The following is a 56,435-nucleotide window of genomic DNA, read 5'->3' as shown; positions in this document are numbered from 1 at the left end:
ATACATGATATAACCCGCATGTGCGCCATTCTGGTAATACTTGCGCCGGAACAGCGTCGCCGATTCGTTCAGCCAGGCCGAGTTCAACGAGCTGATGTATTCCGGCAGGCCGTACACTTCCTGATTGATATCCGGCTCCAGCAGATGGAACACGCTACCCGGTTCAAAGCGGTGCGGCTCTTTGAATGACTGCACGAACCAGTAAACATCCTCCTCTACCCCGCGCCGGGTGTATTTGGCCGGACTAGACTCCAGCCGTAATAAGCCCCCTATCCGGTTCAGCCGCTTTTCCAGAAACGCATTACCAAACACCAAGTAATCCAGTACAAAGCGGCTAAAGTCCTGCTGACTCAATAGCGGGTGCGGAATAAACGTGCTTACCAGAATGTTACGTTTCACATAGATGGGTGAGCTGTGGTGTACCGCAGCGCGTAGGCTTTTAGCCAAACCGCTAAAGCTGATCGGCGGCTCAATCCATCGGCCATTATGGATACACTCGGCATAGTCCAGAATGTCGCGGCGATCCAGAACGGCGGACGGTTCACCGAAAGTGAATGCCTCTATCGGCTGTGCCTGGCTGACGACTGCCGTTTGTGATTTACGATATTTACGCTTTTTCATTCGTTAAAATCCAAAATGCTGACAGGGACATGACCGTTAATCGCGGTCAGGGGTTCGTTTAACAGCGCGTGCATGGTTGCCCATGCCACGTCAGCGTGGCTGATTTCCTCGCTGCGGCTGGCTTCATAGGTGGTGCGGTTACCACTGGCCGTCATGGTTTTGCGTATGGCCATAAACGATTGGGTGATGTCGGTGTGGCTGGTGTCGTACTCCAGCCGTCCGCTGGTGATGGTGTCTTTTGCCTTGAGCACCATCGCGGTTTTAATTTCCGGTGAGTATTTGATTTCGCGCGCGGCCGGGAAGAAGCCGCGTACCAGTTGATAAACGCCCTGACCGATGCCCGTTGCATCAATGCCGATGTATTCAACGATGTATTTTTCCGTCAACAGCTTGATAGCGTCGGCCTGTGCGGCAAAGTCCATGCCTTTCCACTGGAAGCGCTCCAGAATGCGGAACTTACCGCCCGGTGCCTGCGGCGGTGCCAGTACCACACAGCCCGCGCTGTCGCCCGTGTGTGACGGGTCGTAACCAATCCAGACAGGTTTATAGGCAAACGGGCGCAGCGCGTAGGGGTTAAAATCCTCCCACTCGTCCAGCGCATCGACCATACAGCGCTGCAATTCCTCAAACGGGAATACGGACGCCTTATCATCGACAAACTCACACATCAGCAGGTTTTGATACTCTGCTGGGCTGTATTCCAGCGTGAGCTGGTCGAGGTCGAACAGGTTGCAGCCCCCGGCCAGCGCATCTTCCACGGTCACAATCTGCCGCCACTGCCCGTCACCGCACAGCACGCCGCCGGACAAATTCGCGTGGCTTAAATCAAGATGCAGGTGATCGGATTTGTTACTGCGTCCCTTGTTGAATAGCTCACCTGACCAGAACGGATAGGCGCTGTGTGCCAGACTCGACGGCGTGGAGAAATACGTGGAGCGCCACTTTTTGTGCAATGACATGCCGCTGGCGACCTTGCGCAGCTCCTGAAATTTGGGGATCCAGAAATATTCATCCAGATACAGGTTTCCGGTGTAGCTCTGCGCGGTGCGGATATTGGTGCCGAGGAAGAACAGGCGCGCCCCGTTGGGGAGCACCATCGGATCGCCTTTCAGATCAACATCGACCAGCCGGGCAAAGTCGATGATGTAGTTTTTAAAGACGTGCGCCTGTGCCTTACTCGCTGACAGGAAAATCTGATTGCGTCCGGTAGTCAGCGCATCGATAAGGGCTTCCCGCGCAAAATAGAACGTCGCCCCAATCTGGCGCGATTTCAGAATATTGCGGATACGGTGCTGTAACCCGGCCTGATGCCAGCCGCGCTGGTACTCGAAAATTTCATCTAGGAAAATGTCGTTCAGCTTCTCGATAGCCGACTCGCTGAACAGGTTCTTTTCTGGTGCCTTGCGTTCACCCTTGTTGCGGTTGCGCACGTTGGGATTGAGATCGGCCTCGTTACCCGTCTGGCTGTAGCGGTTCACCCGCGCCAGCCGCTCAATCTGACGGCCTAATAGGTCAATCTCTTTGTAGTCATGCCCCTCCTTTTTCGTCTTCATGATGAGCTGAATTAGCCGTGCTTCCAGACTGGCTTCAACACGCGATACCGGGGCGATAGCGTCCCAGCCGTCGCGCTGCTTCCAGCTCTGAACGGTCGGCGTTTTCTGGTTCAGCATTTCCCCAATCTGACGCACCGAAAAGCCCTGCCAGTAGAGCAAAGCCGCTTGTCGCCGTGGGTCGCTGATGATGGTGGTATCGATGGCTGTATTCATGACGGCAAGGCTACGTCAGCGCCGCCCCTCACCGCCTTAAGTGCCTGTTGTGCCAGCGGTTAGCGAACCGTGATTGATGGCGCGCCATAGTGTCACGCCGGATACTCGCCCCGACTTCCCGCAAACAACGGATGAGAAAATGGCAAAGAAAGTTTCTAAGTGGTTCCGTATCGGTGTCGAGGGCGACACCTGTGATGGTCGCATCATTGACGCGAACGATATTCAACAGATGGGCGAAGGATTTGATCCGCGAGTCTATGGCTGCCGCATCAACATTGAGCACGTTAAAGGTTTGCTGCCTGATAGCCCGTTTCGCCGCTATGGCGATGTGGTCGAGCTGAAAGCCGAGAAGATTGAGGATGATTCTGTGCTCAACGGCAAGCTGGCGCTGTTTGCCAAAATCGACCCGACAGATGAACTGGTGGCAATGATTAAAGCGCGCCAGAAAATCTATACCTCAATGGAAATTCAACCCAATTTCAGCAACTCAGGGAAAAGCTGCCTGGTCGGTCTGGCGGTCACTGATGACCCGGCCAGCCTCGGCACAGAAATGCTGGAGTTCAGCGCCAAAGCCAAGCATAGCCCGCTGGCTATGCGCAAATCCTCCCCGGAAAACCTCTTTTCTGTCGCTACCGAAGTGACACTGGAATTTGAAGACCTGCCGGACGTGGAGCCGACGCTGTTGTCTCGCATCACCGCCCTGTTTGGCCGCAAGCAATCCAGTGATGACGCCCGTTTCAACGATGTGCATGAAGCCGTGGCCGCTGTCGCCGGGCAGGTGCAAACCAACGCCGACAGCGTGGAGCAGCGCTTTACCCAGCTTGAGCAGCGCCAGCAGCAGGATATTGCCACCCTGACGCAGAAGCTGAGCGCCAGTGAGCAGCGGTTCACTGCCCTGAAAGCCACGCTGGACGGTACAGAGAGCTTGTCGCAAAAGCGCCGCCCGGCGGCGACAGGTGGCGACGGCGAAGCCTCGTTGCTGACCAACTGCTAACCGGGGCGTACCCCCTCGATACCCTTTTTCGGAAAGAACAGGAAAAACCATGCGTAAAGAAACCCGTTTTAAATTTAATGCCTACATGACCCAGCTTGCCGCACTGAATGGCGTTGAGGTGGAAACGCTGAGCAAGAAATTCAGCGTTGAGCCGTCCGTCACGCAGTCGCTGATGGAGGTGGTGCAAGAGTCCTCTGACTTCCTGACCCGCATCAACATCGTGCCGGTTGCCGAGCTGACCGGGGAAAAGATCGGCCTCGGCGTGTCCGGGTCAGTTGCCAGCACCACGGATACATCAAACGGTGACGAGCGTGAAACCGCCGATCTGCTGAGTCTGGAAGCACGCCAGTACAAGTGCGAACAGATGAACTTTGATTTCCATATCCGTTACAACACCCTTGACCTATGGGCGCGTTTTCAGGATTTCCAGTTGCGTTTGCGTAACGCTATCGCCAAACGTCAGTCGCTGGATTACATCATGGCCGGATGGCACGGCGTGAAGCGTGCGGCGACCTCTGACCGTACTAAAAATCCGCTCTTGCAGGATGTGGCGGTGGGCTGGTTGCAAAAGTACCGCAATGAATCTGCCAAACGTGTGATGAGTAAAGTCGTGGGCGAAGACGGCGCAGTGATTTCCGAGCAAATCCGCGTCGGTGAGAACGGCGATTATGTCAGCCTCGACGCCCTGGTGATGGACGCGACCAACACCATGATCGACGAATGGCATCAGGAAGATCCGGATTTGGTGGTGATTTGTGGCCGTCAGCTACTGTCCGATAAGTATTTCCCACTGGTCAACAAGCAGCAGGAAAACAGCGAAATACTGGCCGCTGATGTGATTATCAGCCAGAAGCGTATCGGCAATTTACCTGCCGTGCGCGTGCCATACTTCCCGGCCAATGCCCTGATGATCACCCGTCTGGATAACCTGTCTATCTACTACATGGACGACAGTCACCGCCGCCACCTCGAAGAGAACGCCAAGCGTGACCGTATCGAAAACTACGAATCCATTAAACAGGACTACGTCGTGGAAGATTACGGCTGTGGCTGCGTGATCGAAAACATCCAGCTCGGTAAGTTCCCGAAACCGCCGGAAGCAGAAAAGGCCGCTGAGCCTGCCGCGCCTGGTACTGAAACCCAAACCGATAACACCGGAGCCTAAGCATGTTAAGCCCCGCCCAGCGTCATATGATGCGGGTGTCGGCTGCCGAGGCGTCGCAGCGGGAGAATGATCCGCTGCGACAGGCCACCGGATACGAGCAAATGCTGTTCCGGCTTGCGGCTGACAAACGCACGTTAAAACAGGTGCGCTCCATTGAGCGTAAAGCAGAGATGAAAAGCGGGCTGTTACCCAGCTATGCGCCGTGGGTGGCGGGAGTGCTGGCAAACGGTCGCGGCGCACAGGATGCGGTCTTGATGACGGTCATGGTGTGGAAGCTCGACGCCGGGGACGTTCCCGGCGCGCTGGAGATTGCCCGTTATGCCATCGCGCATAAGCTGGTGATGCCAGAGGGCTACACCCGCCCGACGCCGTACCTGTTAGCCGAAGAGGTCGCCGACGCTGCGACCCGCGCCCATACCGCCGGGCAGGCGGTCAACATTAACCTGCTGATCGATACGCTGACCCTGACCGATGCAGAGGACATGCCCGACCAGGTGCGCGCCAAACTGCACAAAATCATCGGCCTGATCTTGCGCAGCGGCAAGCCGGAGCAAGCCCTGTTTCACCTGAAACGTGCCTTTCAGCTTGATAGCCGAAGCGGTGTGAAAAAAGACATAGAGCGGCTGGAAACGGCGCTGCGCAAAGCAGCGGCCAGCCGTTAACCCAACGCGCCCCGCGCCGGGCGGCACACAGGCCGGAACAGTTCACTGTTTTCTGAGCCTGTGTCCACCGCCCACCTATTCAGAGGTTGTCATGACGACAATGATTTTTACCGCGAAAGCGGAGCCACGCCCGGATGCGGTGGTTATTCCGGTGCCCGCGAAACAGGATGCTGTAATCGAAAACACCTTCTTCTGGCCGGATGTGGAGCCGGGAACCCTGCGCACGCTGATGCGCCTTGAGAACACCGTCACGCCGGAGCGCCTGCGCCATGCGGCGAAAACCGCCATTTCTGAAGTTAACGCCGAACTGTACGAGTACCGCGCGGCACAGATGGCGGCAGGGTTTAAAACGCTGGACGCCGTTCCCGCCGAGCGACTCGACGGCCAGAGCGAAAAAGAGCACCACTATCTGTGTGCAGTCAGCGCCATTACCACGGCAACGCTGTACGAGCGTTACCGAAGCTATGACGCCAGCGCCAAAGGCGACCGTAAGGCCGATGCGCTCGACGGCACGATTGATGAGCTGTGGCGCGATGCGCGCTGGTCAATCAGCCACTTGCAGGATAAGCCTCGCTGCATCATCGGGCATATCTGATGAACGTTATCGCACAGCAGGGCGACACGCTGGACGCCCTGTGTTATCGCCACTACGGGCACACGCAGGGTGCCGTTGAGGCGGTGTTAGCGGCTAATCCGGGGGTGGCTGAATTCGGGGCAATACTGCCCCACGGCACCGCCGTAACCCTGCCGGATATTGCTGCCGCCCCTGTCGCAGAAACGGTGAGTTTATGGGATTGAATATGGAAAGAATCACGTCGTTTATCGCGTACTGGATAAGCGTCGCGCTGGCATTTTTCGGCGCGATGACGCCGCAGGATTTCGCGGCCTATTTCGGGGCGCTGGGGGTGGTGTTCACCGTTGGCGTTAACTGGTACTACCGCCGCAAGAGTTACCAGCTATTGAAAACTATCGATAATCCCCGCGAGGTTATCCATGAAATCACTCGTTAAACGCTGTGTTATTGCCACGGTGTTAGCGCTGGCCGCGTTAGTGCCGGATTTTTCGTTGCTGAAAACGTCACAAGAGGGGCTGGCGCTGATTGCCGACCTTGAGGGATGCCGATTAAGCCCGTATCAGTGCAGTGCGAACGTGTGGACAAACGGGATCGGACACACCGCTGGCGTGGTGCCGGGGAAAACCATCACCGAGCGTGAGGCGGCGGTCAATCTGGTTGCCGATGTGTTGCGGGTCGAAAAGGCGCTGGCACGCTGTATGGCCGTTAATATGCCGCAGGCCGTCTATGACGCGATAGTGAGTTTTGCGTTTAATGTCGGTGTTGGCGCGGCATGTCGCTCTACGCTGGCGTTTTTTATCAACAAAGGCCAGTGGCGCAACGCCTGTGACCAGTTGCTGCGCTGGGTGTATGTCAACGGCGAGGTATCACGCGGTATTGAAACCCGTCGCCAGCGTGAGCGTGCGGTTTGTCTTAAGGGGGCGGCATGAGTAAGCCCCTGACACAGTTCTCCGCCATCGTTGCCGCCTGCCTGCTGGCCGTGCTGGTTATCACTAAGTGGCAACTGTCCCGCGCTGAAAACTCGTTAAGCCAGCAGGCTATTACCCTGAGTCAGCAAAAAGACACACTGCTGGCACAGTCTGCCGCCATCGGGTCGTTGCAGAACAACACCCGGCGCAATGAACAGGCACAGGCGGCACTCCGCACGAAACTGTCACAGGCCGGGCAACTGGCCGCCGGGCGCGAACGTACACTAACGAGGTTGCTTAATGAAAACGCCGATTTGCGCCGCTGGTACAGCGCTAATTTGCCTGACGATGTTAAGCGGCTGCACCGCCGCCCCGACTTTGACAACCCCGACGCTTATTTACGTTGGCTGTCCGAAAGTAACGAGCTGCCTGATACCGGGCAGCAACCCACAGACCAACGGTGATTTAAGTGCCGATAACCGTCAACTGGAAGGCGCACTGGTGAGCTGTGCGCTACAGGTTGAAACCGTCAAACACTGTCAGGAACAACACGATGCTGAAACCCAACAGCCTGCGCAGCGCCTTAAATGACGCGGTGCCGGTACTGAAAAATAACCCGGATATGCTGCATGTCTTTATCGACAGCGGCACGGTAGTGTCCACGCTGGCCGCGTCGCTGTCGTTTGAGAACCAGTACACGCTGAATCTGGTTATCACGGATTTTACTGACGATATCGACTGGTTATTAGTGCCGATTCAGGCGTGGGTACGTGAAAATCAGCCGGATATCGGCCATGATCGTAAGGGCTTTACCTATCTGGCTGACATTAACGATAACGGTAGCTGTGATATCAGCATCAGCCTGAAACTCACTGAGCGTGTGATCGTCAAAGAGGTAGACAAGGCATTGCATGTGACCCACGCGCCAGAACCGCCGTTACCTGTTCCCGTAGCGCGCCCGGATTCCATGTATATCAACGGTGAATTAGTGAGCCAGTGGAATGAATGAGCTGAAACCGTTTGACGACAAGCTGGCCGGGCTGCTTGCCAGCCTGTCGGCGTCAGGCCGTCGAAAACTGGCCGGAACGGTGGCAAAAGCCCTGCGCGGTAGCCAGCAACATCACATCAAAGCGCAGACAGCACCGGACGGCACCCCCTATGCCCCGCGTAAAGCCCAGCCAATCAAGGGCAAGAAAGGTCGGGTTAAACGCCAGATGTTCCAGAAACTGCGAACCGCAAAATACCTGAAAGCCAAAGGCACTGTCGATGCGGCCAGCGTGGAATTTATCGGACGGGTGCAGCGCATGGCGCGGGTGCATCATTACGGCCTGCGCGATCGACCTAATCGTAATAGTGCCGATGTGCAATACGAGGCAAGGCCGCTGCTGGGGTTCAGCGATCGGGAGATAAAAGAGGTTGAAGGATTGGTGATAGAACATCTAAGTAGATAAAACGGTTGATTTTACCTGACAGTTTCCGCTATGGTTCGCTCCACGAGGCCTCGAAAACCTCTTAACGCGGACAACCAACCCCGATAGTGTTGGATTTTTTATGCCTGTCATTCAGTGGACGCATAGCGCGGCCACACCCCGCTCAATGTCGGGAGGGCGACTAATATAATACCCGCAAGGGAAATAAGTCCGCGGTTTCGTTAAGCCGTTTCGAGCCTCCCGGCACCACACCGTTTGTGGTAACTCGAAAAAATTAACGAGGTCATCATGACTACTCAACTATCTGTAGAAAGCCTTTCCGTTGTCACACACAACAATGTCCCTGTCATTACTACTGAACTCTTAGCTCAGCTTTATGGTTCAAAACCTAAAAACATTTCTGACAACTACCTCAATAATGCGCAACGCTTTGTTTGTGGTAAGCATTATTTCAAGATAACCAATTCAGAATTAAAAGAATTTAAGAACAGACCCGATTTAAACGGGTTAGTCGGTAAACGCGCCCGTAGCCTCATCCTTTGGACAGAACGCGGAGCAGCACGTCACGCCAAGATGCTGGAAACCGATCAGGCGTGGGATGTGTTCGAGAAGTTGGAAGACTGCTATTTCAACCCGCAGGTAAAAGACGTTCAGCCACTACCGCAAAAGCCCGTTCACCCTTGCGAGCTGGAATTTTATATTCCTGAGACACCGCTTATCTTCAACCATATCCAAACTTCGCAACTGAATGCGTTATTCAAATCAGTAGAATATCTAACAACGGATTTTTGGCCGCATATGCAGGCACTATTCCCAACACTGGATTGCAAACACGGGTCAGCGGTTAATACCGTGAATCTGTTGATGCGATTATTGAAGGATAAGCGTGCAGAGTGTGATGAACTGAGTAAGCAGAACTGATTTATTGCTAACTGCCCCGCTTGATGGCGGGGCTTCATTTTTATTTTTTAATACTCTCAATCAATTTCGCTATTTGCTCAATTCCGTCAAAGGTTGAAGGGATCTTATCTTCTGAGGGCATGATATTTGAAAAAATTATTGATTCAAACTTCTCTAGTGAAGTTCCATCATTAGCTTTCATTTCTTTCGCATACTCAGAGTATTTTTGTATAAAACTGCAAAGTGTTTTCCTTAATTCAATCTGATTCACTTGAGCCTTTATGGATATGTAATTAACAAGGGAAATTCTAAAATAATAAATAAATATAAATGTTAATGTAAAGAATGGAAGTAGATTTAACGAGGAAATTATGGAATCGAACTTAATCATTTCTTTGTATACTAAAAAAACACTCACAGAAAATGGAAGCAAAACTAAAAAAGCAAGTGAAAAAGTAAAAATAAAAGCTCGATTTAATTCGGACCTTTTATCTTTCGATAAAGTATTATAGCCGTGATATAGCCCAACAAAATTATAAGCCGTTTCTTGCTCATCGAGTTTTGATTTTAACGCTTCAGCTTTTTCTATTTTCTCCTCCAGTCTTAAATCCCACCCATCGATCCGTTCCTTCATCAGTCGTTCAGCTTTAGCTGCTTTTTTGAAATATTGAATATCATCATTATGATATTCATTTCTAATTAAATCAAAAGGTAAGCAACTCAATGAGTATTCTATTATTTTTTTCGCTTTATCTGAAAATTGAGCTTTATTTCTAATGGTAAAAAACTTAAATTCATCCAGTTCAGCACTTAGATTATCTTTTTGATTAAAACTTAACTCCATCAAAAACCTGAACACAGTGGAAAAAATAAAATCTATTTCACCGACTTGATTGCTTTTGTTAGCGAATTCACGAATAAAATCAACGGCTACGGAGTTTATGGTGTATTGTGTATTTTCATTCCATTCCTCGGAGTGTTCATTCATATGTTTCAATATAGTCACTAGATTTCTATTTTTCTCCCTCTCAAATCCGGAGTTTACAGTTATGTTATTAATAAAATTAGCATAATTGTTAATTGCTTCTTTTACATCATGGGAATTAAAAAAATCCGTCATATCCAGGCATCCCGTTAAAGAAGATGAATCCGTCCTGTTGTTCTAATCATGGAACAACGCCAAAAGTTTGTGTGAGTCGTTCAAAGTATCCACCATGAAGTAATGAAAACACAAGCTACCCTGACTGAACTCCAGCGCTTACTGCGCAATATGATCCGTGTCGGCGTCGTGACCCACGTCAACATAGCGGATGCCCTGTGCCGGGTACAAACCGGAGAAATGACTACGGGCTGGTTGAACTGGCTGACGCGCCGTGCCGGACGTTCACGCGACTGGTGGGCACCGTCCATTGGTGAACAGGTGTTGATCCTGTCCATCGGCGGCGAACTGGACACCGCCTTTGTGCTGCCCGGCATCTATTCCGATAACAACCCCGCGCCGTCGGCGTCTGCCGATGCGTTACATATCAGCTTTCCCGACGGTGCGATTATTGAGTACGAACCCGCAACCGGGGCGCTGACCGTCAGCGGGATTAAAACCGCCGATATCACCGCCTCTGAATCCATTACTGCCACCGCGCCGCTGGTCACCGTGAACGCCTCCACGCGCATCACGTTAGACACGCCGGAAGTGGTCTGCACCAACAAGCTGATTACCGGAACGCTGGAGGTGAAACAAGGCGGCACAATGAGCGGCAACATAGAGCATTCCGGCGGGTCGCTGTCGTCCAATGGCAAAGTGTTGCACACCCACAAACACCCCGGCGACAGCGGCGGCATAACGGGTGCACCACTATGACCGCGCGTTACCTCGGCATGAGCCGTGACAGCGGTCAGACGCTCGGCGACCTTGAGCACATTCGCCAGAGCGTGCGCGATATTCTCATCACGCCCATCGGGTCGCGGGTGATGCGCCGTGATTACGGTTCGCTGCTGTCGGCGCTGATCGACCAGCCACAAAACCCCGCAGTGAAATTGCAGGTCATGGCAGCGTGTTACATGGCGCTGCTGCGCTGGGAACCACGCATCACGCTGACGGCCATCAACCTGACCAGCGCATTCGACGGTCAGTTGTACGTTGATATCACAGGCGCGCTGGCTGACAGCAACGCCTTTTTCCTTTCTGTTTCTGTGAGCTGACCAATGGCGATGATTGATTTAAGCCAGCTTCCCGCGCCTGCCGTGGTGGAAGAACTGGACTACGAGGCGATTTACACCGAGCGCAAAGCCATGCTGCTGTCGCTCTACCCGGAAGACCAGCGCGCCGCTGTCGCACGCACGCTGTCGCTGGAATCCGATCCGATCGTCAAGCTGCTACAGGAAAACGCCTACCGTGAATTACTGTGGCGCCAGCGCGTCAATGAAGCGGCACGCGCCGTGATGGTGGCGTTTGCGCAGGGTGATGACCTCGACCAGCTCGGCGCAAATTTCAGCGTGTCCCGTCTGGTGATTAATCCGGCAGACAATTCGACCCTGCCGCCCACGCCTGCCCTGATGGAATCCGACAGCGATTTCCGCCTGCGCATTCAACAGTCGTTTGAGGGCTTGAGCGTTGCCGGGTCGGTCGGTGCCTATCAGTACCACGGACGCAGCGCCGACGGGCGTGTGGCGGATGTGTCAGTTATCAGCCCCAGCCCGGCCAGCGTGACGGTGTCGGTACTGTCACGCGAGGGAGACGGCAGCGCCAGCACGGAGCTGGTCGCCATCGTGGCCGCCGCCCTGAACGGCGAAGACGTGCGCCCGGTAGCTGACCGGGTCACGGTACAGTCTGCTGTGATTGTTCCGTATGAGATTGACGCCACGCTGTATCTGTATTCGGGACCGGAAAAAGAGCCTGTTCGCGCTGCGGCCGAGCAGAAATTAAAAACCTATATCAGTGCGCAGCACCGATTAGGGCGGGATATTCGTCGCTCGGCGATTTACGCTGCGCTGCACGTCGAGGGCGTGCAACGGGTCGAGCTGACGACACCCGCCGACGATATCGTGCTGACTGACGCGCAGGCGTCCTATTGTTCCGGCTATCGGCTGGGTGTGGGCGGTGCCGATGAGTGATACCCGCCTGCTGCCTGTCGGGTCGTCTGCGCTGGAAGTGGCCGCCGCCACCGCCTGTGCCGAGATTACCCGCGTACCCGTTCCCCTGCGTCTGCTGTGGAACCCGGACACCTGCCCGCCTAACCTGCTGCCGTATCTGGCGTGGGCGTTTTCCGTTGACCGCTGGGATGAGGCATGGCCGGAGAGCGTGAAACGTCAGGTGATCCGCGATGCGTTCTTTATCCACCGTCACAAAGGCACGATTGGTGCGCTGCGGCGTGTGGTGGAGCCGTTTGGTTATCTGATCCGTATCAGTGAATGGTTTCAGAACGGCGGAGAGCCAGGCACGTTTCGCCTGGATATTGGCGTGCAGGATAGCGGCATTACCGAGGAAACGTTTTACGAGCTGGAGCGGCTGATTGCCGACGCTAAGCCCGCCTCGCGGCACCTGCTGGGGCTAAATATCAACCTAGACACACAGGGCGCGGCCTATGTAGCCGCCCTGTCTTATGACGGCGACGCGCTGACCGTTTACCCCTATTTTCCTGAAACAATTACTGTGTCCGGTCTGGATGTGACCGGGGCAGCACTTCATTTAATCGACAACGTGAGCGTAACCGCATGAGTGCAACCTATTTTGCCCTGTTAACGAACATCGGCGCGGCCAAACTGGCTAACGCGACCGCGCTGGGTAGCCGCCTGAACATTACCCAAATGGCCGTCGGTGACGGCGGCGGCGTCTTGCCGACACCGAACCCGGCACAAACGGCGCTGATTAACGAACAGCGCCGGGCGGCGTTGAATACCCTGAGTGTTGACCCGAAAAACCCCAGCCAGATTATCGCCGAGCAGGTAATCCCCGAAAATGAGGGTGGTTGGTGGGTGCGTGAGGTTGGCCTGTTTGATGACGACGGCAATCTGATTGCGGTCGCCAATTGCCCGGAAACGTACAAGCCGCTATTGCAGCAGGGAAGCGGCCGCATTCAGACCGTGCGCATGATTTTGATTGTCAGCAGTACCGACGCCGTGACACTGAAAATCGACCCGGCTGTGGTGCTGGCAACGCGGAGCTATGTCGATAACGCCGTAATCGAGGTGAAAGCCTACGCTGACAACGTGATGCGGCTACATCTTGCCGCCGCTGATCCACACCCGCAGTATGCGCCAAAGGCTAGCCCGGCACTGACAGGCAAGCCCACCGCGCCCACGGCTACGCAGGCATCGAATGACACTCAGTTGGCAACCACGGCCTTTGTGAAAGCGGCTATTGCCGCATTGGTTAACGGGTCGCCGGGGGCGCTGGATACGTTGCAAGAGTTGGCGGCGGCGCTGGGTAACGATCCGGCTTTCTCAGCAACCATCCTGAATGCGATTGCAGAGGCGAAAGCGGACGCCGCCAATAAGCTCAATGCCCATGCGTCAGCGGCTGATCCGCACACGCAGTATGCGCCCAAAGTCAGCCCGGTGCTGACCGGAACGCCGACAGCCCCCACCGCCGGGGCAGCGGCAAACGATACGCAGATAGCGACCACGGCTTTTGTCAAAGCAGCGGTAGCCGCACTGGTGAACGGTTCCCCTGCGGCGCTTGATACGCTGCAAGAGCTGGCGAATGCGTTGGGTAATGATCCGAATTTCTCCACCACGGTATTGAATGCGCTGGCTGGAAAGCTGGCAAAAGACCAGAACGGCGCGGACATTCCCGATAAACCACTGTTTCGTGAACATATCGGCCTCACACTGCCATTATCACAGGGGAACGGGGGCGCAGGGACAATAAAAGGTGCCGTTCAGAATGTGGGTACATCCTATAAGCCCGCTTCATTCCCTGATTATCTGGAATATCTAACCCGTTCGCAGTCAATGGGCAGCGTGAGAGAAATGAGCGGGAACGGACGCTGGCGTTGTCACATCTCGGTACGCCATCGTGGAGGGAATGCAAACGGTGAAGATTTCTTTGATCATGAATACTACGGATTTGCACTGGTTGAAGAGGATATGACGTCCCCCGCGTATGATTTTTCATTGTATAAACAAAATAATGGTAAATGGTTAGATCCGGTCAAGCTCTATCATACCGGATTCAAGCCGACAGCCGCCGATGTCGGCGCGTACACGAAAGCAGAAACCGACCAGAGCCTATCGGCATTGCTGAGTTTATTGGGTACCCGGACGTTAACAGAAGCGGATTACGTGCGCATTCCAGATAAGCCGGGCGGCTTAATCATTCAGTGGATGACGGGGCCGATTTGCAGTGACGAAAGAACCGAATATCCAGCAATATCGTTCCCTGTCGTCTTTCCCTCAAAATGTCTGTTTGCCGGGGTGTTTACAAAAGGAAATGACACGATTCAGAGTGACCAGATTTTTCAGGTATCACAATGGACAAACACCAATATAAAAGTGTTTCCACAATGGTTCGGGACGGGTACGCAGGGTCTGGCCTATCCGCTGATTTTTGCCATCGGCCAGTAATGAGGTAATGATGATTCTCTATTCACCGACAACCAACGGTTTTTACCAGACAGCATGGCAGGATGAATATGCAGCGGCAGGGACATTGCCCGCCGATACAGTCACGCTGACGCCAGTTGAAACGCGCACATACTGGCGGCAAGTTCCTCCGGCTGGGAAAATGCTGGGGGCGAAAAAAGGGCGTCCGGTCTGGATTAACGCCCCCTCAATCACCAAAGCAGCATTAGCCAGCATGGCGGCAAACCAAAAAACGGCGTTGTTAGCACACGCGACAGAAATGATCGCCCCCCTGAAAGACGCATTAGACGGCGGTTATATTGATGAACGCGATAAACTCATCTTATCCGACTGGCAAAAGTATCGTTATGCCCTCACGAAAGTGGACGTATCTACAGCGCCAGATATCGACTGGCCGTTGGCACCGGGTGGCGAATTGATCGCTACAGCCGATCAATAATGCATAATTGATCTGTATAAACGTTTATAAAATAACCACGTCGAATGTCATTATGTGATTGGTTTTAAAATAATAATGATACGCCGGGGAAAGCAAGCCCACCGTCCGCCAACGGTGGGCTTTTTTCATGCCTGTTTTCCGCCCCGGTGTTGTGCCAGCCTCCACCCTACCAGCATGACTCGCCCACGCCTGCGACCCGCCAGACAATAGCCGCTCCTAATGCAGCAATCGTGCTATTAGCTGGAGTCTGAATTTATGAGTGATTTTCACCACGGCGTGCAGGTCGTCGAGATTAACGACGGCACGCGCGTTATTTCCACTGTTTCCACGGCCATTATCGGCATGGTGTGTACCGCATCCGATGCCGACGCGGCCACCTTTCCCCTCAATACCCCGGTACTGATTACCAACGTGCTGTCCGCCGTCGGCAAGGCCGGGAAAAAAGGCACGCTGGCCGCTGCCCTGTTAGCTATCGCCGACCAGTCCAAGCCCGTTACCGTTGTGGTGCGCGTGGCTGAGGGCAAAGACGAGGCCGAAACCATCAGCAACGTGATCGGCGGCAGTGACGAAAACGGCAAATACACCGGTATGAAAGCGTTGTTAGATGCGCTGACCGTCACGGGCGTAAAACCGCGCATTCTCGGTGCGCCGGGGCTGGATTCGTTACCCGTTGCCACCGCGTTAGCGTCGGTCTGTCAGTCGCTGCGTGCCTTTGGTTACGTCAGCGCGTGGGGCTGCAAAACCCTGTCGGACGCCATCAACTACCGCGAGAATTTCAGCCAGCGGGAATTGATGGTGATCTGGCCGGATTTTATCGCGTGGGACACCACGGCCAACGCCAGTACCACGGCATATGCCACCGCCCGCGCGTTAGGGCTGCGCGCCAAAATCGACCAAGAAACCGGATGGCATAAAACCCTGTCTAACGTCGGCGTGAACGGCGTGACAGGTATCAGCGCGTCGGTGTATTGGGATTTGCAGGCACCCGGCACCGATGCGGATTTGCTGAATCAGGCAGGCATCACCACGCTGGTTCGTAAAGACGGCTTTCGATTTTGGGGTAACCGCACCTGTTCTGACGATCCGCTGTTCCTGTTTGAGAGCTACACCCGCACCGCGCAGGTGCTGGCCGACACGATGGCCGAAGCGCACCTGTGGGCGGTGGACAAGCCCGTTACCCCGACGCTTATCAAAGACATTATCGAAGGTATCAAGGCCAAATTCCGTGAGCTGAAAACGGGCGGCTACATCATTGACGCCGATTGCTGGTTCGATGAAACCGCCAACGATAAAGACACCCTCAAGGCCGGGAAACTGTATATCGATTACGACTATACCCCTGTTCCGCCTCTGGAAAATCTCACCCTGCGCCAGCGCATCACCGATAAATATCTGGTGAATCTGGCCGCGTCGGTCAACAGCTAAGGAGCTAACGCGCTATGGCACTGCCTCGCAAACTGAAAATGATGAACCTGTTCAATGACGGCATGAGTTACATGGGCGTAGCGACTGCCGTCACGCTGCCGAAACTCACGCGCAAGCTGGAGAACTATCGCGGCGGCGGCATGAGCGGCAGCGCACCCATTGACTTTGGTCTGGATGATGACGCGCTGTCGATGGAATGGACGATGGGCGGTTTTGCAGACGAAACCCTGTGGAGCCAGTACGCCGCACCGGGCATTGATGCGGTACTGCTGCGTTTTAATGGGTCGTATCAACGCGACGACACCGGGGAAATTTCTGCCGTGGAAGTGGTGATGCGCGGCCGTCATAAGGAGATCGACGGCGGCGAAAGCAAAGAAGGTGAAGATACCGAAACCAAGATTTCGACCCAATGCACGTACTACAAGCTGACCATCGACGGCAAGGAAATGATCGAGATTGACACCATCAACATGATTGAGCGTGTGGTCGGCGTTGACCGTCTGGAGCAACACCGCCGGGCGATTGGTCTGGCGTAACCCTGTCTGGCCAGCCCGGCGCTGGCCGTCTTCTTTCTATTTTTTATCTGAACACAGAGGCAACATCATGAACAAAGACGACAACGTTGTAACGCTGGAAATCCCGATTAAACGCGGCGAAACCGTCATCGACACTATCACCCTGATTAAACCGACTACCGGAACGCTGCGCGGCGTCAGTCTGGCGGCGCTGGCCGGGTCGGACGTAGACGCACTGATTAAAGTGCTGCCACGCATGACGCTGCCGTCACTGACCGAGGCCGACATCACCCGCATGGAATTGCCGGATATGATTGCCATCGCTGGCAAGGTGGTCGGTTTTTTGACGCCGAAATCGCAACAGGGAACCTCCCCCGAAGCCTGAGTGTTGATGAGCTGATGGCGGATATCGCGGTGATTTTTCACTGGCCGCCATCCGAGCTGTACCCGATGACCCTCACCGAGTTGATCCTGTGGCGCGACAAAGCGCTGAAACGCAGCGGACACCATAACAATGAGTAACACTCTACAGTTAAGCGTTTTGCTGAAAGCCGTGGACAGGGCGACCCGCCCGTTTAAGGCCGTGCAAACCGAAAGTAAAAAGCTGTCGGGCAATATCCGCGATTCACAGACCCAGCTCAAAGACCTGAACGCGCAGGCCGGGCGTATCGACGGTTTCCGCAAGGCAAAAAGCCAGCTCAGCGAAACAGGTGCGGCACTCCAGCAGGCTCAGGCGAAAGCCGCCGGGCTGTCGGCAGAGTTGCGCAATAGCGAGCATCCCACCAAACGGCAGGCGCAGGCGCTGGAGCGGGCGAAACGTCAGGCCGCTACGTTAAAAACAGAGTATGCGGCGCTGCGCCAGTCGGTACAGCGCCAGCGTACCGAGCTAGAACAGACAGGCGTCAGCACGCGCAACCTGTCCGGCGCAGAGCGCAAATTACGCAACAACATATCTCAAACTACAACGACGCTTGACCAGCAGCGCGCCGCGCTTTCCCGCGTCAGTCAGCAACAGGAAAAACTGAACGCGGTCAGACAGCGTTATGAAAAAGGCAAAGAAATCACCGCCGGGGTGCGTAATACCAGCGCGGCGGCGTTTGGCCTCGGTTCAGCGGCGCTGTATGCCGAAAGCCGTCTGATTGCACCGTCGGTGCAGGCTGACGGACACGGGGCGCGCATTGCGGCGCAGACGGGCGGGAATGCCGCCGACGGCGAACAGTACACCCGCGTTATCAAGGAGGTTAACGCCTCCGGTGTGAGTAACGATCTCACTCAGATAGCGGACGCGGTGGCCGCCGTGCGTAGCACGTTAGGGGCGATGGGGGATGTAGGAGAAACCGAGCTGGCGCGCATATCGCGTAAGGCGCTGGACATACAAACGGCGCTCGGCGGTGGCGCAACCGAGAGTATCCAGATAGCCGCCATCATGATGAAAAACGGCCTCGCCAAAAACAGCGACGAGGCGTTTGATTTGATGGTGTCCGGGATGCAGCGCGTGTCTGCACAGATGCGCGGCGAACTGCCGGAAATTCTGCACGAGTATTCGACCCACTTCCGCAACATGGGATTCAGCGGATCGGAGGCGATGACGCTGCTGGTTGAAATGGCGCAGCAAGGCAAGTTTGCACTGGACAAGACGGGCGACGCGGTGAAGGAATTCAGCATTCGCGGGTCGGACATGTCAAAAGCCAGCATTGAAGCCTATGACGCCGCCGGACTCAATGCCGCCAAAATGTCTACCGCCATCGCCAGCGGGGGTGATAAAGCGCGCGCCGCGATGCAGAAAACCGCCAACGGGCTGCTGAAAATCAAAGACCCGGCGGAACGGGCAAACGCGGCCATTGCTTTGTTTGGTACGCCGATTGAAGACCTGTCGATTGACCAGATACCGAAATTTCTGGCCGCGCTGGCCGGAGCCGAAAACAAGCTCGGTGACGTGTCCGGGGCGGCTGATCGCATGGGCGATACCCTGCGCGATAACCTCGAAGGGGATATCGGGCGGCTACAGGGCGCGATGTCCAGCCTGCGCTTTAACCTGTTCAATGACGATGATGGCGCGCTGCGCAAACTGACGCAGGCCGCGACGGAATGGTTAACCCGCGTCAATGAATGGGTCAAGGCTAACCCGGAGCTGACGCGGCAGATAGTCATGGTAGGCGGAGCCGCCACGGCGTTAATTACGGTGCTGGGCGGGATCGGGCTGGTTGCGTGGCCTGTTATGAGCGGGATTAATGCATTAGTTGGCGGAGCGGGTTTACTGAGTGCCGGATTCGGTAAGGTCGGTGGAAAGGGATTACCCAAGTTATCTATGGGATTAAACCGCCTCGGCGGCATGATCGGCTGGCTGGCAAAGTCGCCGCTGATGCTGCTACGTGCCGGAGCCTCTGCGCTGACCTCGGTATTCGGGGCGGTCAGTAACCCGCTGACCATTATCCGGGGCGCGATGTCGGGTTTTGGCCGGGTGCTGATGTGGCTGTTTACCTCACCGCTGGCACTGCTGCGCACTGGCATTACGCTGGTTGGCAGTGCGTTAGGCGTCCTGCTGTCTCCCGTCGGGCTGGCTGTCGCGGCGCTGGTTGGCGGCGCACTGCTTATCTGGAAATACTGGGAGCCGATTCAGGCCTTTATCGGCGGCGTGGTTGAGGGATTTGTTGCGGCCAGTGCGCCGATTATTGCGGCGTTTGAGCCGTTACAACCCGTCTTTACGTGGATTGGTGACAAAATCCGGGCGCTGTTTGGCTGGTTCGGCGATCTGCTGAATCCGGTCAAATCCACTGCCGCCGAGCTGGACAGCGCGGCCAGCATGGGGAAACGCTTTGGTGAAGCGCTGGCAAGCGGGCTGAATATCATCATGCACCCGCTGGAGTCGTTGAAAAAAGGCGTGTCATGGCTGCTGGAAAAGCTGGGGCTAGTTGATGAGAAATCGAAAAAACTCCCGACCGCTGACAGTATCCTCCCGCCACAAGAGGCCGCCGCGCTAAAGGCAGGGGGCAGCACTGCACCGGTTCCGCAGGGTAAAGATGCAAAAGCCATTGCTGCCCGATACAGCGGTGTGAGTACGCAGGACATTGCGGCGAGTTCAGCGAATGTCACCAGCCGTCAGGATACGGCCACAATGGCATCGGCCACGATGAACATGTCAGCCTATCGCCCGATAGCGCCGACGGTTCAGACCAGTGCCGCATCGTCCCCGGTCAGTATTCACGCCCCTATCAGTATTGTTGCCCAGCCCGGCCAGAGTGAGAAAGGCATTGCGCAGGAAGTTACGCGCCAGCTTGAGCAGCGGGAACGCGCTGCGCGGTCACGCGCATTCAGTCAGTACAGTTATCAGGGAGGCGAATAAGATGATGCTCACATTAGGGCTGTTTGTGTTCCAGCTCCAGACCCTGCCTTACCAGAACATGCAGCGCAACGTTGATTACCGCTGGCCGTCAAACAGTCGTGTCGGTCAGCGCCCGGCGTTGCAGTTCTTAGGCATTGAAGAAGAGAAAATCACGCTGTCGGGGGAACTGCTGCCCGAAATCACAGGCGGCACGCTGTCACTGCTGATGCTGGAAACGATGGCCGATCAGGGGCGTGCATGGCCGCTGATTGAGGGCAGCGGCACGATTTACGGCGTGTTTGTGGTGAACAGTATCAGCCAGACGAAAACCAATTTTTTCCCTGATGGCCGCGCCCGGCGGATTGAGTTCACCATCACGCTGACCCGCGTGGACTCGTCGCTGTCTGCAATGCTGGGCGATTTACGCCAGCAGGCGGAGGGCTTGATCGGCAGCGCCGGGGAAATGGCTAATCGGGCGCAATCCGCTATCGGGGGATTATTCGCATGATTAACCCGCTGAATGTTCGTGCGGGCAGTAAAACCGCCCCGGCGTACCTGTTGCGCCTGAATGAGCAGGACATCACGACCGTTATCAGTCCGCGCCTGCTGTCGCTCAGTTTGACCGATAACCGGGGCTTTGAGGCCGACCAGCTCGACATCGAGCTGGACGACAGCGACGGACAGATGCAGTTGCCCCGCCGGGGCGCGGTGCTGTCGGTATTTTTGGGCTGGGAAGGTGAAGCGCTGATCGGCAAAGGCGATTTTACGGTGGATGAAATAGAGCACCGTGGCACGCCGGATACGCTGACCATCCGGGCGCGGAGTGCCGATTTTCGCGGGTCGCTGAACTCGCGGCGTGAGCTGTCCTATCACGACACCACGCTGGGGGCGATTGTTGAACAGGTGGCAAAGCGTAACAATCTTGCACCGATGCTGGCCGACGGTTTTGCCGGGATAAAAATTCCGCACATCGACCAGACGCAGGAAACCGACGCGGTATTTATTACCCGGCTGGCCGAGCGCAACGGGGCAATTGTAGCAATCAAAGCTGGACGCTTGCTGTTTATCCGCCCCGGAACGGGGAAGACGGCCAGTGGCAAGCCTATCCCACAGCAGATGATTGAACGCAGCGACGGCGATCGGCACAGTTTTAGCCTGGCTGACCGTGGCGCGTATACAGGTGTGACGGCAAGCTGGCTGCATACTAAAGAGCCACAGCCGAAGAAACCTAAAAAGGTCAAAGTGCAGCGCAAAGTCTTGCTGCATCAGGGTCCACAGAAAACCCACCCGAAAGCGAAGAAAGCCACCAAAGCGCCGGAAGCGCGCGAGGGGGATTATCTGGTTGGCACGGATGAGAACGTACTGGCGTTGACCACGGTTTTTGCGACCAAAGCACAGGCCATGCGTGCCGCACAGTCGAAGTGGGACAAACTGCAACGTGGTGTGGCGGAGTTCTCTATCACGCTGGCAATGGGGCGTGCTGACCTGTTCCCGGAAACGCCTGTTCAGGTGAGCGGATTCAAACAGGTGATCGACGAACAGGAATGGACAATCTCAAAAGTGACGCACAGTTTGAGTAATTCGGGTTACGTTACCGCGTTGGAGCTGGAAGTGCTGCTGTCTGATGTTGAGTATGAGGGAAGTGAGCAGTAATTCATTTTCAAATCAATATTTTAAAAATCGAATAAAGTGATATGATTGGCAATATAAACCAGACAGGACGATAAGGCGATTTACGAAATGATGCATTGCCCACTCTGCCAAAATGCAGCACACGCGAGATCCAGTCGCTACATTACGAACAAGACAAAAGAACGTTATCACCAGTGCCAGAATATCAACTGCGGTTGCACATTCAAATCAATGGAAACCATAGCAGATATTATTATGACGCCGGGCGATGTTAAGCCCGTCCCGCCACATCCTGATCGGTCAAATCAGGGAGCACTCTGGATTTAACACAACAACCTAAAGCCCGCGAAAGCGGGTTTTCTTTTGCCTATCTGTCGCCACTGCTTTTTCTCTGCCGCCACTTTGCCGCCATTTAAATAAAAAAAAGCCTAGCTATTACGCTAGGCTATTGAAAAATAACAACTTTCGGATGTTGCGAAAGCGCTATCTTAGTTAAGACGCTCTTTAATACGAGCAGACTTACCAGTACGCTCACGCAGGTAGTACAGTTTGGCTTTACGAACGGCACCACGACGTTTAACAGCAATGCTGTCAACAACTGGAGAGTGAGTCTGGAATACACGCTCCACGCCTTCGCCGTTAGAAATTTTGCGAACAGTGAATGCAGAATGCAGACCGCGGTTACGAATAGCGATAACCACGCCCTCGAATGCCTGCAGACGTTTTTTGCTGCCTTCAACAACCCATACCTTCACTTCTACGGTATCACCCGGACGAAATGCAGGTACGTCCTGCTTCATTTGTTCGTCTTCGATTTGCTTAATAATGTTGCTCATAATATGTCTCTTACCCTAGGTAAACTGATAGTTGGGTTCGCACAGTAGACTGGCGTAACCACCTAATACTCTTGTTGCTCAGACTGATATTCACGTTGGAATTCAGCCAGCAACCTTGTTTGCTCGTCAGTCAGAGCTAGGCTTTTCAGAAGTTCAGGTCTTCTAAGCCAGGTTCGGCCCAGCGACTGCTTCAATCGCCAGCGACGTATTTCCGCATGGTTGCCAGACAGTAATACTGCCGGAACATCCATGCCCTCCAGTATTTCAGGGCGTGTAAAATGAGGACAATCCAGCAATCCATCAGCAAAAGAATCTTCTTCTGCTGAAGCCTGATGCCCCAGAACACCCGGTATAAAACGGGCAACTGAGTCAATCAGGGTCATCGCTGGTAGTTCCCCACCACTAAGTACGTAATCACCTATCGACCATTCTTCATCGATTTCGGTTTTAATTACGCGCTCATCAATCCCCTCATACCGTCCACAGACCAGAATCATCTTCTGGTTAGTAGCGAGTTGACGTACGCCTTGCTGATCTAATTTACGGCCCTGAGGTGACAAATAAATCACTCTTGCGCCTTCGCCTGCCGCTGCTTTTGCTGCGTGGATCGCATCCCGTAAAGGCTGCACCATCATCAGCATTCCGGGGCCGCCGCCATAAGGCCGGTCGTCCACGGTGCGATGCCGATCGTAAGTGAAGTCACGAGGACTCCAATACTGTACGTTCAGCAGGCCATTTTTAACTGCCCGGCCAGTGACTCCGTAATCAGTAATTGCCCGGAACATCTCTGGAAACAGGCTAATCACCCCAATCCACATAGTCTCGTTCCGCTGGGTACTACTGGTCGATTCAGAGTTCAAAAACCAGGATCCCAATCTACTTCAACAGTTTGAGCAGAAAGGTCGACGCGCTTAACAACCTGTTCGGTGAGGAACGGAACCAGCCGCTCCTTGACCCCGAAGGCATCTTTCAGGTTGGCTTTTATCACCATCACATCGTTTGAGCCGGTTTCCATCATGTCGATGATTTTACCCAACTCATAACCGGTTACGGTTACGACCTGACAGCCAATAAGATCCTTCCAGTAATAATCACCTTCGCCCAGATCGGGCAGTTGTGACGAATCTACGACAATTTCACAATTAGTCAGTAAATTAGCCGCATCACGGTCATCAGCACCTTTCACTTTAATGATCAGATCCTGATTGTGATACTTCCAGCCTTCAATCTCGACAAGCTGCCAACCGCTTTTGCTCTGGATGAACCAAGGTTGATAATCAAAAATGCTCTCGGCATCTTCGGTGGATGAAAACACTCTGAGCCAACCTCGGATGCCATACGCCGACCCAATTTTCCCCATCACAATCGGGTTAACGGGAGGTTTTGGACTGAGTTGATTGCTCATGATCACCACCGCAACAGATTATGCTGCTTTTTTAGCGTCTTTGATCAGCGAAGATACGCGATCAGACACAGTTGCACCCAGACCAAGCCAATGCTCGATACGGTCCAGATCCAGACGCAGGGCTTCTGCTTGACCAGATGCGATTGGGTTGAAGAAACCTACGCGCTCGATGAAACGACCATCACGCGCATTGCGGCTGTCGGTCACGACTACTTGATAGAAAGGGCGTTTTTTAGCGCCGCCACGTGCCAAACGAATTGTTACCATAACATCCTCTTTAGTGAATAAAACAACTGGGCCCCATCGAGGAACGGAGCCCAGTATGTCATATAAAAAGCCCGAAAATTTTACTCATTTTGGCGCAAAAAGCAATCTAAAGCGTATAATCTCGCCAAGAGTTTCTCTACACCATCGGTTTCGGTGGTTAACGCCCCGGGAATCCTGGTGGCATCATCCCTTTCATACCGCGCATCATTTTCGCCAGGCCGCCGTTTTTCATCTTCTTCATCATTCGCTGCATATCATCAAATTGTTTCAGAAGACGGTTCACATCCTGCACCTGCATGCCTGAGCCCTGTGCGATACGGCGTTTACGCGAACCTTTGATAATCTCAGGTTTAGCACGTTCTTGAATCGTCATCGAATTAATGATCGCTTCCATACGTACCAGAACCTTGTCATCCATTTGTGACTTAACATTATCAGGCAGTTGGCCCATGCCAGGCATTTTACTCATCATGCTCGCCATGCCACCCATATTGCGCATCTGCTTAAGCTGATCCAGGAAATCGGTCAAATCAAACCCATCCCCCTTCTTCAGCTTCTTCGCGAGCTTCTCTGCCTGTGTACGATCAACCTTGCTTTCAATATCTTCAATCAGAGAAAGCACATCGCCCATACCGAGAATGCGTGATGCAACGCGATCGGGGTAGAACGGTTCCAACGCTTCGGTTTTTTCGCCAACGCCGAGGAATTTAATCGGTTTGCCAGTAATATGGCGAATAGATAACGCCGCACCACCGCGGGCATCACCATCAATTTTGGTGAGGATCACACCTGTCAGCGACAGCGCTTCATTAAAGGCTTTTGCCGTATTCGCCGCATCCTGCCCCGTCATGGCATCAACCACAAACAGCGTTTCAACTGGCTTAATCGCCGCATGAACCTGTTTGATTTCGTCCATCATCGCATCATCGACATGGAGACGACCGGCGGTATCGACCAACAGGACATCGTAGAATTTCAGCTTCGCGTGTTGTAACGCACGTTCCACGATAGCAAGTGGCTTCTCCTGTGCATCGGACGGGAAGAAATCAACCCCCACCTGCTGTGCCAACGTTTCCAACTGCTTAATCGCCGCAGGGCGATAGACGTCAGCAGAAACCACCAGCACTTTTTTCTTCTGCTTTTCACGCAGGAATTTACCCAGCTTGCCCACGCTGGTCGTTTTACCGGCACCTTGCAAACCGGCCATCAGAACAACCGCTGGCGGCTGAGCGGCAAGGTTCAGTTCGGCGTTGATTTCACCCATGGCGCTGACGAGTTCGTTTTTAACAATTTTGACGAACTCTTGACCCGGCGTCAGGCTTTTGTTGACCTCATGCCCAACAGCACGTTCTTTTACGCGATTGATAAAATCACGTACCACAGGTAACGCGACGTCGGCTTCCAGCAATGCCATACGTACTTCACGCAGCGTTTCTTTAATGTTTTCTTCAGTCAACCGCCCACGGCCGCTGATATTGCGCAATGTGCGCGAGAGTCGATCGGTTAAATTTTCAAACATATCTCATGCTCAACGTAAGACAGGCCGCCAGCGCGACACGAATGGAAGAGATTATACACAAAAGCGGGAGCGATCTCAGCGCTGCTGATGGAGAACTGTTGGTACCCACGGAGACTAACGCTATACTGATTCTCTATTTTACCTAGTTGATATTTAATAACCTATTTGTATGTCTGTTTTCGCTATTGTGGCGCTTGTCGCCTACACACTCAGCCTCGGACTGATTATCCCCAGTCTGCTACGCAAGAACAGTGCATATCGTCGGCTGGCAATACTCTCGGCCAGCGCTGCGCTAATCTGCCATGCGGTGGCGCTCTATCAACGCATTTTCGATGTGCAGGCAGGTCAAAACCTTAGTCTGCTGAATATCGGTTCGCTTGTCAGCCTCATCATCTGTACCGTTATGACGATTGTCGCTGCGCGCGATCGCGGCTGGTTTATTCTCCCTATCGTCTACACCTTTGCGCTAATCAATCTGGCTTTCGCTAGCTTCATGCCGAGTGAATTTATTACGCATCTGGAAGCGTCACCGGGTTTAATGATCCATATCGGCCTGGCACTTTTTTCCTATGCAACTCTGCTGATTGCGGCACTTTATGCGCTCCAGCTTGCCTGGCTTGACTATCTGCTCAAGAACAAAAAGCTAGGGTTTGCCGCTGACATGCCACCGCTGATGAGCATTGAACGTAAGATGTTTCACATCACGCAGATTGGCGTCATCCTGCTTACGCTGACGCTTTGTACCGGCTTGTTCTATATGGATAACCTGATTGATAACAAAGAGAACCTGCACAAGGCTGTGTTCTCCCTGTTTGCCTGGTTTATCTATATTCTGTTGCTCTGGGGGCATTACCATGAAGGCTGGCGGGGTCGGCGCGTCGTCTGGTTTAGCCTCATCGGTGCACTGATGCTGACCCTTTCCTACTTTGGCAGCCGGGTTATACAGCACTTTCTCGCGGTCTGACATATTCACGAATACAAAAAAAGAGAGCCCACTTTCGGCTCTCTTTTTTATTTGCTCATACCCAATAAACTAGATATGTAGCTCAGCCAGTTTATCTTTCGGCAGTGCCAAATCGTCGTTTTGGTTAATGCCAATATCGTGATCCACAATGTGCTGAGCAATCTCTTGCGCTTCTTTCAATGAGTGCATCTCATAGGTGCCACACTGAAATTCGTTCAGCTCAGGGATTTTACGCTGATCAGTCACTTTCAGAACGTCCGACATCGCTGCTTTCCAGGAATCAGCAACGCGTTGCTCATCCGGTGTGCCGATCAAGCTCATGTAGAAACCGGTACGACACCCCATCGGAGAAATATCGATAATCTCAACGCCATCACCGTTTAAATGATCCCGCATAAAGCCAGCAAACAGGTGTTCTAGCGTATGAATTCCACGCTCCGGCATGACTTCGATGTTTGGACGACAGAAACGCAGATCAAACACAGTAATATTGTCGCCATGAGGGGTTTTCATGGTTTTAGCGACCCGAACGGCAGGTGCAGCCATACGAGTGTGGTCAACAGTAAAGCTATCTAGTAACGGCATAATGCCACCTCCTCATAGAAAAATTCATTTTTTCTCGTTTCCGGGAAACTTTTCCTTTTTATGCGAGTCTGACTTACTGAAAGACGCGCATTTATTATCATCATCCCTATTAGAGATGTTTATTTGGCCACAGTTTCTGTGGCCTTTTCTTTTTAATGCGTCGCCAGATAGTCGTCAAAATCCATCGTATCTTCAGACTCAATCTGACGCTGGCGCTGCCAAGAGCGCTCACTCTCGGCGGCCAATTGTTCTTCTGTCAACACTTGCAACGGCTCGCTACTGAGCATTTTGCGATATTCTTCCGCTAAGTTCAGCCCCACGCTACCATTGCCTTCTTGCTTCATCAACGTTAATAGTCGACCAGAGAACGTCGTTTCTGGATCGTCAAAACCCACAAGTAGCTCATCGCATACCTGCTGATAGTGTGGTTGATCGTTTTCCGCATCCAGCACTTCCGCAACGCGGCGTAAATCCGCAAACAAGGATTTCCCCACCTCAGCAATCGGTTGTTGGATGGTTTCACACCGCATACCTACCGTTTGCCCTGGTTTACGCCCTTCCAGAATCACTCGATTCCAGTTTTTACGCGTACACAGTAGCTCATCCGCACTCATCTCCGGCGCATCAGCCAGCGCACACCAGATCAGGAATAAATCCAGGAAACGAACCTGACTTTCACTCACCCCAGTCGGAGAGAATGGATTGATATCCAGCGAACGGACTTCGATATATTCAATTCCGCCACGCAGCAAAGCATCAGATGGCGTTTCACCCGCTCGCGTCACACGCTTAGGACGAATCGGCGCATAGAGCTCGTTCTCAATCTGCAAGACGTTGGTATTCAATTGTAGATAATGACCATCTTTCTTCATACCAACCTGAGCATATTCCTCAGACGGCGTTTTTATCGCACGTTTTAATGCAGCGACATAGGTATCCAGATCGTTAAATGTAATCCCCAGATTGCTCTGTGATTTATTGGTATAGCCTAAATCACTGAGCCGTAGAGAGGTCGCATAGGGCAGATAGAGCATGCCTTTTTCCGTACGCTCAAACGGCAGTGCGGTTTCTCGCCCTCTCAGGAAAGAAGAACAGATCGCCGGAGACGCACCAAACAGGTAAGGGATCACCCAGCCAAAGCGGTAATAGTTGCGAATCAGCCTAAAGTATCCCGCAGAGATGGCTTTTTTCCCGCTTGCTGCATCAGCGACGCCTTCTCGCGCCTGCCAGAATGACAGAGGAAGAGAGAAGTTATAATGCACGCCGGAAATAGTCTGCATCAATGCGCCGTAGCGGTTTTTCAGCCCTTCGCGGTAAAGCGTTTTGAAACGCCCGACATTCGAAGAGCCATACTGCGCCAGCTCTATATTTTGCTCGCTGTCGATAAAGCACGGCATGCTCAATGGCCACATACGTTCATCACCCAGATTACGAGAAACGTGACGATGAATATCACGTAAAAACGTAAGCAGGTGATCCACATCTTTGTCGACGGGCGTGATGAACTCTAACAGGGCTTCTGCAAAGTCCGTCGTAATCCACGGATGTGCCAACGCCGAGCCCAATATTTCAGGGTGCCCTGTCGTAGCAAGATGTCCGTTTGCTGTTACGCGCAATGTTTCGCGTTCAATTCCACGCTGAATACCCTTCACCGCCAATGGGTGTTTTTCCAGCCAAGAAAGTGCTTCTGAAATATCCGGGATCAAATCGACCTCCCGTTGTTAAAATGTAATGGTTGTAAGCATAATTGAAACTCAGCAGCACTCACCAGTTTGCATTGCAATCTGGCTAAGACCACCACGCCATACCCTGTAACGTTATACCTGCCAATACGATATATCGCAGCGCTTTTCCAATTCCGATAAAAACCGCTGATTTCACCCAGGGCATACGTAACCAACCCGCTAACACGCACAATAAATCGCCTACTACCGGCACCCAGCTAAATAACAGCGCAGCGCAGCCATAGCGCTGTAACCAGCGCATGGCCACCGTATACCCAGCTTGTTTTTTTGGCTGAGGGAGTAAGCGCCCTATAAAAATATTTGTTAACCCGCCCAGCGTATTTCCTACCGTTGCTACCGCGATCAACAGGTAGGGTTTTGCACTGTCAGCCAGCAATAGTGTCACCAGCAGAACTTCCGAACTGCCAGGCAACAGTGTTGCACTGAGCAAGCTACTCCAGAAAAGAGAAAAAACGGCCCAGAATTCACTCACAATGTTCGGACATCAACCACGGCCATGTTGGCTCGCTTAGCAGCTTCAACACCGTAGTCTGCATCCTCAAACACGATACAGTGTTCCGGTGCGACAGAAATCAACGCTGCGCAACGCAGGAAAGTATCCGGGAAAGGCTTATGCTGCGTGACATCGTCAGCCCCAACGATCGCATCAAAGTAGTTATGCAGACCCAAATGCGTTAGTAATCTGTCAGCCATACCATGCGTGCTACCCGTGCCGACCGCCATAGGACGACGCCCGTGATAATGTTTAACAACATCAATCAACGGTAGTGGTTTCACCGTATCAAGCAGCATTTCCTCAACAACGGCGGTCTTTTCCGCAGCCAGTTGGTGAGCATTAATATCAGCCTGATGGCTGTCGATAATACGCTGAGCAATACGCCAGGTAGGCGAGCCGTTCAATGCTGTCATGGCACTGGCATCATAACTCATGCCATATCGGGCAAGAACCAGATCCCACGCTTTATGGTGCGTCGGCTCTGTATCAAGTAGAGTGCCATCCATATCAAAGATCAGCCCTTGATAGCGATCGTACATCATGACTCCATGACCACTGAAAAGAGAACTTACTTTATCGTAAAGTGAAAACGTTGTCGCTTACTCAATAACCTTATAAAAAACAGGTTATTACCACTATAGTAGTAAGATAACCTTCATTTATTCGTAGGTTCGTTCTCAATATATAGGCAGGATAAGAAAATAAGAGTGCATGCACAGACGCACTTTAAAAAATATCGTTCTGACATTGGCAGAACAGAGAACTGTGTCGCTGTAGCGAGTATGAAAGAGAGCAGGTGGTAAAACAAAGATGGTGCAGCTGAGAGAATTGCCTGACTTGCCTAGCTCTATGGCGCTGTAACTAAAACAACGTCTTCTTGCCTTATACTTACGAACAAAGCACTGTCCATTATAAGAACAAGATCAGAATTTTATTTACAGTGAAATATGGTGCATCCGGGAGGATTCGAACCTCCGACCGCTCGGTTCGTAGCCGAGTACTCTATCCAGCTGAGCTACGGATGCAGAGTGTGGTGCAGAAATATGGGGTGAGCAATTAAATGAGATACTTAAGAATGGTGCATCCGGGAGGATTCGAACCTCCGACCGCTCGGTTCGTAGCCGAGTACTCTATCCAGCTGAGCTACGGATGCATTACTAATTCTTTATCTACGAAAAAACTTGCTTTCACTAATACTGATTGCCTTGCAAGGGCTGTATTTAATGGTGCATCCGGGAGGATTCGAACCTCCGACCGCTCGGTTCGTAGCCGAGTACTCTATCCAGCTGAGCTACGGATGCATATTAAATGGCGGTGAGGGAGGGATTCGAACCCTCGATGCAGCTTTTGACCGCATACTCCCTTAGCAGGGGAGCGCCTTCAGCCTCTCGGCCACCTCACCTTACATTACCTGTTTCGCTACTAAGTACTTCTTGTTAGTGCTCACCGGTACTGCGTGGCGCACATATTACTTTCCCAGACTTATAAGTCAAACAATTTTTCCCACCTTGCGTTCGTTTGAACAATTCGCGTCCAAGACGCGCATTTTCACAACAAAAAGTCTGTTTTATCGACAGAAAAACAGTCGGTTACCTTGCGACAAGAAGCGCGTAGTAAAAGTAGATGCATCGATAAATGTGTGGGGGAAAAGCAGGAAATAACAATTGCGTCCCGCGAACACGAGACGCATTGTCAATCAATATGACGTAGGTTGAGATTTTTCGGCCTGAATACGCTGATAGATCTCTTCACGGTGGACAGAAACCTCTTTAGGCGCATTAACACCAATACGCACCTGGTTGCCTTTCACTCCTAATACGGTAACCGTTACCTCATCGCCGATCATGAGGGTTTCGCCAACTCGACGAGTCAAAATAAGCATTCTTTGCTCCTTGAAAGATTATAAAGAGTCGGGTCTCTCTGTCTCCCCGCCATTATCCATCATGTGCCGTGAAAACGTAAACCTAGACGATGGTATAACCACCACCATCATACTCCGGTGTCACTACTTGTTAGTTTAGTCGATATCAGTAGCTTGTGCTTTTGTTATCACAACAACAGGACTGAGCACATAAAGCTTCAGAATATCTGAAGGTAACACACTTTCAATCCTGTTTGCCGGATCCTTTTCCGCAGACAAAAACGCCACAACCAGAAAGTTATGGCGTTTTGTTGGATAACGCGAATAAAACGTTATCTATCGTTTATAGCTTAGCTGCAACCCAAGATTCAACGCTTGCCAGTGCAGCAGGTAACGCAGATACATCTGAGCCACCGGCCTGAGCCATATCTGGACGACCACCGCCTTTACCGCCAACCTGCTGGGCAACAAACCCAATCAGTTCACCGGCTTTGACACGGTCAGTCAGATCTTTCGTTACACCAGAAATCAAGCTAACCCGGCCTTCTGCCGCCGTTCCGAGAACGATAACAGCAGACCCTAGCTGATTCTTCAGATCGTCAACCATCGTGCGCAGCAGCTTAGGATCCACGTTGTCCAGTTGCGTAACCAACAACTTAACACCGTTAACCTCTTTTGCCTTACCAGACAGTGACGAACTTTCCTGAGCCGCTTGCTGAGCTTTCAACTGCTGAAGCTCTTTCTCCAACGCGCGGGCACGATCCAGAACAGAGCGTACCTTATCCGTCAGGTTGTGACTATCCCCTTTCAGAAGTTGCGCGATATCTTGCAGAACGTCGCTCTGGCGATGCAGCGCGGATAGCGCATTCTCACCCGTGGTCGCTTCAATGCGACGCACCCCAGCAGCAGTACCTGATTCAGAAATGATTTGGAACAGACCGATATCACCAGTACGACTGGCGTGTGTGCCCCCACAAAGCTCAATGGAGAAATCCCCCATCGTCAGGACACGGACATGGTCGTCATACTTCTCACCAAACAGTGCCATCGCGCCTTTTGCTCTCGCATCGTCCAGCGCCATGACATCTGTTTGCACGGTGAGGTTACGGCGGATTTGTGCGTTGACAATATCTTCAACCTGACGAATCTGTTCAGGTTTCATCGCTTCTGTATGTGAGAAGTCAAAGCGCAGATAGCTGTCATTAACCAGAGAACCTTTCTGTGCAACATGATCGCCCAGAACCTGACGCAGCGCGGCATGCAGCAAGTGCGTCGCGGAGTGGTTCAGACGAATACGCTCGCGTCGCTGGTTATCAACATTAGCATCAACACTATCGTTAACACGCAGCGTGCCCTGAGTCAGTTTACCAACGTGGCCGATAGCCTGACCGTATTTCTGAGTATCCTGAACGGCAAAGCTGACGCCAGCATTTTTCAGTTCACCCTGATCGCCAACCTGACCACCGGATTCACCATAGAACGGAGTCTCGTTCAGAATCACTACCGCTTCATCACCTGCCGCAATCTGATCAACCGCGTTCCCATTGTGATAAAGCGCAATGACTTTTGCTTGTTGCTGCGTTTTTTCATAGCCGCAGAATGGTGTATTTTCATCTACGCGGATGAGGCTATTGTAATCAACGCCAAATCCACTGGCATCACGCGCGCGCTGCCGCTGAGCCGTCATCGCGGCTTCAAAACCTTCTTCATCGACTTTCAGGCCACGTTCACGGCACACATCCGCAGTGAGGTCGACAGGGAAACCATAGGTGTCATACAAGCGGAAGGCCGTTTCACCATCCAGCGTATCCCCTTTCAGGTTTTTAATTTCTTCGTCTAACAGAGACAAACCACGTTCCAGCGTACGGGCAAACTGCTCTTCTTCCATCTTCAGCGCTTGCTCAACCACAGACTGCTGCTTTTTCAACTCTTCTGCCGCCGGGCCCATGACTTCAATCAGCGGTGCTACCAGCTTGTAGAAGAAGGCATCAGTAGCACCCAGCATGTTACCGTGACGCGCAGCACGACGAATAATACGGCGCAGCACATAACCACGGTTTTCATTAGATGGCATCACGCCATCTGCAATCAGGAACGCACAAGAACGGATATGGTCGGCGATAACACGCAATGATTTATTGGTTAAATCCGTCGTACCGACGGCTTTCGCTACCGCATCAATCAGCGTTTTGAACAAATCGATATCATAGTTTGAATTGACGTGCTGCAACACGGCAGACACGCGCTCTAATCCCATACCGGTATCGACGGAAGGCTTCGGCAACGGCAGCATTGTTCCATCAACCTGACGGTTAAACTGCATGAAAACCAGATTCCAAATTTCGATATAGCGATCGCCATCTTCATCAGGGCTTCCAGGCGGGCCACCCGCGATGTGCTCACCGTGATCGTAGAAAATCTCAGTACATGGACCACACGGCCCCGTTTCGCCCATTTGCCAGAAGTTATCAGAAGCGTAAGGTCCGCCTTTGTTATCACCAATACGAATAATTCTTTCGCGCGGTACGCCAACTTCATCAGCCCAAATGCCGTAGGCTTCATCATCCGTTGCGTATACCGTTACCCACAGTTTTTCTTTCGGCAAATTGAACCACTGAGGAGAGGTCAGCAATTCCCACGCATAGCGAATCGCGTCATGCTTGAAGTAGTCACCGAAGCTGAAGTTACCCAGCATTTCAAAGAAGGTGTGGTGGCGTGCGGTATAACCTACGTTTTCCAGGTCATTATGTTTGCCACCGGCACGTACGCAACGCTGTGAGGTCGTCGCCCGGACATAGCTACGTTTATCCAGCCCGAGGAACACATCTTTGAATTGGTTCATACCCGCATTGGTGAATAACAATGTCGGATCGTTGTTCGGCACCAGAGAGCTGCTATCAACAACCTGGTGTCCCTTACTGTGGAAAAAATCGAGAAACGCTTGACGGATCTCAGCGGTGCTCTTGCTCATAATTGTCCTGGAATCAAGCTAGAAGAACAGATCGCGGGCAAGGTTAGTCCAGCATGCTGACGTTACCGAGCAACTCACGAACAAAAAAGTGGGAATAAGATAAATTTTCTTCGATGGGAAGTAAAATCCCGTGTGCGTTCAATCTGAAAAATTCGTATAAATTGACTGGATTTCTTCATGAAAAAAGCCACGATAGAGCAGATATCGCTGATGTTTGACTTTGTCTTTCCACTCATCGGACAGAGGATGCCCGAATTTTCGTTCGACAACAGATTTCGCCAGCGCGCACCAGTCGATATCGCTCTCGTTCAATGCCGTGGCTAACGTTGTCTTATCGATTCCTTTCTGGCTTAGCTCCATTCTGATCCGTTGGACACCATAGCCTTTACGGCTCCGGCTGCTGATATAGCGGCGTGCATAACGCGCATCATCCAGCCAACCATGTTCTTTGCAGTAAGCAATTGCTGCTTCTACGTCTTCTGCCGCAGAGCGTGAAGCGACTTCATCTGCTTCATTTTCCGTACTTTCTGACTTATATAAATACGCCGCACATTTGCGGCGTATTTCGGTTTCACTATAATCGCGAACAGAAAGCACATTCATCGCATAGCGTAATGGTTTATTCATCCACCTATCCGCTGAAATGTTCTATCAGAGATAATTCAGCCACGATTAAAACTCTTCGTTGCCTTCGCCAGCGAATTCATCTTCATCATGGCTATTTCCCGCTGCGGTAGGCGTCAGTTCATTGCCTTTATGCAGCAGCATTTCACGCAATTTCTTATCCAGTTCAGCGGCAATCGCGGGGTTCTCTTTCAGGAAATTACAGGCGTTTGCTTTACCCTGACCGATCTTGTCACCGTTATAGCTATACCAAGCACCGGCTTTTTCGATCAATTTGTGTTTCACACCCAAATCAACCAGTTCACCGTGAATATTGATGCCTTCACCGTAGAGAATTTGGAATTCAGCCTGTTTGAACGGTGCCGCCACTTTATTCTTCACGACCTTAACGCGGGTTTCGCTACCGACAACTTCTTCGCCTTCCTTGATAGCACCAGTACGACGAATATCCAGGCGAACAGATGCATAAAACTTCAGTGCGTTACCACCAGTAGTCGTTTCAGGGTTACCAAACATCACACCGATTTTCATACGGATCTGGTTGATGAAGATCAGCAGAGTATTGGCTTGCTTAAGGTTACCCGCCAGTTTACGCATAGCCTGACTCATCATACGTGCAGCCAACCCCATATGGGAGTCGCCGATTTCGCCTTCAATTTCGGCTTTCGGCGTCAACGCTGCAACGGAGTCAACAATGATAACGTCAACCGCGCCAGAGCGTGTTAATGCATCACAGATCTCCAGAGCTTGTTCACCGGTATCTGGCTGAGAACACAGCAGATTATCGATATCTACGCCAAGTTTTTTCGCATAAATCGGATCTAATGCATGTTCAGCATCGATGAACGCACAGGTTTTGCCTTCGCGCTGTGCGGCAGCAATAACCTGTAAGGTCAGCGTGGTTTTACCAGAAGATTCCGGGCCATAAATCTCAACGATACGCCCCATCGGTAAACCACCGGCACCCAGAGCAATATCAAGGGACAAAGAGCCTGTAGAAATGGTTTCAACATCCATTGAGCGATCCTCGCCCAACCGCATGATAGAACCTTTACCAAATTGCTTTTCGATTTGGCCCAGTGCTGCCGCAAGTGCCTTTTGTTTGTTCTCATCAATAGCCATTTATGCTCCTGTCATGCGGCGTAAAGCTACAGTCTCTACGCGGCGGCTTAATCATGAATTGCTGAATAATTACTGACATTATACTGTATGCGCATACAGCATCAAGATTATTTTTTCAGAAACACGTCGAGCAGCGTTTGCAGCGCAAAATGGACCGATTGCAGGCGTACCGCATTTCTGTCTCCGCTGAACCGCATTGTCCGGGCAAATGCCCCGCCCTGCTTGTCTGTGAAGCCAAACCACACCGTGCCGACAGGTTTATCTTCCGTACCACCGTCTGGCCCGGCGATGCCGCTTACCGATATGGAAAAATCTGCACTGGCTGCCAACAAAGCCCCTGCGGCCATTTCATTGACGACATCTTCACTTACCGCACCATGTCGCTCCAATGTCTCGGCGCTCACATTAACCAGACGCTGCTTAGCCAGATTGCTGTACGTCACAAAACCATAGTCAAACCAGCCAGAACTCCCTGCGACATCGGTAATAGACTTCGCCAGCCAGCCTCCGGTACAAGATTCTGCACACGTCAACGTGGCACCACGCGCTTTGAGTTTCTCTCCCACCAAAGCGCTTAATCGCAGAATGTCAGTTTCCGTCATTGCCGCCTCATCTTAATCAAGGATTGTTTGGTCAGGGTAACACTTTTCCCTAAAAAAGACGCCCCGCTGTACAGTATGCGAGGCGTATAGCAAAGACGATGAAAAAGGAATGAAAAGCGAGGGAAACCGTATAAAACGCCATCAAATAATCAGGTAGAAAACAGCACGACCCTAATAGCTTATCGTTTGGCAGGAGCACTAAAGGTTAGGAGTAATTAATAATGGCAGTATAATTTACATACAACCAGCGCAACTAGTGCATCGCCAGTCCTGTTTATTTATAGCCTGAAAAAAATATCTAAAATAACACTCTTCAATAGAGACATTGTTTTCTTCAAAACTATCGGCAAGCCAGTCGATATTTCCAAGAATCCAATCATCCTCATCTAATCCATCTCGGTAGGTTTCATCATCAGGATCGATGACAGAGTAGATCCCCATCGTTCCCATATGATTTTCTTTATATTTTTCCGGTAACGTGAAATCTTTTTCTTTAAAAGATATTATCCAGTGACCATGACAAAGCAGATTGCCATTACGACTCCACTTGGCAATAAATGGGTTATTCATTTTTATTCCTACCAGCATAAAAGCTGGCTATAAACGTATCACGACACACCTGTAAAGTAAATCGTCCACAATCAGCACGTTATTTATGGCTCAGAACACATGGATAAATAACTATTACATCTTAATAGGTACAAATCCATTAGCAATAAATTGACCAATATCAATTCACATAAAAATAAAATACCCAAACAGTGAAATATAAATAAAAAAAAGCCCACTAAAAATAGTGGGCGGGGTACTGCTATTATCGTTATGTAAAAACCCTGGTGTTTTGCGGCACATCATTCGGCTTCTGTCTGAGACTTACAGTAACGAACGAACATTAACGCAACATTAGGCGCGTAAAAATTCTGACTATTGATGCAATAGCCTGCACCACCACTACCGCCCCCCTCTCCCACTTTGCTTCGCTGGTCGATATCGGTCAGAATGACGTACATATGCCCATTAAGGGGTAACAATACATTAGGGAGAATGACGGGTGTTTCCCTCTTTCTTAAGAAGAACTGAAGCGAAAAACGGCAGTTATGCCAATGAAATCAGCAGCAGCATTACTATTCATCGTCCGGCAGAACGCTTGTTTGATCTTTGGCGCAAACCGGAAACGTTGCCGATTCTGATGGGCCATTTCGCCAGTATCGAGATACTGAACCATACCGATTCCAACTGGCGGATTAACACACCGATTGGTGCTCTCATTGAGTGGCAGGCTCGTATCATTGACGAAAAACCGGGGGAGTATATCCACTGGCGTTCTCTGGAAGGCGCGCGGGTTCCCAATGAAGGCAGGCTTTCTTTTCAACCTGCTGCGTCGGAAGCCGGAACAGTAGTAACACTGACGATCCGCTACAATCCACCAGGAGGTTTGATCGGGAAAAAGATCGGACAAATGTTTGATATGTTTTCTCGCGACATGCTGACGAAAACACTCTATCGTTTTAAGAAATTAGCGGAGGATGAGCTGGCTTAAACTGCACCAGATACCATAGCGACAGGTCGCCATTGACCGTTTTTCGGAACTAAAAAAAGCCCCCTCATAAAAGGAACGTAGAATGCTGGAATTGATTCAAACCATTGGTCTTGGTCTGGTGTTAATCCTGCCACTCGCGAATCCGCTGACAACGGTAGCCGTATTTTTGGCGATGTCCGGCAACATGAGTCAGGGGGAGCGAAATCGTCAGATCTTTCAGGCTTCGCTCTATGTGTTCATCATTATGACTGTCGCGTACTACGCGGGCCAAATCGTTATGAACACCTTCGGGATCTCCATTCCCGGATTACGTATTGCCGGTGGGCTTATTGTGGTATTCATCGGTTTTCGCATGCTTTTCCCTCAGCAAAAGCCAGAACACGCGCCTGAAGTCAAAAGTAAAAAAGAAGAAATTAACGACAGTTTCTCCGCCAATGAAGTCAATATCGCCTTCGTTCCGCTAGCGATGCCTAGCACCGCAGGCCCCGGAACCATTGCCCTCATCATCAGTTCGGCATCACAAATCAAGAGCGGCATCGATATCACGCCATGGGTTATTACCGTTGCTCCTGTACTTACTTTTATGTTGATCAGCCTGATTGTCTGGCTCAGTCTGAAAAGCTCAGGCCTGATTATGCGTCTGATCGGAAAAAGTGGTATTGAAGCCATTTCACGGCTGATGGGATTTTTGCTGGTTTGCATGGGGGTGCAGTTCATTATTAACGGCACACTGGAGATCGTACATTCTCTCCATTAAGGTGAAGTAATCGTGATATCACACGTTGCCAGATAGTCCAATTAGCGTCTATAACTTTGAATAGAGGGGATTTATTCAACGATCGTAAAAGATGTTCAGCCCGTACTACATCACAAGTTTTGCATAACAAATTTTCATAAAAACAAAAATGATTAATTTTGCTTACCTAGCGGAAAGTAGGGGCGGACATAATGAAAATAAGAAAGCGGTTCCCAATCAATTTACGTTCGCTCATTTTATCTCTCGCGATTACCAGCATGGTGATTACGCTGACGAATGCCTATATCGCCGTTTATAACGTACAAAAAAAGCTCATTACCGATCAGATACTTAATTCAAACCTTAATTATTCCACCAAATTAGCTGCCACCACAGAAAGTTTTTTATCTTCCGCACAGCAGGAGTTAGCCTATAGCGCGACATGGATTGCAGATAATTTTAGTAACGATAATGCACTGTTAGAGAAAAGCGAACAGGCGTACCACATGAGCCAAAGCTTTAATTCTATTTTTGTTGCAGACAGCCAGAACCGTATACGCGCGGTTTATCCAACGTCACTCAATCTGAAAGGTAGCACACTGACCTCAGAGGCCAGCAAACTCGCGTTGACGGAACAGCGACCGTTAATCAGCCAGCCTTATACCTCCATGACCGGAAACTTAATCGTCTTGGTGTCTTCCCCCATAAAAGACAAGCAGGGAAATTATCTCGGTTATATTGGTGGAACAATTTATTTAAAAAGCAAAAGCTTCTTAAATGAATTCATGAATACCCATTTCTATAATGATTACTCCAGCGTTTATGTCATCGATAAAAACGGTGTTGTTCTCTACCATCCAGATAAACAGTGGGTCGGCAAATCGATCTGTGACAAGAAAATCAAAGAAGCCTTTCAGAACAAGAAGAGTGGAACCCTGGCCATACCCGATATGCTAGGCACTCCGTCTCTGGCTGGCTTTGATACGGTCAATTCATCTGGCTGGGTTATCATTACCTTACATCCTTCTCAAAACGTGATCGATTCAATTAACGGCGTCATGCGTTCCGTCTTATATGAAGGCGCTCCGGTAATGGCATTAACGCTTATTGCACTCACCCTGCTCGCTTTTTATATTGCCAACCCTCTGCGTTTGCTGGCAGTTTCAGCCAGCAAAATGGAAGAGCACGGCGTCATTGAAAAAATCAAGAAAGTTCCCTCATGGTACTTCGAAGTCGATCAGCTAAAACGCGTCATTCTTTTCGGTACGGTACTGCTGCACAAACGAATTGGAAAACTAAGTTTGCAGGCCCACACCGACCCTCTCACTGGGTTACTCAATCGCCGTGGCATCTATGAAAATATTGAACTCATTCTATCAAAGAGTAATCAGGTTGCAGCGATTGTGATTGATATCGACCATTTTAAACGTGTGAATGATACCTACGGACACAATATTGGCGATGACGTCATCAGGCTGCTGGCTAAAAACATAAAGCAAGGGTCACGCGGATCTGACCTGATTTGTCGCACTGGCGGAGAAGAATTCCTGGCTCTGTTGCCTGACACCGGCATGAAGCAAGCCGCTGAAATTGCCGAACGGCTGCGTAAAAAGGTTGAAAAAATGCCACTGCCAATTCCCGAGAATATTACGATTTCCTTAGGTGTTACCTGCTTTATTCCAGGAACGGAACAGATCGATAATGTTTTAAAAACCGCAGATGACGCCCTCTATCAAGCCAAACATGAAGGCAGAAACCGAGTCGTTACCAAACAAAATAGTCCCTGAACATCCAATCAAAAATGCCACTATATAGATAGGTACGTTCAGCGCTACTCAGATAGCAGGCAAAAAAAACCCGCACGAGGCGGGTAAGGTCATTCTAATGACAGGGATGGTTAACTACACAACACTCACAAAGGTGTGAGGTACTGACAAGGGATGCAAGGACTATAGCAAGCCGAATGTATAGTATTGTCATCCGCAAGTAAGGTTAATCTGCCGGTTGTAAAACAACATTGGCGATACTACCTCACTGCAATATCTGGCTATTCCAGCCTGCTTTTCCGATCATAACTACGCTTTCTTCGTGCTCATCAACGCAGCCAGCAGCGCCATGATTGCCAACGTGCTGGCAAGTCCCCCGACCATCAGCCATCCTCCTTGATGCCATGCGGCCATCGCAACCGAGGATCCACTCGCACCACCCAAAAACATTCCGCCCATGAACACAGTATTGATTCGACCTCTGGCCGTCTCACCAAGTCCGTAGATCACATGCTGATTGGCAATTAACGCACTTTGAACGCCGAGATCGAGCAGAACAACACCGATAATCAGGCCAATAACAGAATCAAAACCGCTAAATATCCCCCATGACAGCATCGTCAGTAGCGCTCCGGCAATCACTACCGGGCGACTGCCGACGCGATCAGACAGTCTTCCCGCCAGCGGAGCCGCAAAAATGCCAGCCACGCCAATCACACCAAAGAGACCCGCAGCGGCGGCCCCCATTTGAAAGCGTCCGCTTTCCAGATACAGCGCAAGCACGCTCCAGAACGCGCTGAACGATGCAAACAACAGCGCCTGAATCAGTGTGGCTTTGCGTAATGTGCGTTCATTACGCCACAGCGTCACCAGCGAACGCATCAGCTCACTGTAACGAACGGCTTGATTCGAGGGTGAAGCCGGTAACATTCTTCCCATCGCCCACGCGCCCGCCAGAGCCAGCGGTACGCTCAGCCAGAACATCGCACGCCAGCCAGCGCTTTCTGCTACAAGGCCCGCAATCGTACGGCTAAGCAGAATACCGCTCAGCAATCCACTCATTACTGTCCCGACAATCGCACCACGCAGTTTCACATCGGCAAGCGTTGCGGCAGCCGGAACAATCTGCTGTGCGGCGGTAGCCCCAAAACCGATGAGCAACGAGGTACTTAATAAGGCGAAAGCCGATGTCGACAATGCAGCACATGCAGAGGCCAACGCCAGCACCAAGAATTGCCACACGATTAGCCGACGGCGATCATATTTATCACCGAGAGGCACCAGAAGTAGCAGTCCCAAGGCATAGCCCAGTTGCGTCACAGTTGGAATCAGCGAAGTTGCCTCGCTCGACGTAAAGCTTTCGCTGATCACGCCCAACATCGGCTGGTTGTAGTAAATATTGGCAACAGAAATCCCACTAGCTGCCGCCATTGAGAAAATCAATAACTTGCCAGGAACATGCGGCGTTCTGACACCCGCCTCGCTGGATAATGCACTCATCATCATACCTTCTATGTATTTCTCGCCGGAAGTCGGCAAGCGATAAGTGCAGCATAAGACGCAGTGATCATTCCCAGTAGCGAGGCAAAGTGGATATCAGCTATTCCGAATGGGAATGAGTCAGGAAAAAAGACGTTGAACAAAGCTAGTAAAAATTCTGGCACGGACTGATGTCATACGGCCTCCTGGATAGACAGCCCACAAATCCATCTTACCCAGCGACCATGAATCCAGCGCGGTAATAACCTGTCCATTCTCAAGCTCTGGTGCGAACATCCATTCAGAGGCCACCGCCAATCCTGCGCCGGACAGCACGGCCGCACGCACGCCTTCTGCCGCTGTAACACGGATACGGCCATCAGGGAATACCGTGGTCTGTGTCTCACCCTGAGAAAAAATCCAGCGATCGGTTTTCTCTCCCTGCAAATAGATGATGGCCGAATGCGCGGCCAAGGCAGCAGGAGAAGCCGGCATGCCATGAACCGAAAAATAGTCGGGAGTCGCCAACAGGCGCATGGTACAAGAAGCCAGCCGTTGTGCGATCAAACCTGAATCCTTCATCTGGCCCAAGCGCAGTGCCACATCAATACCTTCAGCGATCAGATCGATCGGACGATCGTCAAGAATGACATCAACGTTTAGCTGTGGATGCTCGGCAATAAATTCATGGAGCCGGGGCATAATGTGTAGCCTGGCAAAGGTCACTGGCGCACAGATGCGCAGCCGACCGGACAGCGCGGTATTACCGCTAACCACATTATCTTGAGCATCCCCCAGCATTTTTAATGCGGGGACAATTTGCTCATAAAAGTGCTGACCAGCTTCTGTCGGCGTCAGACCTCGGGTAGAGCGAAGCAGTAGCGGTACTTCCAACTGATTTTCAAGCTGCATAATCGCTTTGGAAACCGCAGGCTGTCCAATACCGAGTCTGCGGGACGCGGCGGAAAAAGAACCCGTTTCAAAAACGCAGATAAATGTTTCCAGCGCGCTCAGACGATCCATTTTTTCTCTTCCGCAAAAGGGGTTGCACTGCATCATACCGCAATCCGATACGTGTCATGTGGATTCACATGCGCTTCTCCTTTTCTTGCCTTCAGCAAGGGCGAGCCACATTCGCTTTACCACCAACAGCATCAGGTATTACTCTGATGGCATGACTTGTCATGACCGGGCTGGCAAACTTTTGCTGACTTTTTCAAAATCTTACGAGGCGATGCATGAAACTTTTCATTTACGAACACTGCCCATTCTGTGTCAGAGCCAGAATGATTTTTGGTCTGAAAGATCTGCCTGTTGAGCAATCCGTTATTATGGAGGGAGATGTCGACACGCCAACGCGCATGGTGGGTCGTAAAGTGGTACCTATCCTGCAGAAAGAAGATGGTAGCTTCATGCCGGAAAGCATGGATATCGTCCACTATGTGGACAGCAAGCAAGCACCGTTAATCGCCGACAAACCGGTTGATGCTGATATTGAAGCCTGGTGTAAGTCCATTTCCAGCGCGGTGTTTAACCTTGCCGTTCCCCGCTTCACAAAAGCCGATTTCAAAGAGCTCTCCACGCCTGAAGCGCGTCACGCCTATATCCTGCGTGAAGAAAAAGCCTTCGGTGACCTGGATGCGCTGATAGCAAAAACGCCAGAACTGATTGCAGAAGTGGAGCAGAAACTCGAAGCGCTGGAGCCGCGTCTGGCAAACGTCAATGCCATTTCCACCACCGATTTTATTCTATTCCCTATTTTACTGTCGCTCACGATAGTGAAAGGCGTGCAGTTTGGCCCTAACGTCCACGCGTACCTTGAACGCGTATCAACAGCCAGTAAGGTTGCGTTGTTAACCGATAAAGCGCTGTAAAACAGCGATAATAAAAACAAAAAAGGAGCGGCTTATGGCGGCTCCTTATTTTTAATAACGTTCGGATCACGAACATTATTCATTTACCGATGGCAATCAAGATTATTGATCTTTGGGGTTGAGTGCACATCCTTCTATATCGTGATCAAGCTCAATCACCGAATAGGCCTGAGCATTCTTCGTTTTCTTTATCAGGAAAGGACTTGTCGAAAAATAGCTCCCAATGTGCGCATCATCTACGAAACAGGCAATTATCTCTTTTTCATTTTCCGAGATAATCTTTAGCGAATATGTCCAACTGCCATCTTTTTCCGTTGCATCTGCCCGGTCTTTTTCCTGGCTAAACTCGTAGTCACCAGTATCCTTCAGCAGCGTTCCCTTAGGGAAATGTTTCGGCCCAAAGGAACTGCGGAAGGTGGTCACATCCAAATGTTTCAGCAACGTCAGCGCATTCGTTTTTGTTGCTGAAAAGCCGGTCTGAGGAATCATCAATGCTGAAAAAATCACAGCTAAAAATAATTTCATATACTGCCCCTGCGATAAAACATCCGTGCGCGTATTCTATTTTAAAAATATGATCCGCAATAGCGCTATGGGGCACCGTTTCACCCCATAACGCGTGGCTGATTTCAGAGCATAATCACTAAATAATGGCTAAGCGCGAAGCAGAGATACATCCCTGCCTGATGTTATGCCATCTTCCTTTGGCGGATATTCCTTTGAAAGACATAATGCGTTCACTTCGGCCTGAATCAGAGCAAATGCATCATGGCTGGCATAATCTGCCTGGATCCATCTTGCACGCTGTAAATAGCCGGGATCCTCCAATATCTCAATAACAGACTGTTTAATCTGCCGTTCACTTGGCGTACTGGTTTGCAGGTTAATTCCGCATTTGGCGAATACCACGCGCGCAGCACCTTCCTGCTTATCTTCCCCTACTCCGGCCACAATTAAGGGAACACCATCCTTCAGCGCAGCATTAATTGAGCCATATCCACCATTGGTTATTAATATCGACGCCGTCGGTAGCCAATCGTCATAAGAGAGGAAACTCACCACTCTGGCATTTTCAGGCAAGGATGCTTGCAGTGAATCAACCGAACGTCCTCCGGTGGTCGCCAGCACTCTGACGGGTAAGTCAGCCAGCGCACGCAATGTTGGCCCAATGAGCTGTTGCAGGTCGACATTCGCCAGCGTTCCCTGTGAAACAATAATAAGCGGCCGACTGTCGTCCTCCCCCCACCATTGCGGGACACGTTCTGCTGCAACGTGGTGGGATAATGGTCCAATAAATCTCACGCTTTGTGGCAAATCGTCACGCTGATACTCTAGCTCGGTAGTGGATAGCTGCAAGAAACGATCGCAGCGGCCAATTAGCGCATCCATAAAAGGCTGCTCAAGTGGCTTTCCTCCCGCCTGCACCATTGCGTGATTAAACGCGTGTTGAACCTCGCTCATGAATCCCCGGGTTTCCTCATCAACAAGTTGCTCACGACTCAGATCGGGCGGCAGCAATTTGGGAGGAATGCGAGGCCCATAAAAAACAGAATCTCGCGTTGAATAGGATAACGGCGTAACACCCACTACGATAACGGGAGGCCGCCGTTCGGAGAACAATAGCGGCAAAACACCATAAAAACAGTTTTCAACCATGAGCAAATCGGCATGAGTCTTTGCCAACGCGTCACGCAACTGGCTATCCAGCAATGGAATCGGCGCAGCAAAGAAATCCTTCAGGGCCAGAGCCATCTGCGCGTTACCCGGCGGCAGCATCGCACGTTTGGGGAAATGCTGCTCAAGGTGTCGGTAATCGAAATCAATGTCATCGCTAAAAGGAATAAACCCCACACCTGCGGCCTCTGCCTGCTCGCGGAACAGCACACCGCTAAACAACGTGACATCGTTCCCCTGCTCAACCAAATAGCGAGCGATGGTCAGCAACGGGTAAACATGACCCGGCGTTGCCATCGCCGCCATGAGAATATGTGCCATGATGTTTTCCCTTATGCCGCGTTATCAATACAGGTATTCACGCAAATCGGAGTGCCCTGAATATGCACACGTTGCAGGTGACGCGCAGACTGCGCTGTAAAGGCTTCGCGACCATGCAATAGCGAGAAGTTGTCGGCTATGACAACATCCCCCTGTAGCCATTGATGCGCATAATAATAACGGGGATCGTACAAGTGCTGCCGCAACGTCTGGCTAAATGTATTTTGTGCTTCCGGCGTGACATGATGGTATTCCAGCGCATGCTGGTTAAGGAAACGCTCCCCTTCGGTCGGCGGTTCGTTATAACGCATAATCTCACCAACGCCGTTAGGGTGAGGAATAACCAATGGTGAAGTCACTTCACCACCGTAATGCACAACGGCTTTAATGCGGTAAGTGATTGAAACACGACGCCACTCATCAACTAACTGTGAGTCGGCCTCAGCCAGCAAACGTGTGGTATCAACGAAGGTGGTACGCCCACCTTGATCCTGCCCCGGCGCAGAGACGCAGTGGAACAGTTGAAATTCGGGGATCGTTGGTTTGTACATCCCATCCCAGTGCAGCGGTACGTAACTGTTATCAAAGATGTGATCCTTGGTATCCGCATGTTCCTTCACGTCCAGAATCGCCCCGAAAGGCCACATCATGATTTCCCCCCAGTGACCGGCATACTCGGTCAACGTTTCAGGTTTGGAAAATCCAGAAGAAAACCCACGCAGTACCAGAAGATGGTGCTTGCGAGCGAGATCACGCAATGTATCGATCGGCAGCGTGGTGATACTTTGCCCCGTGTCGACAGGCGTCAGCAACGCACCAAAAGGGGAAAGCGTTTCGATGTGACAGTTCATGCTATTTTCCATCGTGTATATTCCTTTATAAGATGACAATGTTGATATTTTCAGCAGATGATAAAGCGAGGGAAGAGCACGCTTATGCCACATCCGGCTGTTTGACTAAGTAATGGCTAGGCATGCCACGAATTTCTACCACCTCACCGGCCAACTGCTGTGCATCCATATTCTTCATAAGTACAAACTGCCCATTAACATTGGCGGCAACTCCATGCCAGGGCGTCAACCAGTCATCTTTGGTGGGCATCATATGAATACCCAGTTTTAGGCTGTCCGCAGGTTGCGGGTGAATAGATAAACGGATGGCGTCAGGGAAAATTTCAGCAAGCAGGTTGCCCCACGCCCAGCTGCGTTGAATAACGCCACATGCGCGTTTTTTAGCATCCTTCTGTAAGGCCGCGTTAGAGCCGGTATAGTCGGGCCGCAGGCTATCTTCATAGAGGAAACGAGTTATTGAACGATAAAGCTGTAAGCCTTCTTCGCTCTGCATAAGCTGCTCCTTGATCTCCTCTTCTGATTCGGCGTAATCCTCAACCAGTTTCTGGCGAAGATGATCATAGTCAGCAGTGAGTGCAGCCATATTCTCCACATCCTTAAGATTAAAGACGCTGAGATGAACGGCCCCCAGTTCATGCAATAAATTTTCTATTTCATCCTGATAGGTGTTAATGGTTTCGTCGCTGGTCCCAATCAGATCGCCAAATACATGCCCATCAGAACAAATGCGGATATGTGCGCCGGGTGGATAATAAAGCTGAATACGCTGGCATAACGAATTCAGAAATATCAGGGACAAGCGCTCTGCCATATCCGGCATTCTCCCCAGCACCTTATAAGGACTGGGAGATTTGACCGGAAACGCTGGTAGAATAAGCTCAATACGACGGCCTTCCTCAACAAAAGCGCGAACTCTGGGTAATTGAACCTGAGTCACCAGGGACTCTTCTTCACTCACTGATTTCGTCGAGTGAGTGAACCTACGTCGATATTTAATTAGCTCACTTAATATTAGTGACGAAATTAATTCATTATCCATCATATCCAAAATAGCCTCATTAACTTACATTAAGATAAAAATTAAATTAACTGCATAGCAGTGGCGTAAAAACAATAAAATAAAAACACAATCAGTGTACAAAAAAAATACTGAATGACATATTCAGTATTTTTATTTACATTGCTAATAATTCAATTCCCTTATGAAAAATAACAATAAGAAATTAAGAAAATTCGCATGTTAAAAAATGAGAATTAGTCATTCTAGTGAAAAATGCAACAAGGCAGATCAGACGAAATAAATGAATAATAGAGAACTGATTCTGGAGGGAGGCAGATTATTCTTAAGCAAACCAACTAATCTGTCGTTGGGGATTGGATATAACCGGGCAGGAAAAAGCAAGAATTTTTACGCTATCGTCTTATAATACGTTAATTAGAGAAAATATCATGCAGATGGTTTTTAGGTGCAGGATCATTATTGAGACGAAGATTAATCTGTAGCGGCTAACCAACTGCTAAAAATAAATAAGCCGAAAGGATCGTTGAGATCACTTCCGGTTAACATTATATATATGGTGAAATATATTCTTGCACTGTTAATGGTGAATTAAGTTTTTTAATAAAAGATTCGGGATTATTTCTTGATAAAAAATAAATATAAAAATCATATCCAAAATGAAACTCAATACTATCACTAACCAACTTACACCAGACCTCCTCCCTCAATACACTCTTAACAACACCTTCAATAAAGTTAAGTTTAATCTTTTGATTATCTGAATAATTAACATCGCCATTTAACTCTAAATCCTTAAGCCTAAGCTCATTTACTGAAAAAAAGGAGCAAGCCTCTGATATGAAATCAATATATTGATTTTCAACCCTATGATATTCATCAATATCGACTTTATCACCAACATCAAAAAAACTAGTCCATTCATCTGGAGATGAATGAGGATTACCGCCATCATCAATACTTCTGTATTTAGCGACCCTGTAAGAATACTTCACAACTAATCTCCTATCCTATTTAGATTAGCATCATATGTTCCAGACCTAGTTTTTCTACTTCCTAAATTCTTCACGCTATCCGCGCCTTTCCAAAAACCACCATTACGTCCATCGACATTATGAGTAATATATCTTACATCTCTCGGTGCTTTTTTATTCACATAAACAGGCTGACCATGAGAGCGCTCATTTGTTTTTGAGTAGCCAAGTTCTGCTGCTTGTTCCTTATGACTCTTAGGAGGAGTTTTTGAATTCTCTGGGCTATTTTCCCCATCACAACCTGATTTAGTCACCCCAAGCGGATCAACCCACTCCAACGGGTTATGAACGTAAGCCTGCGGCCTTATACCGCCCGCTAAACCTATCGGGTCAGGTGACAGATACTGTCCGCTCTCCGCATCATAGTAACGATGCCGGTTGTAGTAAAGCCCCGTTTCTGCGTCATACAACCGCCCCTGATAGCGTAGCTCGCAGTAAACCTCTTCGTTCGCCGCATCGCCCAGATAGCGCCGCAGCGGAATAGGTCGCCCCTCATCACGGCGCTCCGCCGTCACCTGACCTGCACCGTTCAGCCGGAACGCCTGTTCACCCCAGTGGCTGTCGCTGATGCCCGTCAGACGGTCCAGCACATCGTACTGATAACGACGCTCCAGCACGTCATTCACCCGGCCATCCGCCCCTTCCAGCGCCTGACGCTGCAACAGTCCCGTCGGGCTCCACTCGTGACGCAGTGAAAAACCGCTGCCGTATATGGTAAATCCAACCCGCCGTCGGCGATTAACCTTAAAGGCCGCTGGCTGGAAGAGCCGGGCTTTATCACCGGGATGCCCGTTACCGTCACGGTGGAGCGCGGCAGGATTATTATTGAGACGCAGATTAATTTATAGCGACTAACCTGACCGCTAATAAAATAAAAAAACCGGAAGGATCGATCGGGTGATCTCTTCCGGCTATTTTATATATCAATAAATCACTAAATTACCATTAGGCCAGACACCATCCCAACCGCAAGGAATATGTCCTGATTCATAAATACAGATCAGAGAATCAAAAAAAAGTGGCTTTTTTATCTTATCCTTATATGCATCTTCCATTAGATAGTTAACCAGATCCCACTTCACATTATTTAATATCACTTCATTTGTAATGATATTTGATGAGATAGATGGCAACACTTCTCCATCTAATATTTTTTTAGCTTCTCTTACCAATGGATTCCAATGATGATAGTCGTTTGAAAACTTCTTAGCTAAAAGCCCCGTTATTTCATTGCCAGCCTCTAGTGTAGTATTTTCCCATTCAATCCCATCGATGCTTTTCATAAATTCATGTTTATCTTTAACTTGCCGTACTCCGGGTAACTGAACCGTATCACCTACAGCAGAGAACCAATTTATTTTCAGCAACCTATCAACTGCATAACGAGATATTTTCATGGTTTTACCTGATTAATTCTTCCAGGGAGTCTAGGTACTTCCATACCACCAAGAGCACCGTGTTGGATTCTATTTTGTATACTATATCTTACTGCCTGATTGACCTGATTAGCAGGTAGACCAGCAGCTTCCAGAGAACGTTTTAATGCCTGAGTATATTGGGTATTGGTTGGCATTTCCCTATAGAACTCTCCACCTTTTCTATATTGATCCCAGAACTTCTCCATTGAGCTATGGGCTTCATAATGAGGTGTTCCCGGTTCAGTAAACGCGTTACCTTCTAATTTTATCGCAGCGCCTTTCTCTCTCGGAATAACATCTCTATATGCAGCATCTTGGTTAAGGTGGTGAGACTGCCCAGGGCTAGGATCCTTTTTCAGCGTCCCATGAGGCCCCATTTTTGCATCTTGTTTCGGCGTCAGTCCAAATGGATCCACCCATTCCAACGGGTTATGTACATAACCTTGTGGTCTGCGGCCGCCAAGTAACCCTATCGGGTCCGGTGACAGGTACTGTCCACTCTCCGCATCATAGTAACGATGCCGGTTGTAGTAAAGCCCCGTTTCTGCGTCGTACAACTGCCCCTGATAGCGCAGCTCGCAGTACACCTCTTCGTTCGCCGCATCGCCCAGGTAGCGCCGCAGCGGAATAGGCCGTCGCTCTTCGCGGTGTGCGCCCCACAGTCCCTGTTCCCCGCGCCAGCGAACGTCCCCTTCCTCGCTGCACAGCTCTCTCGCCGTTCCTGTCAGGTCCGTGACGATGTAGTGTAACTGCGTGCTCTCACCCTGCGCTTCCACCTGTGCCAGTGGCCGGAAGCTCCCCGGCTCGTACACCCACTGCACTTCCCGTGCCGCTGAACCGTCTGCCCGGTACTGCTGCTGACCAATCAGCTGGTCACCGTCCCACCGGTACGCCACCCGCGCTACCGCCTGCGCCGACGGCACCTGCCCCTCGCGCACCTTGTTGATTCTGCGCCCAAACGCATCGTAACGATACCGCCACCGCCCCCCGTCTGGCAAACTCACCCGCACCAGTCGGTCCTGCACGTCCCAGTCGAAATACGTTTCCTTCGGCCTGAACCCCGGCCGGGTTTCCCGTTTCATCGCCAGACGCCCGCAGTCATCATACCGGTACTGCGTGTGACCCCGCTCGATGACCCGTCCCGCCGCATCATAGCGCGCCGATGACTGTACCACCGCATCCTGTACCTTCAGCATCTCACCCAGACCCGGCGCTATCTGGGACACCTCGCACAGGTTCTGTTCGCTGTCGTAGCCAAACAGCCGCGCCTGACGCCGCCGTCCCTCATCACGGCGCTCCGCCGTCACCTGACCTGCACCGTTCAGCCGGAACGCCTGTTCACCCCAGTGGCTGTCGCTGATGCCCGTCAGACGGTCCAGCACATCGTACTGATAACGCCGCTCCAGCACGTCATTCACCCGGCCGTCCGCCCCTTCCAGCGCCTGACGCTGCAACAGCCCCGTCGGGCTCCACTCGTGACGCAGTGAAAAACCGCTGCCGTTAGTGCGTCGCTGCTCTTCCCCCGCTGCCGTGTGGCTGAACTGCAACGGCTGGTGGGAACCGATACCCAGCGACGACAGCCGGCCCGACTGCCACCCCAACTGTAGCGGCGCCAGAATACCGTCGACAATGGCACGCTGACCGCCCGCGTCGTAACCGCTCTGTACCGCTTCGCCGTTGACTGTTTCCGACGTCACCTGCCCCGCACGGTTATAGGCGTACTCCACCACCGCATCCGGGCTGGCCGCTTGGGTCAACCTGCCGGATGAGTCATACGCCAGTTCGGTGATGCCGTCCGTTTCACCATCCGCTTTCCGCGCCGTGATACGCGTTATCCGCCCTGCCGCATCATGCTCGTAGTGCAGCGCGCTGCCATCCGGTGCCGTACGCTGTACCAGACGGTCGGCCACATCGTAGTGATAGCGATATACCCGACCGTCGTAATGCCGCTCCTCGCTCAGTCGTCCACTGCTGTCAAAGCCGTACGTCCAGTCCCGTCCCTGACTGTTCGTTACCCCGGCAAACTCCGCTTCCGCATTGTAGTGGTAGCGTATCGTCGCCCCCAGCGGGTCCGTCGCTTCCAGCAGATTATCAAACGCCCCATAGCGGAACTGGTAGCGTTGACCCAGTGCATCCGTCACCGCCGTCAGGTTGCCTTCCACATCGTAACCAAACCGCGTCTCGCTACCGTCTTCGTATACCACTTTCGACGGTGACTCGCGCACGCCGTCATACTCCCAGCGCCGCACCTGTACGCCCGCTTCATGCCCGATATGCCGCTCTGTCAGGCGGTCAAGGTCGTCATACCGGAACATCACCGGCGGTGCATTATCCCGCTCAAGGCTGCTTAGCAGGCCACGACGGTTATAGTGGTAACGCTGTAACACGCCGTCTGGCCCTATCACCGTCGACAACTGCCCCGTGTCACCATAACGGTATAGCCACTCACGCCCTTCCGGGTCGTTAACCTCGACAACCTGCCCTGCCGTATTACGCTGATAGCGCCATTCGTTACCCATAGGGTCGGTGTAGGCTAACAGTTGCCCATTATCATCATACACATACTGGTGTGTAGCACCGTCAGGTAAGGTAACCTCGGTGACCTGCCCCCAGCCATTGCGCTGATACACCGTTCGACCGCCGAGCGGGTCGGTCTCTGCCACCAGTTGATTATCCACCCATTCGAACCGGGTCTCACCACCGTCTGGCGTGCGTTCCAGCAGAATATTGTTGCGCTCGTCGCGCACATAGCTGAATACCCCACCAAACCCGCTATGATAATGGCTGGTCAGCGTGTCATCGTCGTATTCGAAGTGACCAGGCCAGTAATCTTCCGAGGTTCTGTCCCGGATGGCGCGGCCTTTTTTATCGTAATCATGCTCAACCCAGGTCGAGCCTAAATCCGACCAGCGCAGCAGCCAGCCTTCCAGTGAGTAGCGATAGTCAAAGTTGCGCCCCTCATCTGCCCGCACGCTCAGTAGATACCCACGGTCGTCATAGCTATAGCTCGCCAGCGTTTTTAATCGCTGACGCTGCGGGGTACACAGCGTCAGTGCCGTGACCCTTTGGTGTTCCGACGTGACGTGAATCAAACGCCCATCCGACAACGTAACCCAGCGCAGTTCGCCCAACACCCACTCGAAAGCCACCCGATTACCCGAAGCATCGTCAATCGACGTCAAACAAAGTTGGAGACCAAGCGCATATTCAAACCGATAGCGCAAGCCACCAACATGGTGAAGCACCAGTTCACCCTGCTGCCGAGCCAGCCGCCATTGTGGGTTCGACGTTGAGCGACTGAACTCCCCTTCATTCGGGAGCATGAAAAATGCCTGATTAAATTCACCATCTGTTAACGTTGCTACCCCATCGTTAAGCGTCAGGCTGATATCCCAGTTGGTACGCCACAATGTACCTAATAAACCAGAGTGACGTTTTCCCGTGGAACGATAGTAACGTTGCAATGAAAGCGGCAGAGGACTGCTTACCTGAATATCCGTGCGCTGCTCCACCACAGCCCCGGTTGCCATGTCGACAGGGTCACCATTTTGTTTGCCATTTTTGGGGTCAGATTTAGCGTCTTCATTTTGTTCTTGTGCTTTTTTCTGGGCTGCTTCATCAACGTTTTGTTTGGGTGTCCGAGCACCTGCCGTTATAGTATGAGTGCCATCAGGGAGTCGCGTAGCACCATCTGGCGTGTTTTTATTCTCACCCGATGAATGTTTTTCAGCCTCATGAGGCTGACTTTTTTGACTGCTATCATTAGGTTTAGGCTGAGGCTTATCTTGAGGTTTTGGCGTTTCCGCCGGTGTTGAATGGGGTTGCTCAGACGGTGTATGTGGGCGTTGAGAGGCATGTGAGGCGCTCGTCGAATGTTTCCCACTCTGAGAGGCCATACCGATTCTATTCTTACCGCCTTTCCCTGGCATAGCAGAAAGTATACCTATTGACGACACCATTCCGACCTCAGCCATCGTCAAACCACTAGGCTTTCCTGCTCGTTGATTAAATTCAGTGATTTCCTCTTCAGTACGGTAGTCACCCGATCCCCCCTTTTGCACAGTCATGGCAGATAACTCACAGCTCCCTTTAGGCCGCGCACTGCCAATAACCTGTGTCATGATTTGGGGGATAAATTCAGCAAATTCAGCCTCAATTAATCCCGTGACAACGGTAAACATTGAGATTAATTTTTCGAGGACGTTCACCATGGCTCGAAAGCTGTCAGCCATCAGCACAACTATCCAACTGCGCTCACCAGAAACACCTTTCACCAGCAGATCCAGCGCCGCTTTCATAGTTTCCAGTATTTTTTGCCCTTTATCAGCGTAAATTCTGATATCAGAACGTATACCCATCAACCAGTTGACTATATTACCGTTACTCAAACGGCGAATAATCTGAGTGGCTTCCTCAATATTCTGCTGTTTGTTGCCTTTAGCACCTTTGAGCTTCCGTAAGGCTTGCGTAATGGCATTACCACTGACTTTTAGCGCATCCCCAACACCAGGAACAAACCCAATGACGCACAGCACCCCGTCAATCTGGTGCATGGTGTCCTTCAGCAATTCAGGAGTTTCATAGCTATCCCAGCACCACTTCCCGAGGAAATACACATCCATCGCCTGTCCGACTACGGGAATACAACCCAGAATGACTTCACAGAACAGCAGAACAGCGTTATCAATACTGGATGCCTTACTAGCTACCTCCGCTGCCTGTTGATGCTGAATCCGGCGGATTTCTCTTTGGAGCTCGCCATCACTTCTATAGAGCTGCCTTTCCAATTCCCAGAAGCGTTTCAACGCTGGTTTATATTGATCCGGTATCGTACTTAGCGGCATTCTCACTGACTGCTGGACAGACCCATACTCCACCAGCCCTTGCGCTCTCAGAATGACGAACAGGGAAAAGTATTCTCCAGCAAAACTCGCGTAAGCAGGGTTAGACATCAAAACAGGGTTATTTTTCACCGTTTCTTTAGGGTCGAACGTATCGCTGCCTTCCCCCAAAATCAGTTCATATGTGCTACACCCCATGTCATGGATGAAAAATAGGCCATTTTCGTCAGTTTTACCCCGTATCTCGTGGTTATTGCTATCGGTTAATTGAAACGGGGCGTTCGGTATTGGGTCGCCCGAATCGTAATGGTAATAAACGAGTATTTCGCAGGCACAGGCTGTACATCCCCCTGAAATCTTATTATCCGTGGTGAAATTACGCTTTGCGGCATCCCCGCTAGCAGCTAACGCGCTGCTTTTATCCTGACTCATGAAATGACGTCCTTTTTATTTTATGCTTCGTCCAGGTGGTCAATTGCTGCCTGATACAGGCGATCCATACGGCTTTGCATGCCTATGTATTCCGGCTGTACCAAAATGTTTTTCGCCCAAGGCTGATGAATGAATTCGGGCGAGAGCTCTGTCGCCAATGCCAGCCAACGCACAATATCGCGGTCGTTGTTAAAACCGTTGTTCTTCGCCTGTTCCGCCTGCTGGTAGGTAAACGTCTGTAGCTCATCGTCAGGCGCATGTTGCCAGCCAGCATGGTAAGCACGCAGGTGTTCCCTATAGCGCGCCAGATTCTGATGTTCAGAAGGCGTCATGATGGCGTGCCATTGTTCATCGCTCAGTTGACGCGGCAAGATATCGGGAATGGAGTGGGGTTCGCGGGCTGTCAGGTTTAAAGCATGTACGGTTCCATCAGGCGAAATATCGCAGAAGCGGGCTATCGGGCCATAGAGCGCACAAGCCTCTTGTGCGGAGCTGGCGGATAACAGCTGATTCACCACCTG

The 56,435-nt window shown here is 51.3% G+C and carries 59 protein-coding genes, 4 tRNA genes and 2 pseudogenes (2 of these 65 cut by a window edge); 32 read left to right on the top strand and 33 right to left on the bottom strand.

The genetic code is table 11. From position 1 onward, the window contains the following. Together CLR69_RS21745 and CLR69_RS21740 are read right to left on the bottom strand one after the other, a co-directional pair. Positions 1-621, bottom strand: partial view of a phage portal protein gene (locus CLR69_RS21745; protein WP_131535205.1) — the 5' portion only. 390 nt of this gene lie to the left of the window's left edge; 621 of the gene's 1,011 nt are visible here — the first part of the coding sequence; it begins with the start codon at positions 619-621; its stop codon lies off the left edge, out of view. Continuing rightward, entirely contained in the window at positions 618-2,387 is a 1,770-nt protein-coding gene (locus CLR69_RS21740) for a terminase ATPase subunit family protein (RefSeq protein WP_131535204.1), read from the bottom strand. Before CLR69_RS21740 ends, CLR69_RS21745 begins: the two co-directional genes overlap by 4 nt. A 139-nt stretch (positions 2,388-2,526) precedes the next feature. Here CLR69_RS21740 and CLR69_RS21735 point away from each other — a divergent pair, with 139 nt between their 5' ends. From CLR69_RS21735 to CLR69_RS21685, 12 genes are all read left to right on the top strand, one after another. Next, a complete protein-coding gene (locus CLR69_RS21735; protein WP_131535228.1) occupies positions 2,527-3,381 on the top strand; it encodes a GPO family capsid scaffolding protein in 855 nt (284 codons plus the stop codon). Positions 3,382-3,430: 49 nt separating this feature from the next. Continuing rightward, a complete protein-coding gene (locus CLR69_RS21730) occupies positions 3,431-4,546 on the top strand; it encodes a phage major capsid protein, P2 family (protein ID WP_131535203.1) in 1,116 nt (371 codons plus the stop codon). Between the two features lie 2 nt (positions 4,547-4,548). Further along, the gene (locus CLR69_RS21725; protein ID WP_131535202.1) at positions 4,549-5,208 is read left to right on the top strand and encodes a phage terminase small subunit; all 660 of its coding nucleotides are present in this window, start codon (positions 4,549-4,551) and stop codon (positions 5,206-5,208) included. A 91-nt stretch (positions 5,209-5,299) separates the two neighbouring features. Continuing rightward, on the top strand, positions 5,300-5,803 hold the full coding sequence (locus CLR69_RS21720; protein WP_131535201.1) for a head completion/stabilization protein: 504 nt from the start codon (positions 5,300-5,302) through the stop codon (positions 5,801-5,803). Then, complete coding sequence (locus CLR69_RS21715) at positions 5,803-6,006, top strand: tail protein X (protein ID WP_131535200.1); 204 nt, start codon at positions 5,803-5,805, stop codon at positions 6,004-6,006. Before CLR69_RS21720 ends, CLR69_RS21715 begins: the two co-directional genes overlap by 1 nt. After that, entirely contained in the window at positions 5,997-6,218 is a 222-nt protein-coding gene (locus CLR69_RS21710) for an HP1 family phage holin (RefSeq protein WP_044208990.1), read from the top strand. Before CLR69_RS21715 ends, CLR69_RS21710 begins: the two co-directional genes overlap by 10 nt. After that, on the top strand, positions 6,202-6,711 hold the full coding sequence (locus CLR69_RS21705; protein WP_039318038.1) for a lysozyme: 510 nt from the start codon (positions 6,202-6,204) through the stop codon (positions 6,709-6,711). The genes CLR69_RS21710 and CLR69_RS21705 overlap by 17 nt, the downstream gene beginning before the upstream one ends. Next, positions 6,708-7,154 carry an Rz-like lysis system protein LysB gene (gene lysB, locus CLR69_RS21700; RefSeq protein ID WP_131535199.1) on the top strand — a complete coding sequence of 149 codons (447 nt, stop codon included), beginning with the start codon at positions 6,708-6,710 and terminating at the stop codon, positions 7,152-7,154. The genes CLR69_RS21705 and lysB overlap by 4 nt, the downstream gene beginning before the upstream one ends. Beyond that, positions 7,039-7,281: an Rz1-like lysis system protein LysC gene (gene lysC / locus CLR69_RS23255; RefSeq protein ID WP_242451670.1), complete on the top strand. Its 243-nt coding sequence runs from the start codon at positions 7,039-7,041 to the stop codon at positions 7,279-7,281. The genes lysB and lysC overlap by 116 nt, the downstream gene beginning before the upstream one ends. Then, positions 7,244-7,699: a phage tail protein gene (locus tag CLR69_RS21695; RefSeq protein WP_131535198.1), complete on the top strand. Its 456-nt coding sequence runs from the start codon at positions 7,244-7,246 to the stop codon at positions 7,697-7,699. Before lysC ends, CLR69_RS21695 begins: the two co-directional genes overlap by 38 nt. Beyond that, a complete protein-coding gene (locus tag CLR69_RS21690) occupies positions 7,692-8,141 on the top strand; it encodes a phage virion morphogenesis protein (RefSeq protein WP_131535197.1) in 450 nt (149 codons plus the stop codon). The genes CLR69_RS21695 and CLR69_RS21690 overlap by 8 nt, the downstream gene beginning before the upstream one ends. Positions 8,142-8,408: 267 nt before the next feature. After that, the gene (locus CLR69_RS21685) at positions 8,409-9,041 is read left to right on the top strand and encodes an ORF6N domain-containing protein (protein ID WP_131535196.1); all 633 of its coding nucleotides are present in this window, start codon (positions 8,409-8,411) and stop codon (positions 9,039-9,041) included. 40 nt (positions 9,042-9,081) lie between these two features. On the opposite strand, the gene CLR69_RS21680 is transcribed toward CLR69_RS21685, so the two are convergent. Then, positions 9,082-10,140, bottom strand: coding sequence for a hypothetical protein (locus CLR69_RS21680; RefSeq protein ID WP_131535195.1), 1,059 nt, complete (start codon positions 10,138-10,140; stop codon positions 9,082-9,084). Positions 10,141-10,242: 102 nt separating this feature from the next. Here CLR69_RS21680 and CLR69_RS21675 point away from each other — a divergent pair, with 102 nt between their 5' ends. From CLR69_RS21675 to CLR69_RS21610, 14 genes are all read left to right on the top strand, one after another. Beyond that, the gene (locus CLR69_RS21675; protein WP_131535194.1) at positions 10,243-10,878 is read left to right on the top strand and encodes a phage baseplate assembly protein V; all 636 of its coding nucleotides are present in this window, start codon (positions 10,243-10,245) and stop codon (positions 10,876-10,878) included. Continuing rightward, positions 10,875-11,219 (top strand): GPW/gp25 family protein, encoded by a 345-nt coding sequence (locus CLR69_RS21670; RefSeq protein ID WP_131535193.1) that lies wholly within the window; start codon positions 10,875-10,877, stop codon positions 11,217-11,219. Before CLR69_RS21675 ends, CLR69_RS21670 begins: the two co-directional genes overlap by 4 nt. 3 nt (positions 11,220-11,222) lie before the next feature. Then, positions 11,223-12,131, top strand: a complete 909-nt coding sequence (locus tag CLR69_RS21665) for a baseplate assembly protein (RefSeq protein WP_131535192.1) — start codon at positions 11,223-11,225, stop codon at positions 12,129-12,131. Continuing rightward, positions 12,124-12,735: a phage tail protein I gene (locus CLR69_RS21660; RefSeq protein WP_131535191.1), complete on the top strand. Its 612-nt coding sequence runs from the start codon at positions 12,124-12,126 to the stop codon at positions 12,733-12,735. Before CLR69_RS21665 ends, CLR69_RS21660 begins: the two co-directional genes overlap by 8 nt. Continuing rightward, positions 12,732-14,582: a phage tail protein gene (locus tag CLR69_RS23035; RefSeq protein WP_131535190.1), complete on the top strand. Its 1,851-nt coding sequence runs from the start codon at positions 12,732-12,734 to the stop codon at positions 14,580-14,582. The genes CLR69_RS21660 and CLR69_RS23035 overlap by 4 nt, the downstream gene beginning before the upstream one ends. 7 nt (positions 14,583-14,589) lie before the next feature. Further along, entirely contained in the window at positions 14,590-15,039 is a 450-nt protein-coding gene (locus CLR69_RS21650) for a tail fiber assembly protein (RefSeq protein WP_131535189.1), read from the top strand. A 255-nt stretch (positions 15,040-15,294) separates the two neighbouring features. Beyond that, positions 15,295-16,464 carry a phage tail sheath protein gene (locus CLR69_RS21645; protein ID WP_131535188.1) on the top strand — a complete coding sequence of 390 codons (1,170 nt, stop codon included), beginning with the start codon at positions 15,295-15,297 and terminating at the stop codon, positions 16,462-16,464. 14 nt (positions 16,465-16,478) lie between these two features. Beyond that, complete coding sequence (locus CLR69_RS21640) at positions 16,479-17,000, top strand: phage major tail tube protein (protein ID WP_131535187.1); 522 nt, start codon at positions 16,479-16,481, stop codon at positions 16,998-17,000. Between the two features lie 67 nt (positions 17,001-17,067). Further along, on the top strand, positions 17,068-17,364 hold the full coding sequence (locus tag CLR69_RS21635) for a phage tail assembly protein (protein WP_131535186.1): 297 nt from the start codon (positions 17,068-17,070) through the stop codon (positions 17,362-17,364). Between the two features lie 14 nt (positions 17,365-17,378). Beyond that, the gene (locus CLR69_RS21630; RefSeq protein WP_010310409.1) at positions 17,379-17,501 is read left to right on the top strand and encodes a GpE family phage tail protein; all 123 of its coding nucleotides are present in this window, start codon (positions 17,379-17,381) and stop codon (positions 17,499-17,501) included. After that, the gene (locus tag CLR69_RS21625; protein WP_131535185.1) at positions 17,494-20,322 is read left to right on the top strand and encodes a phage tail tape measure protein; all 2,829 of its coding nucleotides are present in this window, start codon (positions 17,494-17,496) and stop codon (positions 20,320-20,322) included. The genes CLR69_RS21630 and CLR69_RS21625 overlap by 8 nt, the downstream gene beginning before the upstream one ends. 1 nt (position 20,323) lies before the next feature. Beyond that, the gene (locus tag CLR69_RS21620) at positions 20,324-20,809 is read left to right on the top strand and encodes a phage tail protein (RefSeq protein WP_131535184.1); all 486 of its coding nucleotides are present in this window, start codon (positions 20,324-20,326) and stop codon (positions 20,807-20,809) included. After that, the gene (locus CLR69_RS21615) at positions 20,806-21,954 is read left to right on the top strand and encodes a phage late control D family protein (protein ID WP_131535183.1); all 1,149 of its coding nucleotides are present in this window, start codon (positions 20,806-20,808) and stop codon (positions 21,952-21,954) included. Before CLR69_RS21620 ends, CLR69_RS21615 begins: the two co-directional genes overlap by 4 nt. 87 nt (positions 21,955-22,041) lie before the next feature. After that, positions 22,042-22,260: a DNA-binding transcriptional regulator gene (locus CLR69_RS21610; RefSeq protein WP_015841360.1), complete on the top strand. Its 219-nt coding sequence runs from the start codon at positions 22,042-22,044 to the stop codon at positions 22,258-22,260. Positions 22,261-22,421: 161 nt separating this feature from the next. Here CLR69_RS21610 and rplS read toward each other — a convergent pair whose 3' ends face one another. From rplS to ffh, 5 genes are all read right to left on the bottom strand, one after another. After that, positions 22,422-22,769 carry a 50S ribosomal protein L19 gene (gene rplS / locus CLR69_RS21605; protein ID WP_010285987.1) on the bottom strand — a complete coding sequence of 116 codons (348 nt, stop codon included), beginning with the start codon at positions 22,767-22,769 and terminating at the stop codon, positions 22,422-22,424. Between the two features lie 62 nt (positions 22,770-22,831). Continuing rightward, positions 22,832-23,587, bottom strand: a complete 756-nt coding sequence (trmD, locus tag CLR69_RS21600) for a tRNA (guanosine(37)-N1)-methyltransferase TrmD (protein WP_039350655.1) — start codon at positions 23,585-23,587, stop codon at positions 22,832-22,834. 38 nt (positions 23,588-23,625) lie between these two features. Further along, positions 23,626-24,174, bottom strand: coding sequence for a ribosome maturation factor RimM (rimM, locus tag CLR69_RS21595; protein ID WP_010285997.1), 549 nt, complete (start codon positions 24,172-24,174; stop codon positions 23,626-23,628). 18 nt (positions 24,175-24,192) lie between these two features. Continuing rightward, entirely contained in the window at positions 24,193-24,441 is a 249-nt protein-coding gene (rpsP, locus tag CLR69_RS21590; protein WP_010285998.1) for a 30S ribosomal protein S16, read from the bottom strand. A gap of 157 nt (positions 24,442-24,598) precedes the next feature. Next, entirely contained in the window at positions 24,599-25,960 is a 1,362-nt protein-coding gene (gene ffh / locus CLR69_RS21585) for a signal recognition particle protein (RefSeq protein ID WP_131535182.1), read from the bottom strand. Positions 25,961-26,129: 169 nt separating this feature from the next. Between ffh and CLR69_RS21580 the strand changes: the two genes are divergently transcribed. Then, entirely contained in the window at positions 26,130-26,924 is a 795-nt protein-coding gene (locus CLR69_RS21580) for a cytochrome C assembly family protein (RefSeq protein ID WP_129709877.1), read from the top strand. 69 nt (positions 26,925-26,993) lie between these two features. Here CLR69_RS21580 and luxS read toward each other — a convergent pair whose 3' ends face one another. The 14 genes from luxS to CLR69_RS21510 all read right to left on the bottom strand — a co-directional run bounded on the left by luxS (position 26,994) and on the right by CLR69_RS21510 (position 37,500). Further along, positions 26,994-27,509, bottom strand: coding sequence for an S-ribosylhomocysteine lyase (gene luxS / locus CLR69_RS21575; protein ID WP_129709879.1), 516 nt, complete (start codon positions 27,507-27,509; stop codon positions 26,994-26,996). Between the two features lie 152 nt (positions 27,510-27,661). Continuing rightward, positions 27,662-29,215: a glutamate--cysteine ligase gene (gene gshA / locus CLR69_RS21570; protein WP_131535181.1), complete on the bottom strand. Its 1,554-nt coding sequence runs from the start codon at positions 29,213-29,215 to the stop codon at positions 27,662-27,664. A gap of 82 nt (positions 29,216-29,297) precedes the next feature. After that, on the bottom strand, positions 29,298-29,726 hold the full coding sequence (locus CLR69_RS21565) for a YqaA family protein (protein ID WP_129709883.1): 429 nt from the start codon (positions 29,724-29,726) through the stop codon (positions 29,298-29,300). Continuing rightward, entirely contained in the window at positions 29,723-30,289 is a 567-nt protein-coding gene (yqaB, locus tag CLR69_RS21560; protein WP_131535227.1) for a fructose-1-phosphate/6-phosphogluconate phosphatase, read from the bottom strand. The genes CLR69_RS21565 and yqaB overlap by 4 nt, the downstream gene beginning before the upstream one ends. A gap of 409 nt (positions 30,290-30,698) precedes the next feature. Further along, a tRNA-Arg gene (locus CLR69_RS21555) sits at positions 30,699-30,775 on the bottom strand. 51 nt (positions 30,776-30,826) lie between these two features. Continuing rightward, positions 30,827-30,903: transfer RNA gene (locus CLR69_RS21550), tRNA-Arg, on the bottom strand. Between the two features lie 71 nt (positions 30,904-30,974). After that, positions 30,975-31,051 (bottom strand) — tRNA-Arg (locus tag CLR69_RS21545). A gap of 8 nt (positions 31,052-31,059) precedes the next feature. Continuing rightward, a tRNA-Ser gene (locus tag CLR69_RS21540) sits at positions 31,060-31,152 on the bottom strand. Between the two features lie 294 nt (positions 31,153-31,446). Then, complete coding sequence (gene csrA, locus CLR69_RS21535) at positions 31,447-31,632, bottom strand: carbon storage regulator CsrA (protein ID WP_005972168.1); 186 nt, start codon at positions 31,630-31,632, stop codon at positions 31,447-31,449. 322 nt (positions 31,633-31,954) lie between these two features. Then, positions 31,955-34,582, bottom strand: a complete 2,628-nt coding sequence (alaS, locus tag CLR69_RS21530; RefSeq protein WP_129709887.1) for an alanine--tRNA ligase — start codon at positions 34,580-34,582, stop codon at positions 31,955-31,957. Positions 34,583-34,720: 138 nt separating this feature from the next. After that, positions 34,721-35,209, bottom strand: a complete 489-nt coding sequence (recX, locus tag CLR69_RS21525) for a recombination regulator RecX (protein WP_131535180.1) — start codon at positions 35,207-35,209, stop codon at positions 34,721-34,723. A gap of 45 nt (positions 35,210-35,254) precedes the next feature. Further along, on the bottom strand, positions 35,255-36,328 hold the full coding sequence (gene recA / locus CLR69_RS21520) for a recombinase RecA (protein ID WP_129709891.1): 1,074 nt from the start codon (positions 36,326-36,328) through the stop codon (positions 35,255-35,257). 107 nt (positions 36,329-36,435) lie between these two features. Beyond that, on the bottom strand, positions 36,436-36,930 hold the full coding sequence (gene pncC, locus CLR69_RS21515) for a nicotinamide-nucleotide amidase (RefSeq protein WP_131535179.1): 495 nt from the start codon (positions 36,928-36,930) through the stop codon (positions 36,436-36,438). A gap of 234 nt (positions 36,931-37,164) precedes the next feature. Further along, the gene (locus CLR69_RS21510) at positions 37,165-37,500 is read right to left on the bottom strand and encodes a hypothetical protein (RefSeq protein ID WP_131535178.1); all 336 of its coding nucleotides are present in this window, start codon (positions 37,498-37,500) and stop codon (positions 37,165-37,167) included. 481 nt (positions 37,501-37,981) lie between these two features. Here CLR69_RS21510 and CLR69_RS21505 point away from each other — a divergent pair, with 481 nt between their 5' ends. The 3 genes from CLR69_RS21505 to CLR69_RS21495 all read left to right on the top strand — a co-directional run bounded on the left by CLR69_RS21505 (position 37,982) and on the right by CLR69_RS21495 (position 40,993). Further along, positions 37,982-38,470, top strand: coding sequence for an SRPBCC family protein (locus tag CLR69_RS21505; protein ID WP_129709897.1), 489 nt, complete (start codon positions 37,982-37,984; stop codon positions 38,468-38,470). Positions 38,471-38,552: 82 nt separating this feature from the next. Beyond that, the gene (locus CLR69_RS21500; RefSeq protein WP_131535177.1) at positions 38,553-39,227 is read left to right on the top strand and encodes a MarC family NAAT transporter; all 675 of its coding nucleotides are present in this window, start codon (positions 38,553-38,555) and stop codon (positions 39,225-39,227) included. Between the two features lie 191 nt (positions 39,228-39,418). Next, the gene (locus CLR69_RS21495) at positions 39,419-40,993 is read left to right on the top strand and encodes a sensor domain-containing diguanylate cyclase (protein ID WP_131535176.1); all 1,575 of its coding nucleotides are present in this window, start codon (positions 39,419-39,421) and stop codon (positions 40,991-40,993) included. A gap of 288 nt (positions 40,994-41,281) precedes the next feature. On the opposite strand, the gene CLR69_RS21490 is transcribed toward CLR69_RS21495, so the two are convergent. Together CLR69_RS21490 and CLR69_RS21485 are read right to left on the bottom strand one after the other, a co-directional pair. Further along, on the bottom strand, positions 41,282-42,472 hold the full coding sequence (locus tag CLR69_RS21490) for an MFS transporter (RefSeq protein ID WP_165504382.1): 1,191 nt from the start codon (positions 42,470-42,472) through the stop codon (positions 41,282-41,284). 120 nt (positions 42,473-42,592) lie between these two features. Continuing rightward, the gene (locus CLR69_RS21485; RefSeq protein ID WP_131535174.1) at positions 42,593-43,474 is read right to left on the bottom strand and encodes a LysR family transcriptional regulator; all 882 of its coding nucleotides are present in this window, start codon (positions 43,472-43,474) and stop codon (positions 42,593-42,595) included. A 215-nt stretch (positions 43,475-43,689) separates the two neighbouring features. On the opposite strand from CLR69_RS21485, the gene grxB reads away from it, so the two are divergent. Next, positions 43,690-44,325 (top strand): glutaredoxin 2, encoded by a 636-nt coding sequence (gene grxB / locus CLR69_RS21480; protein ID WP_131535173.1) that lies wholly within the window; start codon positions 43,690-43,692, stop codon positions 44,323-44,325. A gap of 102 nt (positions 44,326-44,427) precedes the next feature. Here grxB and CLR69_RS21475 read toward each other — a convergent pair whose 3' ends face one another. The 6 genes and pseudogenes from CLR69_RS21475 to CLR69_RS23475 form a co-directional block, all read right to left on the bottom strand. Next, the gene (locus CLR69_RS21475) at positions 44,428-44,850 is read right to left on the bottom strand and encodes a bacteriocin immunity protein (protein WP_129709909.1); all 423 of its coding nucleotides are present in this window, start codon (positions 44,848-44,850) and stop codon (positions 44,428-44,430) included. Positions 44,851-44,979: 129 nt separating this feature from the next. Next, a complete protein-coding gene (locus CLR69_RS21470) occupies positions 44,980-46,320 on the bottom strand; it encodes a glycosyltransferase (RefSeq protein ID WP_131535172.1) in 1,341 nt (446 codons plus the stop codon). Between the two features lie 11 nt (positions 46,321-46,331). Then, positions 46,332-47,183, bottom strand: coding sequence for a TauD/TfdA dioxygenase family protein (locus CLR69_RS21465; RefSeq protein WP_165504381.1), 852 nt, complete (start codon positions 47,181-47,183; stop codon positions 46,332-46,334). 70 nt (positions 47,184-47,253) lie between these two features. After that, positions 47,254-48,210 (bottom strand): L-tyrosine isonitrile synthase, encoded by a 957-nt coding sequence (pvcA, locus tag CLR69_RS21460; RefSeq protein WP_197730606.1) that lies wholly within the window; start codon positions 48,208-48,210, stop codon positions 47,254-47,256. Positions 48,211-48,737: 527 nt separating this feature from the next. After that, entirely contained in the window at positions 48,738-49,184 is a 447-nt protein-coding gene (locus tag CLR69_RS21455) for a hypothetical protein (RefSeq protein ID WP_131535169.1), read from the bottom strand. Positions 49,185-49,186: 2 nt separating this feature from the next. Further along, positions 49,187-49,930, bottom strand: a pseudogene (locus CLR69_RS23475) (toxin C-terminal domain-containing protein); the annotation flags it as partial. A gap of 6 nt (positions 49,931-49,936) precedes the next feature. On the opposite strand from CLR69_RS23475, the pseudogene CLR69_RS21445 reads away from it, so the two are divergent. Continuing rightward, a pseudogene (locus CLR69_RS21445) lies at positions 49,937-50,071 on the top strand (SymE family type I addiction module toxin); the annotation flags it as partial. A 75-nt stretch (positions 50,072-50,146) separates the two neighbouring features. Here CLR69_RS21445 and CLR69_RS21440 read toward each other — a convergent pair. The 3 genes in view from CLR69_RS21440 to CLR69_RS21430 are tightly spaced (at most 20 nt apart) and all read right to left on the bottom strand, a layout consistent with a single transcriptional unit that may run on beyond the window. After that, a complete protein-coding gene (locus CLR69_RS21440; RefSeq protein ID WP_131535168.1) occupies positions 50,147-50,620 on the bottom strand; it encodes a hypothetical protein in 474 nt (157 codons plus the stop codon). After that, positions 50,617-55,914, bottom strand: a complete 5,298-nt coding sequence (locus tag CLR69_RS21435; RefSeq protein WP_242451669.1) for an RHS repeat-associated core domain-containing protein — start codon at positions 55,912-55,914, stop codon at positions 50,617-50,619. The genes CLR69_RS21440 and CLR69_RS21435 overlap by 4 nt, the downstream gene beginning before the upstream one ends. Positions 55,915-55,934: 20 nt before the next feature. Further along, on the bottom strand, positions 55,935-56,435 hold the 3' portion of the coding sequence (locus CLR69_RS21430) for a DUF4123 domain-containing protein (RefSeq protein WP_131535167.1). The gene runs 417 nt beyond the window's last position; the window shows 501 of its 918 coding nt (coding positions 418-918); its start codon lies beyond the right edge, outside the window; it ends in the stop codon at positions 55,935-55,937.

Source organism: Pectobacterium zantedeschiae, from assembly GCF_004137795.1.
GTDB classification, from domain to species: domain Bacteria; phylum Pseudomonadota; class Gammaproteobacteria; order Enterobacterales; family Enterobacteriaceae; genus Pectobacterium; species Pectobacterium zantedeschiae.
Note: the sequence above shows the minus strand (reverse complement) of the source record. Positions and strands in the feature narration are given on the sequence as shown.

What these genes read in the sequence shown, in the direction of transcription:
- CLR69_RS21740 (WP_131535204.1), bottom strand. Translation starts at nt 2,387, where the DNA reads ATGAATACAGCCATCGATACCACCATCATCAGCGACCCACGGCGACAA.
- CLR69_RS21735 (WP_131535228.1), top strand. Translation starts at nt 2,527, where the DNA reads ATGGCAAAGAAAGTTTCTAAGTGGTTCCGTATCGGTGTCGAGGGCGAC.
- CLR69_RS21730 (WP_131535203.1), top strand. Translation starts at nt 3,431, where the DNA reads ATGCGTAAAGAAACCCGTTTTAAATTTAATGCCTACATGACCCAGCTT.
- CLR69_RS21725 (WP_131535202.1), top strand. Translation starts at nt 4,549, where the DNA reads ATGTTAAGCCCCGCCCAGCGTCATATGATGCGGGTGTCGGCTGCCGAG.
- CLR69_RS21720 (WP_131535201.1), top strand. Translation starts at nt 5,300, where the DNA reads ATGACGACAATGATTTTTACCGCGAAAGCGGAGCCACGCCCGGATGCG.
- CLR69_RS21715 (WP_131535200.1), top strand. Translation starts at nt 5,803, where the DNA reads ATGAACGTTATCGCACAGCAGGGCGACACGCTGGACGCCCTGTGTTAT.
- CLR69_RS21710 (WP_044208990.1), top strand. Translation starts at nt 5,997, where the DNA reads ATGGGATTGAATATGGAAAGAATCACGTCGTTTATCGCGTACTGGATA.
- CLR69_RS21705 (WP_039318038.1), top strand. Translation starts at nt 6,202, where the DNA reads ATGAAATCACTCGTTAAACGCTGTGTTATTGCCACGGTGTTAGCGCTG.
- lysB (WP_131535199.1), top strand. Translation starts at nt 6,708, where the DNA reads ATGAGTAAGCCCCTGACACAGTTCTCCGCCATCGTTGCCGCCTGCCTG.
- lysC (WP_242451670.1), top strand. Translation starts at nt 7,039, where the DNA reads ATGTTAAGCGGCTGCACCGCCGCCCCGACTTTGACAACCCCGACGCTT.
- CLR69_RS21695 (WP_131535198.1), top strand. Translation starts at nt 7,244, where the DNA reads ATGCTGAAACCCAACAGCCTGCGCAGCGCCTTAAATGACGCGGTGCCG.
- CLR69_RS21690 (WP_131535197.1), top strand. Translation starts at nt 7,692, where the DNA reads ATGAATGAGCTGAAACCGTTTGACGACAAGCTGGCCGGGCTGCTTGCC.
- CLR69_RS21685 (WP_131535196.1), top strand. Translation starts at nt 8,409, where the DNA reads ATGACTACTCAACTATCTGTAGAAAGCCTTTCCGTTGTCACACACAAC.
- CLR69_RS21680 (WP_131535195.1), bottom strand. Translation starts at nt 10,140, where the DNA reads ATGACGGATTTTTTTAATTCCCATGATGTAAAAGAAGCAATTAACAAT.
- CLR69_RS21675 (WP_131535194.1), top strand. Translation starts at nt 10,243, where the DNA reads ATGAAAACACAAGCTACCCTGACTGAACTCCAGCGCTTACTGCGCAAT.
- CLR69_RS21670 (WP_131535193.1), top strand. Translation starts at nt 10,875, where the DNA reads ATGACCGCGCGTTACCTCGGCATGAGCCGTGACAGCGGTCAGACGCTC.
- CLR69_RS21665 (WP_131535192.1), top strand. Translation starts at nt 11,223, where the DNA reads ATGGCGATGATTGATTTAAGCCAGCTTCCCGCGCCTGCCGTGGTGGAA.
- CLR69_RS21660 (WP_131535191.1), top strand. Translation starts at nt 12,124, where the DNA reads ATGAGTGATACCCGCCTGCTGCCTGTCGGGTCGTCTGCGCTGGAAGTG.
- CLR69_RS23035 (WP_131535190.1), top strand. Translation starts at nt 12,732, where the DNA reads ATGAGTGCAACCTATTTTGCCCTGTTAACGAACATCGGCGCGGCCAAA.
- CLR69_RS21650 (WP_131535189.1), top strand. Translation starts at nt 14,590, where the DNA reads ATGATGATTCTCTATTCACCGACAACCAACGGTTTTTACCAGACAGCA.
- CLR69_RS21645 (WP_131535188.1), top strand. Translation starts at nt 15,295, where the DNA reads ATGAGTGATTTTCACCACGGCGTGCAGGTCGTCGAGATTAACGACGGC.
- CLR69_RS21640 (WP_131535187.1), top strand. Translation starts at nt 16,479, where the DNA reads ATGGCACTGCCTCGCAAACTGAAAATGATGAACCTGTTCAATGACGGC.
- CLR69_RS21635 (WP_131535186.1), top strand. Translation starts at nt 17,068, where the DNA reads ATGAACAAAGACGACAACGTTGTAACGCTGGAAATCCCGATTAAACGC.
- CLR69_RS21630 (WP_010310409.1), top strand. Translation starts at nt 17,379, where the DNA reads ATGGCGGATATCGCGGTGATTTTTCACTGGCCGCCATCCGAGCTGTAC.
- CLR69_RS21625 (WP_131535185.1), top strand. Translation starts at nt 17,494, where the DNA reads ATGAGTAACACTCTACAGTTAAGCGTTTTGCTGAAAGCCGTGGACAGG.
- CLR69_RS21620 (WP_131535184.1), top strand. Translation starts at nt 20,324, where the DNA reads ATGATGCTCACATTAGGGCTGTTTGTGTTCCAGCTCCAGACCCTGCCT.
- CLR69_RS21615 (WP_131535183.1), top strand. Translation starts at nt 20,806, where the DNA reads ATGATTAACCCGCTGAATGTTCGTGCGGGCAGTAAAACCGCCCCGGCG.
- CLR69_RS21610 (WP_015841360.1), top strand. Translation starts at nt 22,042, where the DNA reads ATGATGCATTGCCCACTCTGCCAAAATGCAGCACACGCGAGATCCAGT.
- rplS (WP_010285987.1), bottom strand. Translation starts at nt 22,769, where the DNA reads ATGAGCAACATTATTAAGCAAATCGAAGACGAACAAATGAAGCAGGAC.
- trmD (WP_039350655.1), bottom strand. Translation starts at nt 23,587, where the DNA reads ATGTGGATTGGGGTGATTAGCCTGTTTCCAGAGATGTTCCGGGCAATT.
- rimM (WP_010285997.1), bottom strand. Translation starts at nt 24,174, where the DNA reads ATGAGCAATCAACTCAGTCCAAAACCTCCCGTTAACCCGATTGTGATG.
- rpsP (WP_010285998.1), bottom strand. Translation starts at nt 24,441, where the DNA reads ATGGTAACAATTCGTTTGGCACGTGGCGGCGCTAAAAAACGCCCTTTC.
- ffh (WP_131535182.1), bottom strand. Translation starts at nt 25,960, where the DNA reads ATGTTTGAAAATTTAACCGATCGACTCTCGCGCACATTGCGCAATATC.
- CLR69_RS21580 (WP_129709877.1), top strand. Translation starts at nt 26,130, where the DNA reads ATGTCTGTTTTCGCTATTGTGGCGCTTGTCGCCTACACACTCAGCCTC.
- luxS (WP_129709879.1), bottom strand. Translation starts at nt 27,509, where the DNA reads ATGCCGTTACTAGATAGCTTTACTGTTGACCACACTCGTATGGCTGCA.
- yqaB (WP_131535227.1), bottom strand. Translation starts at nt 30,289, where the DNA reads ATGTACGATCGCTATCAAGGGCTGATCTTTGATATGGATGGCACTCTA.
- csrA (WP_005972168.1), bottom strand. Translation starts at nt 31,632, where the DNA reads ATGCTTATTTTGACTCGTCGAGTTGGCGAAACCCTCATGATCGGCGAT.
- alaS (WP_129709887.1), bottom strand. Translation starts at nt 34,582, where the DNA reads ATGAGCAAGAGCACCGCTGAGATCCGTCAAGCGTTTCTCGATTTTTTC.
- recX (WP_131535180.1), bottom strand. Translation starts at nt 35,209, where the DNA reads ATGAATAAACCATTACGCTATGCGATGAATGTGCTTTCTGTTCGCGAT.
- recA (WP_129709891.1), bottom strand. Translation starts at nt 36,328, where the DNA reads ATGGCTATTGATGAGAACAAACAAAAGGCACTTGCGGCAGCACTGGGC.
- pncC (WP_131535179.1), bottom strand. Translation starts at nt 36,930, where the DNA reads ATGACGGAAACTGACATTCTGCGATTAAGCGCTTTGGTGGGAGAGAAA.
- CLR69_RS21510 (WP_131535178.1), bottom strand. Translation starts at nt 37,500, where the DNA reads ATGAATAACCCATTTATTGCCAAGTGGAGTCGTAATGGCAATCTGCTT.
- CLR69_RS21500 (WP_131535177.1), top strand. Translation starts at nt 38,553, where the DNA reads ATGCTGGAATTGATTCAAACCATTGGTCTTGGTCTGGTGTTAATCCTG.
- CLR69_RS21495 (WP_131535176.1), top strand. Translation starts at nt 39,419, where the DNA reads ATGAAAATAAGAAAGCGGTTCCCAATCAATTTACGTTCGCTCATTTTA.
- CLR69_RS21490 (WP_165504382.1), bottom strand. Translation starts at nt 42,472, where the DNA reads ATGAGTGCATTATCCAGCGAGGCGGGTGTCAGAACGCCGCATGTTCCT.
- CLR69_RS21485 (WP_131535174.1), bottom strand. Translation starts at nt 43,474, where the DNA reads ATGGATCGTCTGAGCGCGCTGGAAACATTTATCTGCGTTTTTGAAACG.
- grxB (WP_131535173.1), top strand. Translation starts at nt 43,690, where the DNA reads ATGAAACTTTTCATTTACGAACACTGCCCATTCTGTGTCAGAGCCAGA.
- CLR69_RS21475 (WP_129709909.1), bottom strand. Translation starts at nt 44,850, where the DNA reads ATGAAATTATTTTTAGCTGTGATTTTTTCAGCATTGATGATTCCTCAG.
- CLR69_RS21470 (WP_131535172.1), bottom strand. Translation starts at nt 46,320, where the DNA reads ATGGCACATATTCTCATGGCGGCGATGGCAACGCCGGGTCATGTTTAC.
- CLR69_RS21465 (WP_165504381.1), bottom strand. Translation starts at nt 47,183, where the DNA reads ATGGAAAATAGCATGAACTGTCACATCGAAACGCTTTCCCCTTTTGGT.
- pvcA (WP_197730606.1), bottom strand. Translation starts at nt 48,210, where the DNA reads ATGGATAATGAATTAATTTCGTCACTAATATTAAGTGAGCTAATTAAA.
- CLR69_RS21440 (WP_131535168.1), bottom strand. Translation starts at nt 50,620, where the DNA reads ATGAAAATATCTCGTTATGCAGTTGATAGGTTGCTGAAAATAAATTGG.
- CLR69_RS21435 (WP_242451669.1), bottom strand. Translation starts at nt 55,914, where the DNA reads ATGAGTCAGGATAAAAGCAGCGCGTTAGCTGCTAGCGGGGATGCCGCA.